Source organism: Microbacterium longlingense, from assembly GCF_058349825.2.
The window spans coordinates 57,051-113,860 of sequence record NZ_JBYRJA020000001.1; the positions used below are offsets into that span (position 1 = coordinate 57,051).

General features: G+C 70.8%; 50 protein-coding genes (2 of these 50 cut by a window edge). 14 read left to right on the plus strand and 36 right to left on the minus strand.

The genetic code is table 11. The features are described from left to right. The 6 genes from AC3RXY_RS00270 to rplJ all read right to left on the minus strand — a co-directional run. Window positions 1-219 carry the beginning of a multidrug effflux MFS transporter gene (locus AC3RXY_RS00270; protein WP_491508876.1) on the minus strand. It extends 1,119 nt beyond the left edge of the window, so the window shows 219 of its 1,338 coding nt (coding positions 1-219); it begins with the start codon at window positions 217-219; the stop codon falls past the left edge of the window. Window positions 220-384: 165 nt separating this feature from the next. Further along, entirely contained in the window at window positions 385-1,305 is a 921-nt protein-coding gene (locus tag AC3RXY_RS00275; RefSeq protein WP_491508877.1) for a carbohydrate ABC transporter permease, read from the minus strand. Then, the gene (locus AC3RXY_RS00280; protein WP_491508878.1) at window positions 1,305-2,282 is read right to left on the minus strand and encodes a carbohydrate ABC transporter permease; all 978 of its coding nucleotides are present in this window, start codon (window positions 2,280-2,282) and stop codon (window positions 1,305-1,307) included. The genes AC3RXY_RS00275 and AC3RXY_RS00280 overlap by 1 nt, the downstream gene beginning before the upstream one ends. 295 nt (window positions 2,283-2,577) lie before the next feature. Continuing rightward, window positions 2,578-3,951: an ABC transporter substrate-binding protein gene (locus AC3RXY_RS00285; protein ID WP_491508879.1), complete on the minus strand. Its 1,374-nt coding sequence runs from the start codon at window positions 3,949-3,951 to the stop codon at window positions 2,578-2,580. A 253-nt stretch (window positions 3,952-4,204) separates the two neighbouring features. Continuing rightward, window positions 4,205-4,588, minus strand: coding sequence for a 50S ribosomal protein L7/L12 (gene rplL / locus AC3RXY_RS00290; RefSeq protein WP_491508880.1), 384 nt, complete (start codon window positions 4,586-4,588; stop codon window positions 4,205-4,207). A 48-nt stretch (window positions 4,589-4,636) separates the two neighbouring features. Further along, window positions 4,637-5,125, minus strand: coding sequence for a 50S ribosomal protein L10 (rplJ, locus tag AC3RXY_RS00295; RefSeq protein WP_491508881.1), 489 nt, complete (start codon window positions 5,123-5,125; stop codon window positions 4,637-4,639). 382 nt (window positions 5,126-5,507) lie between these two features. On the opposite strand from rplJ, the gene AC3RXY_RS00300 reads away from it, so the two are divergent. Next, window positions 5,508-6,185: a YqaJ viral recombinase family protein gene (locus tag AC3RXY_RS00300; RefSeq protein WP_491508882.1), complete on the plus strand. Its 678-nt coding sequence runs from the start codon at window positions 5,508-5,510 to the stop codon at window positions 6,183-6,185. Window positions 6,186-6,233: 48 nt separating this feature from the next. Here AC3RXY_RS00300 and AC3RXY_RS00305 read toward each other — a convergent pair whose 3' ends face one another. Next, on the minus strand, window positions 6,234-7,349 hold the full coding sequence (locus AC3RXY_RS00305; RefSeq protein ID WP_491508883.1) for an SseB family protein: 1,116 nt from the start codon (window positions 7,347-7,349) through the stop codon (window positions 6,234-6,236). A 74-nt stretch (window positions 7,350-7,423) separates the two neighbouring features. Next, the gene (locus AC3RXY_RS00310; protein ID WP_491508884.1) at window positions 7,424-9,835 is read right to left on the minus strand and encodes an ATP-dependent helicase; all 2,412 of its coding nucleotides are present in this window, start codon (window positions 9,833-9,835) and stop codon (window positions 7,424-7,426) included. 316 nt (window positions 9,836-10,151) lie between these two features. On the opposite strand from AC3RXY_RS00310, the gene AC3RXY_RS00315 reads away from it, so the two are divergent. Beyond that, complete coding sequence (locus AC3RXY_RS00315) at window positions 10,152-11,210, plus strand: NAD(P)/FAD-dependent oxidoreductase (RefSeq protein ID WP_491508885.1); 1,059 nt, start codon at window positions 10,152-10,154, stop codon at window positions 11,208-11,210. A gap of 10 nt (window positions 11,211-11,220) precedes the next feature. Further along, the gene (locus tag AC3RXY_RS00320) at window positions 11,221-12,066 is read left to right on the plus strand and encodes a sigma factor (protein ID WP_491508886.1); all 846 of its coding nucleotides are present in this window, start codon (window positions 11,221-11,223) and stop codon (window positions 12,064-12,066) included. Window positions 12,067-12,101: 35 nt separating this feature from the next. Here AC3RXY_RS00320 and putP read toward each other — a convergent pair whose 3' ends face one another. The 4 genes from putP to AC3RXY_RS00340 form a co-directional block, all read right to left on the minus strand. After that, entirely contained in the window at window positions 12,102-13,610 is a 1,509-nt protein-coding gene (gene putP / locus AC3RXY_RS00325; protein ID WP_491508887.1) for a sodium/proline symporter PutP, read from the minus strand. Window positions 13,611-13,771: 161 nt separating this feature from the next. Continuing rightward, the gene (locus AC3RXY_RS00330; RefSeq protein WP_491508888.1) at window positions 13,772-14,806 is read right to left on the minus strand and encodes an ABC transporter permease; all 1,035 of its coding nucleotides are present in this window, start codon (window positions 14,804-14,806) and stop codon (window positions 13,772-13,774) included. Continuing rightward, entirely contained in the window at window positions 14,803-15,780 is a 978-nt protein-coding gene (locus AC3RXY_RS00335; RefSeq protein ID WP_491508889.1) for an ABC transporter ATP-binding protein, read from the minus strand. Before AC3RXY_RS00335 ends, AC3RXY_RS00330 begins: the two co-directional genes overlap by 4 nt. A 94-nt stretch (window positions 15,781-15,874) precedes the next feature. Then, window positions 15,875-16,903, minus strand: a complete 1,029-nt coding sequence (locus AC3RXY_RS00340; RefSeq protein WP_491509387.1) for a glycerophosphodiester phosphodiesterase family protein — start codon at window positions 16,901-16,903, stop codon at window positions 15,875-15,877. Window positions 16,904-17,014: 111 nt separating this feature from the next. Between AC3RXY_RS00340 and AC3RXY_RS00345 the strand changes: the two genes are divergently transcribed. Then, a complete protein-coding gene (locus tag AC3RXY_RS00345) occupies window positions 17,015-17,929 on the plus strand; it encodes a Bax inhibitor-1/YccA family protein (protein ID WP_491508890.1) in 915 nt (304 codons plus the stop codon). Between the two features lie 228 nt (window positions 17,930-18,157). On the opposite strand, the gene guaA is transcribed toward AC3RXY_RS00345, so the two are convergent. The 6 genes from guaA to guaB all read right to left on the minus strand — a co-directional run bounded on the left by guaA (window position 18,158) and on the right by guaB (window position 24,387). Then, the gene (gene guaA, locus AC3RXY_RS00350; protein ID WP_491508891.1) at window positions 18,158-19,741 is read right to left on the minus strand and encodes a glutamine-hydrolyzing GMP synthase; all 1,584 of its coding nucleotides are present in this window, start codon (window positions 19,739-19,741) and stop codon (window positions 18,158-18,160) included. Beyond that, the gene (locus tag AC3RXY_RS00355) at window positions 19,738-20,238 is read right to left on the minus strand and encodes a DUF3817 domain-containing protein (RefSeq protein ID WP_491508892.1); all 501 of its coding nucleotides are present in this window, start codon (window positions 20,236-20,238) and stop codon (window positions 19,738-19,740) included. The genes guaA and AC3RXY_RS00355 overlap by 4 nt, the downstream gene beginning before the upstream one ends. Before the next feature lie 111 nt (window positions 20,239-20,349). Continuing rightward, window positions 20,350-21,102 carry an SURF1 family cytochrome oxidase biogenesis protein gene (locus AC3RXY_RS00360; RefSeq protein ID WP_491509388.1) on the minus strand — a complete coding sequence of 251 codons (753 nt, stop codon included), beginning with the start codon at window positions 21,100-21,102 and terminating at the stop codon, window positions 20,350-20,352. A gap of 103 nt (window positions 21,103-21,205) precedes the next feature. Then, on the minus strand, window positions 21,206-22,324 hold the full coding sequence (locus tag AC3RXY_RS00365; protein ID WP_491509389.1) for a GuaB3 family IMP dehydrogenase-related protein: 1,119 nt from the start codon (window positions 22,322-22,324) through the stop codon (window positions 21,206-21,208). Window positions 22,325-22,412: 88 nt separating this feature from the next. After that, a complete protein-coding gene (locus AC3RXY_RS00370; RefSeq protein WP_491508893.1) occupies window positions 22,413-22,877 on the minus strand; it encodes an SRPBCC family protein in 465 nt (154 codons plus the stop codon). 1 nt (window position 22,878) lies between these two features. Further along, window positions 22,879-24,387 (minus strand): IMP dehydrogenase, encoded by a 1,509-nt coding sequence (gene guaB / locus AC3RXY_RS00375; RefSeq protein WP_491508894.1) that lies wholly within the window; start codon window positions 24,385-24,387, stop codon window positions 22,879-22,881. Between the two features lie 284 nt (window positions 24,388-24,671). Here guaB and AC3RXY_RS00380 point away from each other — a divergent pair, with 284 nt between their 5' ends. The 4 genes from AC3RXY_RS00380 (at window position 24,672) to AC3RXY_RS00395 (ending at window position 28,754) form a co-directional block, all read left to right on the plus strand. Then, window positions 24,672-26,012 carry a branched-chain amino acid ABC transporter permease gene (locus AC3RXY_RS00380; RefSeq protein WP_491508895.1) on the plus strand — a complete coding sequence of 447 codons (1,341 nt, stop codon included), beginning with the start codon at window positions 24,672-24,674 and terminating at the stop codon, window positions 26,010-26,012. A gap of 9 nt (window positions 26,013-26,021) precedes the next feature. Further along, window positions 26,022-27,005: a branched-chain amino acid ABC transporter permease gene (locus tag AC3RXY_RS00385; RefSeq protein ID WP_491508896.1), complete on the plus strand. Its 984-nt coding sequence runs from the start codon at window positions 26,022-26,024 to the stop codon at window positions 27,003-27,005. Window positions 27,006-27,123: 118 nt separating this feature from the next. Then, complete coding sequence (locus AC3RXY_RS00390) at window positions 27,124-28,014, plus strand: ABC transporter ATP-binding protein (RefSeq protein ID WP_491509390.1); 891 nt, start codon at window positions 27,124-27,126, stop codon at window positions 28,012-28,014. Beyond that, window positions 28,011-28,754, plus strand: a complete 744-nt coding sequence (locus AC3RXY_RS00395) for an ABC transporter ATP-binding protein (RefSeq protein WP_491508897.1) — start codon at window positions 28,011-28,013, stop codon at window positions 28,752-28,754. The genes AC3RXY_RS00390 and AC3RXY_RS00395 overlap by 4 nt, the downstream gene beginning before the upstream one ends. A gap of 78 nt (window positions 28,755-28,832) precedes the next feature. On the opposite strand, the gene AC3RXY_RS00400 is transcribed toward AC3RXY_RS00395, so the two are convergent. The 3 genes from AC3RXY_RS00400 to rsmA form a co-directional block, all read right to left on the minus strand. Further along, a complete protein-coding gene (locus AC3RXY_RS00400) occupies window positions 28,833-29,774 on the minus strand; it encodes a 4-(cytidine 5'-diphospho)-2-C-methyl-D-erythritol kinase (RefSeq protein ID WP_491508898.1) in 942 nt (313 codons plus the stop codon). Window positions 29,775-29,783: 9 nt separating this feature from the next. Then, complete coding sequence (locus tag AC3RXY_RS00405) at window positions 29,784-30,848, minus strand: aldo/keto reductase (RefSeq protein ID WP_491508899.1); 1,065 nt, start codon at window positions 30,846-30,848, stop codon at window positions 29,784-29,786. A gap of 95 nt (window positions 30,849-30,943) precedes the next feature. After that, on the minus strand, window positions 30,944-31,783 hold the full coding sequence (rsmA, locus tag AC3RXY_RS00410; protein WP_491508900.1) for a 16S rRNA (adenine(1518)-N(6)/adenine(1519)-N(6))-dimethyltransferase RsmA: 840 nt from the start codon (window positions 31,781-31,783) through the stop codon (window positions 30,944-30,946). Between the two features lie 148 nt (window positions 31,784-31,931). Between rsmA and AC3RXY_RS00415 the strand changes: the two genes are divergently transcribed. After that, window positions 31,932-33,197, plus strand: coding sequence for an MFS transporter (locus tag AC3RXY_RS00415; RefSeq protein WP_491508901.1), 1,266 nt, complete (start codon window positions 31,932-31,934; stop codon window positions 33,195-33,197). Between the two features lie 27 nt (window positions 33,198-33,224). Here AC3RXY_RS00415 and hemL read toward each other — a convergent pair whose 3' ends face one another. From hemL to hemE, 6 genes are read right to left on the minus strand one after another with little or no spacing between them, the layout of a single operon-like run. Then, complete coding sequence (hemL, locus tag AC3RXY_RS00420) at window positions 33,225-34,532, minus strand: glutamate-1-semialdehyde 2,1-aminomutase (RefSeq protein WP_491508902.1); 1,308 nt, start codon at window positions 34,530-34,532, stop codon at window positions 33,225-33,227. Continuing rightward, the gene (gene hemB, locus AC3RXY_RS00425) at window positions 34,529-35,524 is read right to left on the minus strand and encodes a porphobilinogen synthase (RefSeq protein WP_491508903.1); all 996 of its coding nucleotides are present in this window, start codon (window positions 35,522-35,524) and stop codon (window positions 34,529-34,531) included. Before hemB ends, hemL begins: the two co-directional genes overlap by 4 nt. Further along, window positions 35,521-36,315, minus strand: coding sequence for a uroporphyrinogen-III synthase (locus AC3RXY_RS00430; protein ID WP_491508904.1), 795 nt, complete (start codon window positions 36,313-36,315; stop codon window positions 35,521-35,523). Before AC3RXY_RS00430 ends, hemB begins: the two co-directional genes overlap by 4 nt. Continuing rightward, window positions 36,312-37,259, minus strand: a complete 948-nt coding sequence (hemC, locus tag AC3RXY_RS00435) for a hydroxymethylbilane synthase (protein WP_491508905.1) — start codon at window positions 37,257-37,259, stop codon at window positions 36,312-36,314. Before hemC ends, AC3RXY_RS00430 begins: the two co-directional genes overlap by 4 nt. A 31-nt stretch (window positions 37,260-37,290) precedes the next feature. Then, window positions 37,291-38,700 carry a protoporphyrinogen/coproporphyrinogen oxidase gene (locus tag AC3RXY_RS00440; RefSeq protein ID WP_491508906.1) on the minus strand — a complete coding sequence of 470 codons (1,410 nt, stop codon included), beginning with the start codon at window positions 38,698-38,700 and terminating at the stop codon, window positions 37,291-37,293. Further along, on the minus strand, window positions 38,697-39,902 hold the full coding sequence (gene hemE, locus AC3RXY_RS00445; RefSeq protein WP_491509391.1) for a uroporphyrinogen decarboxylase: 1,206 nt from the start codon (window positions 39,900-39,902) through the stop codon (window positions 38,697-38,699). Before hemE ends, AC3RXY_RS00440 begins: the two co-directional genes overlap by 4 nt. A gap of 43 nt (window positions 39,903-39,945) precedes the next feature. Here hemE and AC3RXY_RS00450 point away from each other — a divergent pair, with 43 nt between their 5' ends. Beyond that, complete coding sequence (locus AC3RXY_RS00450; protein WP_491508907.1) at window positions 39,946-41,193, plus strand: glutamyl-tRNA reductase; 1,248 nt, start codon at window positions 39,946-39,948, stop codon at window positions 41,191-41,193. Then, entirely contained in the window at window positions 41,190-42,284 is a 1,095-nt protein-coding gene (locus tag AC3RXY_RS00455; RefSeq protein ID WP_491508908.1) for a LacI family DNA-binding transcriptional regulator, read from the plus strand. The genes AC3RXY_RS00450 and AC3RXY_RS00455 overlap by 4 nt, the downstream gene beginning before the upstream one ends. A gap of 33 nt (window positions 42,285-42,317) precedes the next feature. Here AC3RXY_RS00455 and AC3RXY_RS00460 read toward each other — a convergent pair whose 3' ends face one another. From AC3RXY_RS00460 to rsmI, 3 genes are all read right to left on the minus strand, one after another. Then, entirely contained in the window at window positions 42,318-43,205 is an 888-nt protein-coding gene (locus tag AC3RXY_RS00460; protein WP_491508909.1) for a TatD family hydrolase, read from the minus strand. A gap of 117 nt (window positions 43,206-43,322) precedes the next feature. Further along, window positions 43,323-44,897, minus strand: coding sequence for a methionine--tRNA ligase (metG, locus tag AC3RXY_RS00465; protein WP_491508910.1), 1,575 nt, complete (start codon window positions 44,895-44,897; stop codon window positions 43,323-43,325). An 81-nt stretch (window positions 44,898-44,978) separates the two neighbouring features. Beyond that, complete coding sequence (gene rsmI, locus AC3RXY_RS00470; protein ID WP_491508911.1) at window positions 44,979-45,812, minus strand: 16S rRNA (cytidine(1402)-2'-O)-methyltransferase; 834 nt, start codon at window positions 45,810-45,812, stop codon at window positions 44,979-44,981. A 131-nt stretch (window positions 45,813-45,943) separates the two neighbouring features. Here rsmI and AC3RXY_RS00475 point away from each other — a divergent pair, with 131 nt between their 5' ends. Continuing rightward, the gene (locus tag AC3RXY_RS00475) at window positions 45,944-48,037 is read left to right on the plus strand and encodes an acyltransferase family protein (RefSeq protein WP_491508912.1); all 2,094 of its coding nucleotides are present in this window, start codon (window positions 45,944-45,946) and stop codon (window positions 48,035-48,037) included. On the opposite strand, the gene AC3RXY_RS00480 is transcribed toward AC3RXY_RS00475, so the two are convergent. Continuing rightward, window positions 48,034-49,833, minus strand: coding sequence for a thioredoxin domain-containing protein (locus AC3RXY_RS00480; protein WP_491508913.1), 1,800 nt, complete (start codon window positions 49,831-49,833; stop codon window positions 48,034-48,036). The genes AC3RXY_RS00475 and AC3RXY_RS00480 overlap by 4 nt on opposite strands. 121 nt (window positions 49,834-49,954) lie before the next feature. Here AC3RXY_RS00480 and AC3RXY_RS00485 point away from each other — a divergent pair, with 121 nt between their 5' ends. Next, window positions 49,955-51,496, plus strand: coding sequence for a dolichyl-phosphate-mannose--protein mannosyltransferase (locus tag AC3RXY_RS00485; protein WP_491508914.1), 1,542 nt, complete (start codon window positions 49,955-49,957; stop codon window positions 51,494-51,496). 66 nt (window positions 51,497-51,562) lie between these two features. Here AC3RXY_RS00485 and AC3RXY_RS00490 read toward each other — a convergent pair whose 3' ends face one another. The 5 genes from AC3RXY_RS00490 to AC3RXY_RS00510 form a co-directional block, all read right to left on the minus strand. Next, the gene (locus AC3RXY_RS00490) at window positions 51,563-52,399 is read right to left on the minus strand and encodes an aldo/keto reductase (protein WP_491508915.1); all 837 of its coding nucleotides are present in this window, start codon (window positions 52,397-52,399) and stop codon (window positions 51,563-51,565) included. Window positions 52,400-52,488: 89 nt separating this feature from the next. Beyond that, on the minus strand, window positions 52,489-53,241 hold the full coding sequence (locus AC3RXY_RS00495) for an ABC transporter permease (RefSeq protein ID WP_491508916.1): 753 nt from the start codon (window positions 53,239-53,241) through the stop codon (window positions 52,489-52,491). Then, complete coding sequence (locus AC3RXY_RS00500; protein WP_491508917.1) at window positions 53,241-54,149, minus strand: ABC transporter ATP-binding protein; 909 nt, start codon at window positions 54,147-54,149, stop codon at window positions 53,241-53,243. Before AC3RXY_RS00500 ends, AC3RXY_RS00495 begins: the two co-directional genes overlap by 1 nt. Then, window positions 54,146-54,442 (minus strand): transcriptional regulator, encoded by a 297-nt coding sequence (locus AC3RXY_RS00505; protein WP_491508918.1) that lies wholly within the window; start codon window positions 54,440-54,442, stop codon window positions 54,146-54,148. Before AC3RXY_RS00505 ends, AC3RXY_RS00500 begins: the two co-directional genes overlap by 4 nt. After that, window positions 54,439-55,113 carry a hypothetical protein gene (locus tag AC3RXY_RS00510; RefSeq protein WP_491508919.1) on the minus strand — a complete coding sequence of 225 codons (675 nt, stop codon included), beginning with the start codon at window positions 55,111-55,113 and terminating at the stop codon, window positions 54,439-54,441. Before AC3RXY_RS00510 ends, AC3RXY_RS00505 begins: the two co-directional genes overlap by 4 nt. Before the next feature lie 106 nt (window positions 55,114-55,219). On the opposite strand from AC3RXY_RS00510, the gene hrpA reads away from it, so the two are divergent. Continuing rightward, window positions 55,220-56,810 carry the 5' end (the start) of an ATP-dependent RNA helicase HrpA gene (gene hrpA, locus AC3RXY_RS00515; protein WP_491508920.1) on the plus strand. 2,414 nt of this gene lie beyond the right edge of the window, so only the first 1,591 of its 4,005 coding nucleotides appear in the window; its start codon is at window positions 55,220-55,222; the stop codon falls past the right edge of the window.

Sequence of the window (56,810 nt, forward strand, 5' to 3'; positions counted from 1 at the left end):
CGGCAGGTAGAGGTCGACCGTGAACGGGCCCAGCGCGGTCAGGGCACCCAGCAGCACGATGTAGAGCACCCGCCGCGACGTCGACAGCGAGTCGCCGGGGTGGAGCACGATCGGCGCGGTCTGCGGATTGGATCCGAGCGTGCGGATCGCTCCCGTGGCCGTGCGGATGCTGCCGGTGGCTGTACGGCGGTCGGAGGGCGAGGAGGGCACGTCGGACACGCACAGCCTTTCGGTGGGGGCGGTTGGGGGGCGGCCGCAGGCGGGAGCGGCGCGGCGGAGCCGAACGAGTCGAATCGATTCGGGCGATGGTCTATCGTACCGCTCGGCGGACGGCAGAAGGCCCCGCATCCGGACGCCGGATGCGGGGCCTCGCGCGGGTCGGGCTCAGCCCTTCGTGGAACCCGCCAGCAGGCCGCGGACGAAGTACTTCTGCAGCGCGAAGAACACGATGAGCGGAACGATGATCGACACGAACGCGCCCGCCGGCAGCAGGTGGGTGTTCCGGCCGAAGTTTCCGACCATCTCGGCCAGGCGCTGCGTGAGCGGTGCGACGTCGACCGTGCCGCCGGAGAACACCAGCGCCACGAGCAGATCGTTCCACACCCAGAGGAACTGGAAGATGCCGATGCTCGCCAGGGCGGGAACCGACAGCGGCAGGATGATCCGGAAGAAGATCTGGGTGTGTCCTGCGCCATCGATCCGGGCCGCCTCGATCAGCTCACCCGGGATCTCGGAGATGAAGTTGTGCAGCAGGAAGATCACCAGCGGGAGGCCGAAGATCGTGTGCGCGACCCAGACCGCCGGGAACGTGCCGCTGATGCCCAGCACCTGCGAGAAGATCTGCAGCAGCGGGATCAGGGCCATCTGGATGGGCACGATCTGCAGCGCGAAGATCCCGACGAACAGCCAGTTCGCGCCGCGGAACGGGATCCACGCGATCGCGTAGGCCGCCATCGCGCCGAGCACGATCGGGAACAGCGCGGACGGGATCGTGATGATGAAGGAGTTGATGAAGTACGACCCCAGGTTTGCGCTCGAGGCCCCGGAGGCGAACAGCACCTCCTGGTAGTTCTCCAGGCTGAAGTTCGGGTTGGTGAACACCGTCCACCAGCCGGTCTTCTTGATGTCGTTGGCCGGGCGGAACGACGAGACGAAGAGCCCGAAGGTGGGGATGGTCCAGACCACCGCGATGATGACCGCGGCGAGCGTCGCCCACGGCGACCGAAGGGTCTGACGAACGCGCGCCGCCTTCGTACGGGGGGTTTTGTCGACCGCCTCGGGCGTGAGGGCTTGCGTGGCGCTCATCACCGCACCTCCCTCTGCTTGCGCATGTTCACGACGTTGAAGATGACGACGGGGAGCACCATCACGAACAGCACGACGGCCAGCGCCGCACCCTGCTGGGCCTGCCCATTGCGGAACGCCTGGGTATACATCTCGTTGGCGATCACGCTGGTGTTGAACTGACCACCGGTCATCGCGCGGACGATGTCGAAGACCTTCAGCGTTGCGATCGTGATCGTGGTGACCACGACCACCAGCGTGCCCCGGATGCTCGGCAGCGTGATGTAGAAGAACCGCTGCCAGGCGTTCGTGCCGTCCAGGCGCGCGGCCTCGAGGTGCTCGGTCGGCACGGCCTTGATGGCGGCGGAGAACAGCACCATCGCGAAACCGGTCTGGATCCAGATCATCACGATGATCAGGAAGATGTTGTTCAGCGGGGAGTTGATGAGCCACTGCTGGGGCTCCAGCCCCAGCCACACCATCATCTGGTTCAGCAGGCCGATCTGCTCGAAGCCCGTCGCACGGTACTCGTACATGAAGCGCCAGATGATGCCGGCCCCGACGAAGGAGATGGCCATCGGCATGAACACCAGCGACTTGAGCGCCTTCTCACCGTACGCGCGGTCGATGAAGACGGCGTATGCGAGCCCGATCACCGTCGACAGCAGCGGAACCAGGGCCACCCAGAGCAGGGTGTTGCCCAGCACGATCAGGGTGCTGGGCTGGCTGAACATCCAGATGAAGTTGTCCAGGCCGAGGGAGCCGTCCTTGTTGGTGAAGGCGAGGAGGATGGTCCGGCCGGCCGGGTAGACCAGGCCGACCAGGAGTAGGATCAGCGCCGGCGCCAGGAAGGCGAACAGCTGGAGGACGTCGCGTCCCTTCTTGGGCGCGCGGTCGGCGAGGAACAGGACGAGACCGATCACCGCGGCGAACGCAGCGAGGCCGATGAAGAAGACACCGAGCTTCTCGGCGAAGGACTCCCAGAAGCCATTACGCATCAGGGGTCACCTCCCTGCGGGCGCCGCGATGCGGGTGGGCGGCCCTTCGCATCAGCACTGACACGAGGACTCCTCTCTGAGCGTGTGCTCTGTCGTGCTCGGCACGGGCGGCACGCCTCGTGCGTGCCCTGAGCCCTCCCTCGGGACGGAGGCTTGAGCCGAGCGTAGCGGTTCCTGTGGGGCAGTGGGGGAAGAGATCCGGGCCCGGAGATCAGCTCTCTCGGGCCCGGCAATCCGGGGCGTACCGGCCGCACCGGCACCCGCTCAGACGAGCGGATGCCGGTGCGGCGGTGCCTCAGGGCCAGCTGCTGTCGATGAACGCGACCAGCTGGTCGGTGTTCTTCGTGCCGGTCACCCAGTCGTTCATGCCGGTCCAGAACGAGCTGGTTCCGACGGCGGCGGGCATCAGGTCGGAACCGTCGAAGCGGAACACGGTGTCCTCGCCCTGCAGGATCTCGATCGCGGCACGGCCCAGGTCGCTCTTGGCGAGCGACGGGTCCAGGCCCTTGTTCGCGCTGATCACGCCGCCCTCGTCGACCCGCAGGTTCGCCCAGGTGTCGGTCGACATGAAGGTCTGCACTGCGTCGACGGCGTCGCCCTCGACGAACTTGGCGACGAGCTCGCCACCACCGGTCACCGCGTCGCCCGCGTTCTGGTCGGTCTTCGGGGTCAGGAACGCCCAGACGTCACCGTCTGGCGCCACCACGGTGCCCTCCGGCCACTGCGCCTCGTAGAACGACGCCTGGTGGTGCATCGAGCAGTTCCCTTCGAGGATCGGCAGACCGCCGTCGTTGAAGGTGGTCGAGACGATGGACTCGACGCCGCCGAATCCGCCGTTGACGTAGTCCGGGTTGAGGAGGATCTTGCCGACCTCGTCGAACGCCGCCTTGATCTTCGGGTCGGAGAACTTCAGCTCACCGGAGACCCACTGGTCATAGGCGTCGGGACCGGCGGTGCGCAGGACGAGGTCTTCGACCCAGTCCGTGCCAGGCCAGCCGGTGGCGTCACCGGAGCCGAAGCCGACGCACCACGGCTTGTAGGTGGCGCTGTCGTCGTCCTTGGCGAGCTTCTCGGTGACCGCGAGCAGGTCGTCCCACGTCTCGGGGACCTCCACGCCGCGCGCCTTGAAGTCGGCCGGGGAGTACCAGATCCACCCCTTGACGCTGGCGAGCATCGGGGCGGCGTAGAAGGTGCCGTCGACGGTGCCGTAGCCCTTCCAGGACTCCGACCAGAACTCGTCGACGTTCGCCTCGACGGATTCCGAGGCGGGAAGCACATAGCCCTCGTCGATGAGGCGGTACAGCAGACCCGGCTGCGGGATGATCATGAGCTCCGGCGCATCGCCCGCGGCGGCTCGCACGTTGATCTGCGTCTCGGCCTCCTGCGTGCCGACCAGGTCGATGCGGATGCCGGTGCACTCCTGGAAGTCCGAGAAGGTCGCCACCATCTGGTCCAGCTCGACGCCCTGGATGGTCGTGTAGATCTCGACGGTGTCCCCGTCGAACGTGCCGTACTGCTCGTAGGCCGCGCAGTCCGCGGCCGCATCGCCGCCCCCGCCGTTGTTCGAGTCGCCGGGGGTGTTCGACGAACCGCAGCCCGTCAGCGCGAGGCTCGCTGCGCCGACGAAGGCGAGCGGAGCCAGAAGTCGAAGTCGCTGTGACCGACTCATTTGTCATCTCCTCTTGGACCGTCGGATCCGGATACGGGATGCGACTCCGTGCCGCAGATCCCGGGAACCGATCTCGCTCAATCTAGTTGTGTTACAGGTGTGTTTCAACGACCTGAGTGTTACAACACCACAACCATTCCGCGCGCAGGGAACGCCGGTCTCCTGGCACACGAAAGCCCCGGGCGAACCCGGGGCTTTCGTGGTGCTTCGACGCCGGTGCAGAGCCGTCAACGGCGCAGCATTCCGGCAAGGATCACTTGAGGGTGACGCTCGCGCCGGCCTCTTCCAGAGCGGCCTTGGCCTTCTCAGCGGCCTCCTTGTTGGCGCCCTCGAGGACGGCCTTCGGAGCACCGTCGACGACGGCCTTGGCCTCGCCGAGGCCGAGCGAGGTGAGCTCGCGGACGACCTTGATGACCTGGATCTTCTTGTCGCCGGCAGCCTCGAGGATGACGTCGAAGGAGTCCTTCTCCTCGGCCGCAGCGGCCTCGCCGGCACCGCCGGCAGCGCCTGCGACGGCGACCGGGGCAGCCGCGGTGACGTCGAACTTCTCCTCGAACGCCTTCACGAACTCGCTGAGCTCGACGAGGGTGAGGTCAGCGAACTGCTCGAGCAGCTCCTCGGTGGTGAGCTTCGCCATGATGTTTCTCCTAATAGATGGGGTTTGTCAGAAGAGATCGCTCGCCGCTCACGCGGCTTCGGCGGTCTCCAGCTTTTCGCGAAGCGCGTCGATGGTGGCCGCAGCCTTGCCCATCGTCGCCTTCATCATGCCCGCAGCCTTCGCCAGCAGAACCTCACGGCTCTCGAGCGAGGCGTACTTGTCGACCTCAGCGGCGGAGAGAGCGTTGCCCTCGAACACACCACCCTTGATCACGAGAAGCGGGTTCGCCTTGGCGAAGTCACGCAGAGCCTTCGCGGTGGCGACGAAGTCGCCGTGCACGAACGCCACGGCCGACGGACCGTTGAGGTCCTCGTCCAGCGACGAGATCCCCGCGTTGTTCGCGGCGATCTTGGTCAGCGTGTTCTTCACCACGGCGTACTCCGCGTTCTGACGGATGCTGTTGCGCAGCTCCTTGAGCTGGGCAACCGTCAGACCGCGGTACTCGGTCAGCAGGACGGCGTTCGAGCTCTCGAAAGACTTCGTGAGCTCGGCGACCGTTGCATCCTTCTGCGCCATGGTCACTCCTTATGTGTACGGTGCGCTCCACGGTGGTGGAGCGCGGGCCTGTACCGCCGCGCAGAAAAGCAGAAACGCCCCGGCGCAAGCGACGGAGCGTGGAATCCAGTGGAACTGGAGAAACGTTCATGTCCCCTGCGCAGGCCCTCCGCTCGTGATCCTGTTTGCACACGATCACTTGCAGCGCTTCGATCCTCGTACTGATGCACGACGATGACCGGCGGTCTTCGGTTGCCCCTACCCTACGACATCTTCGGCACGCCTTCAAATCCGCCCTCACCCGGCGCTACCCCGCACCGAGACCGGCTCCGAGCCGGCGATGTCGGGGCGCGGACGGCGTGTGCCGCGCCGGACCACCGAAGGGTCGGCATAGGCTCGGAGGGTGACCCCCGAGATCGAAGCGCGCATCGTCGCGGACTCCCGCGACCGGGTCGCGTGGATGCGCGCACGCTCGCGCGGGATCACCGCGACCGACGTCGCCGGGCTCAGCACCCCCACCTCGATCTCGCGCGCGGCCGATGCCAAGCTCGGCAACGGGCCACGCTTCGGCGGCAATGCCTACACCGATCACGGCCGGCGCCGGGAGCCCGAGATCGCCGCGTGGGTCGCTGCGACCCACGGCATCCTGCCCTCGAGCGCGCTGTTCCACGCCGAGGTCGAGAAGCGCCACCTGGCGACACCGGACGGCATTCGCGTCGACGATTCCGGCCGGGTGCTGCTGGCCGAGATCAAGACAACCAACAAGCCCTGGCGCGGGATCCCCCGCACCTACCTGCGGCAGGTGTGGTGGCAGCAGCACGTACTGGGCGCGGAACGCACCCTGTTCGTGTGGGAGGAGCACCGCGATTTCGAGCCGGTGCACGACGAGCCCCGGTGCCTGTGGGTGGATCGCGACGACCGGGAGATCGCCAAGCTCGTCGTCCTCGCGACGGCTCTCATCGACGAGCTCTACCATCGCACCACGGGCCAGCTTCCGCCCTCACACCAGCCGGAGGCGATCAGCCGGCTCCAGTCCCTGCGGGAACGCGACGCGTTCCGGGCGCTGGCCCTGGCGGACTGACGCACCGGCGAACAGACCAGCGCGTCTCCCCCGGGAGGCGCCGGAGGCTCAGGCCTCGTCGGGAACGAGCTCGAGCACCGGACCGAGCCCGTCCCGGCCGATGATGAGCGAGGGGCCGGCCGCATCGATGATCACTCCGGCGAGATCGGTGTGGCCGGCGAGCACGCGCCCCACCTGCTCGGCCGTGAACGGCATGGGCTTGGCCTCGTGGCCGAGCGCGCTGATCTCGAGGGGGTGGGAGAACACCTGGAGCAGACGGCGGCCGTCGGCGATCCGGGCTTCTGCGATGCCGAAGCGTCCGTCGCCCGCCGGGTCGCTCACGGCGATCCACAGTCGGGCCTCTGCCAGAGCCGCGGCGGCCTTCGCCTCGGTGTCCTGGTCGCGGGGAGCGGCGAGGATCTGCTTCAGCCGCAGTTCGGGATCGGCACGCTCCAGGGTGTGCACGATGAGCTCCTTCGGGAGCACAGCCCGGTGCGGGGCGGAGGCGTTGTCGATGATGACACCGGCGAACGCACCGTTGGCCACCTGCGTGAGCATCGACCAGACCGGCTGGGCGATCACCGATGTGGCCTCCGGGTCTGGGGATGCCTCGACCGACGCACGCACGGCGGCGCCGGAGCTGAACGCGAGGAGATAGGTGCGCTCACCGTCCCCGGCCACACCGACCGCGAGCGGCTCCCCCGCCGCGAGCTGCGCCTGAGCGTCGCCGCGCACGCGCAGGTAGACGTGGCCCTGCAGAAGCTGACGCATCACGCCCAGGAGCTCCGCGCTCGTCGGCTGCTCTCCGAGCTGCTGGAGCGCTGCCCGCAGCAGCATGTTGTCCGGCATCCCCGGCGTCGACTCGGCCGGGACGGGCGGCACCGCCGGTGCCAGCGGAAGGCGGGGCAGCTCTGCGGCCGCCGCAGCGGCCGCATCGGCCTCCTCCTTCGCGGCGGTGCCCGGCATCCGGCCAGTCGCCTCCATCACGTCGGCCATCGTGGTGAGATCGCGCGCGGGAGCGCCGAGGCCCTGGAAGGCGCTCAGCGAGACGCTGACCTCGGCGACCGGGGCCGCCGGCGCGGCGCTCCCGTCTGCCGCGGCAGCGGACATCTCCTGCGTGACCTCGGCCTCGTCGGCCTCGGCGGCCGCGGGGTGCTTGTCTCTCCGACGCGAGAACAGACTCATGGATTCCAGCCTAGGCGACGCCGGGCCGCGGGACGAGAGCACCCGCGCGAGGCTGGCTGTCGTTCCCGGCCGATTCAGATCTTGGCGATCGGCGCGATCTTGATGAGCAGCTTCTTCAGGCCGGCGGTGTCGAAACGCACATGGGCCACACGCTTCGCGCCCTCACCCGTGACGGCGTCGACACGCCCCTCGCCGAAATCGTCGTGCCGGATCCGGTCGCCGGCGGCGAGCTCGAGGTCGCCGTTGTCGCGGACCTTCGCCGTGACCCGGTTCGCGAACCTGTCCATCGAGGTCCCCAGCGGCTTGAGCGCGGGCTCTCGCGAGCCGAAGCCAGAACCGCCGAAACCCGACCCCGCTGTGCGCCGGGCGTTGAGCGCGCGCGACTGGGTGCCGCCGCGCGAGTTGACGTCGCCCGGCGACTGCCGCCACTCGATGAGCTCGGCGGGGATCTCCTGCAGGAAGCGGCTCGGCATCGCCACGGCGACCTCGCCGAACTGCGCGCGGGTCATCGCGAGCGACAGGAACAGGCGCTTGCGCGCCCGCGTGATCCCGACGTAGAAGAGCCGGCGCTCCTCCTGCGGCCCCCCGGGCTCGCCCGCCGAGATACGGTGCGGGATGAGATCCTCTTCGACGCCCGTGACGAAGACGGCGTCGAACTCGAGCCCCTTCGCGGTGTGCATCGTCATCATCGACACAGACCCCGAGGAGTCTTCGAGGTCGTCAGCGGCGGCGACGAGCGCGACCTCGGTGAGGAAATCGACGATCGTCCCCTCCGGGTTGTTGCGCGCGAACTCCCGGGTGACCGCCACGAGCTCGTCGAGGTTCTCCAGGCGAGCCTCGTCCTGGGGGTCGCGGCTCGCACGCAGCGCGTCGAGGTAGCCGCTTCGCGACAGCAGGAGGGTGAGACCTTCCGCGACCGCCGTGGGCGGCGGGACCTCGCCAGACGCGGGGAGCATGATCGCGGTGGCCTCGTCGAGCAGCGCGTCGAGTGCGGCGATGGCGGCCTGCAGCTTGGGGCCGACGCCGAGCTCGCCGGGATGCCGCAGCGCATCGCGGAACGAGATGTCGTTGGCGTCGGCGAACCGTGCGATCGCCGTCTCGGTGACATCGCCGATGCCGCGCCGCGGACGGTTGAGGATACGACGCACGGCCATGGCGTCTGCGGGATTGGCCACCGCGATGAGATACGCCATGGCGTCCTTGATCTCGGCGCGCTCGTAGAACTTCGTGCCGCCCATGATCTTGTACGGCACCGCGGCACGGATGAGGATCTCCTCAAGGGCGCGCGACTGAGCGTTGGTGCGGTAGAACACCGCCATCTCGCCGTACGGCATCCCGGCGCGATGCAGGGCGTCGATCTCGTCCGCGACGAACTGGGCCTCGTCATGCTGCGAGTAGCCGGTGAACCCGACGATCTTCTCCCCCGGGCCGCGGTCGCTCCAGAGCTTCTTGTCCTTGCGGTCGAAGTTGTTGCCGATCACGGCATTGGCCGCCGAGAGGATGTTCTGCGTCGAACGGTAGTTCTGTTCCAGAAGCACGACCCGCGCTCCGGTGAAGTCGCGCTCGAACTCGGTGATGTTGCGGATGTCTGCGCCGCGGAACGCGTAGATCGACTGGTCGGAGTCACCCACGACCGTCAGAGAGGCGCTCTCCAGCAGCGGCTCCGCCGCCGCCGGCTCGAAGATCATCATGCCGTTGGCTTCGAACGGCGCTGCCCCCTCTCCGGAGACCGGCTTGGTGAGCTCTCGGATGAGGGCGTACTGGGCGTGGTTGGTGTCCTGGTACTCATCGACGAGGATGTGCCGGAACCGGCGCCGGTAGACGTCGGCCACGTGCGGGAACGCCCGGAACAGGAACACCGTCTGCGCGATCAGGTCGTCGAAGTCGAAGGCGTTGGCCTTGCGCAGCTGGCGCTGATAGTCGGCGAACAGCTCGACGAAGATCCGCTCAGCCGGGTCGGACATGTTGGCGTCTCGTGCATACCCCTCCGCGTCGAGCAGCTCGTTCTTGAGCTTGGAGATGCGCGACTGCACGGATGCCGCGGTCATGCTGAACGCGTCGGCCTCGTGCTCCTTGACGAGCCGCTTGATGAGCGCGCGCGAGTCACCGGAGTCGTAGATGGTGAAGGACTTGGTGAACCCGAACTGCTCCGCCTCCCGGCGCAGAATGCGCACGCACGCGGAGTGGAAGGTGGAGATCCACATGCCGCGGGCCGCCTCGCCGACGATCTGCTCGACGCGCTCGCGCATCTCGCCCGCGGCCTTGTTGGTGAACGTGATCGCGAGGATCTGGCTCGGCCACGCCTCGCGGCCACGCAGCAGCGAGGCGATGCGGTGGGTGAGCACGCGGGTCTTGCCTGAACCGGCTCCCGCGACGATGAGCAGTGCCGGCCCCCGGTAGGTGACGGCCTCTCGCTGCGGAGGGTTGAGGCCCGCGAGGAGCGGGTCGTCGGCATCCGGCACGGGCAGCAGAGGGGCGTCGATCATGGCCCTTCGAGTCTAGGCGCGGCCTCCGACATCCCGCTCCGCCGCCCCGCCCCGCCCCGCCCCGCCCCGCGGCGCACAATCGGCCCGGCCCCGGACTCAGGCGGAATCGGCGCGAGAGGCCCAGAAACCGGTTTCTGGCGCGGCTACCCGCGTTTTCGCCTGAGTTCTGGCACGGCTGCGCCGGTGCCCGTCCGGCGTCGGGCGTCTGCTGTCGGGCGTCTGGGCCTCGGTCACACCGTCCGTGTCACACATTCCGCGCGGCCGGTGTCCTGTTCCTGAAGTCCCAAGAAGAAGAGTCCAGAAGAAGAGGAGCATCATGACCACGACGGTGATCGGCGCGGGGTACGCCGGGGTGATGGCGGCGAACCGGCTGGCGGGGCGCGGGCATCCGGTGCGGATGATCACGCCGCACCCCTGGTTCGTCGAGCGCATCCGCCTGCATGCGCTCGCGAGCGGGGAGCGGGCCGACGCGCGACGCGACCTGCGCGACCTGCTGCACCCGGATGTCGAGCTCGTGCTCGCCACCGCTTCCCGCATCGGAGAGGACGCCGTCGAGCTCGACTCGGGCGACGCCCTCCCCTATGACACGCTCGTCTACGCGGTCGGGTCCGGCGCCCCCACCGGGGCACCCGGCATCGCGACGGAGGAGGCCGCCCTGATGCTGCGGGCCGAGCTCGCGGCACGCCCCGATGAGACCGTGACGGTTGCGGGCGCAGGGCTCACCGGCATCGAGCTCGCCGGGGCGATCTCGGCGGCCGGACGGCGGGTGCGCCTGGTCACCGCATCGGCCCCCGAACGGCGCGCGGCAGGGGCGCAGCTCGCCCTGCTCGCACGGCGCGGAGTCGACGTCGAGGTGCGCCGTGTGGCTGCGGCGGAGGGGATCACGGCGGTGTGCGCGGGCTTCGCCTACCCGACTCTCGCCGCAGACTCCGCCCTCCCGGTCGACACCGGGGGTCGTCTGATCGTCGACGCGCGTCTCACGGTTCCCGGACGGCCGCGGATCGTCGGCGCCGGCGACGCCGTGCACGTCGCCGCACCGGGATCGACCCACCTGCGTCCCGCGTGCGCGACCGCCCTGCCGATGGGCGCGCACGCGGCCGACGTGATCCACGACCGCGCACGGGGCCGCGCGCCGGAACCGTTCTCGCTCGGCTACCTGCTGCAGTGCGTCGACCTGGGTGCGGGCGCCGGTCACGTGCAGTTCGTGCGCCGCGACGACACCGAGCGCCCGCTCGCGATCGGCGGGCGCGCGGGCGGAATGCTCAAGGAGGCGGTCTGCCGGATGACGCTGCGCTGGCTGGCCCAGGAGCGGGAGCGCGCTGGCGCCTATCGCTGGGCGTCCGGCCCCGCCGACCCCGCCGGCGGGGCGGCCTAGCATGGGAGGCGTGGACCACGCCGCCGTCTTCGCAGCGCACCGGCCGCGGATGCTGGCCGCGGCCTTCCACATCACCGGCTCCCGCGACGACGCGGAGGACGTCGTGCAGGACGCGTGGCTGAGCTGGTCGCGGATCGACGCGGCAGATGTCCGCTCACCAGGGGCCTTCCTCGGCGTGATGGCCTCGCGTCTCGCACTCAATGCGGTGCGCGCGCAGCGCCGGCGACGGGAGAGCTATCTGGGTCCCTGGCTGCCGGATCCGGTGATCGACGACGGGTCGCCGGAATGGGAGGCGCTGCACCGCGACGGGCTCGGCCAGGCGCTCGACTTCGTGCTCTCGACGCTGACGCCGGAGCAGGCGACCGCCTACGTCCTGCGCCGGGTGCTCGAGGTCGACTACGCCACCATCGCAGACGTCCTCGAGACCACGCCCGGCGCCGCCCGCCAGCTGGTCTCCCGCGCGCAGCGCGCGGTCGCGGCCTCCGCGGACGCGATCGACGATGGTCAGCGCGAACACGACGCTCGCGCGCTCGCGCAGCTCGCCGCCGCGGTGGCCACCGGCGACATCGACCGGGTGACGGCCCTCCTCTCCGCCGACGCTGTGCTCTACTCCGACGGCGGCGGACGGCGGACGGCGGCCCTGCGACCGGTGCGGGGCGCGGAGAAGATCGCACGTCTCCTCCTCGGCCTCGCCGCGTTGCCGGAGCTCGAGATCCAGCCGGCGACCATCAGCGGCGGACCGGGTCTGGCGGTGCGCGAGGCTGGCACGCTCACCACGACGGTGGCGCTGCGCTCCGGCGACGACGGCATCCGCACGCTGCTGTTCATGCGCAATCCGGACAAGCTCCGGCCCTGACCCGCGGCCGTCCACGACCACGGGTCGGGCCACGGTCAGTCGCGCGGTTCGCGGCCGACCGTCAGCAGCGCACCGGTGTCGGTGAACTCCCGCTCGATCTCCGGATTGGGGCGATAGGTGAGCAGACTCACCACCACGACCGCGATCGTCGCGAAGACGAATCCCGGCAGCAGCTCGTATAGGTCGAACACGCCGCCCTGCGCCGCACTCCAGGCGAAGACCGTGACCGCTCCGACGAGCATGCCCGCCAGCGCCCCCCAGTTCGTCAGCCGGCGCCAGTACAGGCTCAGCAGGATGACCGGGCCGAACGAGGCCCCGAAGCCCGCCCACGCGAAGCTCACCAGCTGGAGCACGGAGGACTCGCTGTCCAGAGCGAACAGGATCGCGATGACGCTCACCAGCAGCACGCACAGCCGCCCGAGGAGTACGAGGGTCTTCTCTGGGGGCGGGGTCTTGCGCACGACGCGGTAGATGTCCTCCACGAGGGCAGAGGAGCACACGATCAGCTGACTCGAGAACGTGCTCATGATGGCCGCGAGCACGGCGGCGAGGACGAGGCCGGCCACGAGCGGGTGCAGCAGCGTCTGCGCCATCATCAGCAGCACCATCTCCGGGTCCGTGAGGGTGAGTCCCTCCTTCGCGAAGAACGCCACCCCGATCAGCCCGGCAAAGACCGCCCCGCCGAGCGAGATGACCTGCCACGTGAGGCCGATCCGGCGGCCGGCCTTGGCCGCCTGCGGGGTGCTCAGCGCCATGAAGCGCACCACGATGTGCGGCTGGCCGAAGTATCCCAGCCCCCATGCGAGCCCCGACAGCACGCCGATGACCGTGACGGACGTGAGTCCCTGACCGCCGAAGAGGTTGAAGTGATCCGGGTGCAGCGTCGAGATGAGCGACATCGCCTCCCCCCAGCCGCCCACCGCGATGACCGCGGCGACCGGCACGATCACCACGGCGATCGCGAGCATGAGCCCCTGCACCACGTCGGTGTGGGAGGCGCCGAGGAAGCCGCCGAACAGCGTGTATGTCAGGGTGACGGCCGTGATCAGGAGCATGCCGACGAGATAGTCCCCGTCGAAGGCCACGACGAAGAACTTGCCGCCCGCGACCATGCCGCTCGAGACGTAGAGGGTGAAGAACACCAGGATGATCACGCTCGAGATGATCCGCAGCAGGTGCGTGCGGTCGTGTGTGCGGTTCTCGAAGAACGTCGGAACGGTGATGGAGTTCTTGGCCGTCTGCGTGTAGGCCCGCAGCCGGGGCGCCACGAGCAGCCAGTTCAGGTAGGCGCCGATGGTGAGGCCGATCGCGATCCATGCCTCGATGAGGCCGAAGGCGTAGATCGCGCCGGGAAGACCCATCATCAGCCAGCCGGACATGTCGGAGGCGCCGGCGCTGAGCGCGGCCACCCACGGCGGGAGGCTGCGGTCTGCGAGCATGTAGCCCTCGTGCCCCGTCGTCTTGCGATAGGCGCGGAACCCGATGAAGATCATCACCGCGAAATAGACGATGAGGGCGATGTAGAGATACACCTGGTCGGACATCGTTGTCTCCTTCCGGGATCCTCGCGGATCCACCGAAGCATCGCACACCCGCGCACGGATGCCGCCGACGGGCGCCGGGTGTCTGCCGAGTCGCAGCCCCAGGGCCAGCGAATCCCGCCGGCGTCCGCCGTACGCGGCGGGCGCAGACGGGATTCCGCGGCTCAGGCGATGCGGGTGCCCGGCGGCAGGCGACGTGCCGGTGTGCGGGTGCGGGAGTACCCTCCGGCCAGCAAGGCCCCGGCGAGCACGACCTGCAGCCCCAGTCCGACCATCCAGCCGGGTACCGTGCCGGCCAGGCGCTCCTCCGACGACACCGGCGGCTTCCACTCCGACGCAGGTTCGCAGCCGTCCCACCGGACCTGCAGGGGCGGGGCGATCTGGGTGGTGCGGAACCCGACCTTGAGGAAGCCGAACAGGTCCTCCGGCTCTCCGTACTCCGTGAACCGCGTCGGCGTGGCGTCGGCGAGCACCACGAAGGGGTTGACGGCGAGCGTCCACCACACCATGTCCGGTCGTTGCACGGCATAGTCCGCCCGCTGCCACTCGGTGCACACGCTCTGCCCGCGGTCGTCCACCTCCATCCAGCGTTCCTCCGAGACGACCTCGGAGCGGATCACCGACGAGCCGAGCCCGAAGGCGATGAGCGTTCCGACCGTCAACGCGCCGACGAGCAGATAGCTCGCCGCGACGGAGAACAGCGGTCGGGCGATGATGCCGCTCAGGCCGACGCCGATCGCCGCGATCACGACCACCTCGGCGATCAGCACGAGCAGCGACACCGCAACCACCGCCGCATCGACGCCGCCGGCGAAGGTGGCGGCGATCAGGAACGGCGCAGAGACGCCCACGAACATCAGTCCGGTGACGATCGCGGCCAGGAGCTTGCCCGCCAGGATCTCTCCTGTCGAGGCCAGGGTCACCTGCACCGGCGCCAGGGTCGCGGCGTCCCGGTCGCCGTTGATCGCGTTCCCGCTCAGGGTCGGCGACACCAGCAGCACCATGAGCAGCACGACGTTGACGACGATCGCGTAGACCCCCGGCCCGGCGGGGCCGATCCACGCGTAGGCGAAGAAGGCCAGGATCGTCACGATCAGGAGGATCACCGCGAACACGCCGAGCAGCACGTACCATCCCACGCTCCGCAGCCGCTGGGTGAGCTCGAGGCGCAGCACGACGCCGATCCGGGCGGCGCTCATGCCGCACCTCCTTCCGGGGTGCTCTCCCCCGTCTGCGGGGGCACCCCCTGATCGTCGAGGGCGAGGAACGCGCTCTCGAGGTCGCCGCGGGCGGGAGCGAACTCCGCGATAGCCAGATCAGCACGAATCAGCGCCGCCAGCGCAGCGGCGGCGCCCTCATCGCCGGAGAATCGCACGAGCACGTCGCCGCGCTGGCTGCGGATCTCGGCCGGGGGGCGTCCGAGCGCGGCGGCGACGGCGAACGCCGGGTCGCCGTCCGCCGGGCGGGCGAGGCGGATCCGCCATTCGCGTGCTGCTCCCGCGACGGCCGGTGCCGCCACGACGCGGCCGCCGATGAGGAACACCGCATCGTCGATCATCTCGTCGAGCTCGGCGAGCACATGGCTGGAAACCAGCACCGTGCCGCCGCGCTCTGCCCGGGCGCGCAGCAGATCGCGCAGCTGCATGCGGGCGAGCGGGTCAAGGCCAGACGCCGGCTCGTCGAGCAGCAGCACGGCCGGATCGTGCACGAGCGCCCGTGCGAGGCCGAGCTTCTGCTTCTGCCCGCGGGAGAGCACTCTGGCCGGCCGGTCGGCGAGATCGGCGAGCCCGACCTGGTCGAGGAGGTCGGCCGCGCGGCGTTCCGCGTCGTGCGTCGCCAGGTCGTAGAGCCGGGCCGTCGTGACGAGGGTCTCGCGGCAGGTGAGCGCTGGCCACGCGCCGAGGGAGTCCGGCATCCACCCGATCGCCCGCCGGACACCGGCGGGGTCTGCGACGGGATCGACACCGGCCACGCGGATCGTGCCGGCGTCCGGGGCGAGGAGGGAGGCGAGCATGAGGAACAGGGTCGTCTTGCCGGATCCGTTCGGGCCGACCAGGCCGGTCACCCGTCCCGGCTCTGCCCGAAAGCTGGCGCCCTGGACGGCAGCGACACTGCCGAACCGCCGGAAGACCCCGTCGACCTCGACACCCGCGGCACCCGCTGTCATCGTCATGAGCCGAAACTAGGCCGGATCTCTGACAACCAGCTGTACCGGTGCGCGGATCCTCCGCGCACCCCTCCCGCCGCTCGGGCCAGCGGCGACACGCTCATGTCGTGGTGCCACGCCCCGGGGACGGCGCCCGGAAGGACGCCACGCCCAGATCGGCATGGTCGACGAACACGCCGTCCACACCGGTCGCGGCGATCCGTGCCCACTCCGCCTCGTAGTCTCCGAAGGCCGCCTTCCCGCCCTGGCCGCGGTGGGCCGGATCGAGGAAGGCGTTCTCGGGACGGCACGTCCACGTGAAGACGCACAGCCCGCGGGCATGAGCGTCGTCGACGAGCTGCGCCCCCGCACCCGGCCCGGAATCCTGCAGGAGCATCGCCTTGCCGACGCTGATCCCGTCGAGCCGGCCGACCAGGGCGTCCAGCCCCGCGGGCTCCGCCGCAGCGGCCCAGGTCGGCGCCCGCCGCCCGAGCGCGGCCACGAGATCGGCCGGACGCCCCTCCGGCTCGAGCAGATAGACAAAGAGCGCCGGCAGTCCCGTGGCCTTCAACCGGTGCAGCACCGTCTGCTCGAACGACTCCACGATGAGCGGCCGGTTGCCGTCGGCCCAGCCCGTGGCGGCGAGGTCGCGCTCGATCAACGGCACCAGGTCGAGGCCGATTCCCTCGAAGTACGTGGCGTGCTTGACCTCCAGGACCACACCGACCGCACGGCCGCGCTCCTCCCCTGCGGCCTGCACGATCTCGAGGAGGTCGGTCAGGCGCAGGATCGGCTGGGCACCGTCGAAGCTCGCGCTCGACGGCCGAAGTCGCGGCAGCCGCTCGCGGCTGCGCAGGGTGGCCAGCTCATCCCACGTGAAGTCCTCGGTGAACCATCCGGTCAGCGTCTCGCCGTCGATGCGCTTGGTCGTGCGCCGGTCGGCGAACTCCGGATGATCCGCGACATCGGTCGTCCCGGAGATCTCGTTCTCATGACGCACCACCAGCACGCCGTCACGCGTGGCGACGACATCCGGCTCCACGGCATCCGCGCCCATCGCGATCGCCAGCTCGTAGGAGGATCTGCTGTGCTCGGGGCGGTAGCCGGGGGCACCCCGGTGCCCGATGACGATCGGGGCGCCGTGCCCCAGGGGAAGAGAGGGAAACGGCTGCACGCTCTCAGCGTAAGTCACCCGAGATGTCGGCTCTCCCCGTTACTCTGGAGGGAAGCACCCGCCGAACGACCACAGGAGCACGAGGCCATGGCGATGAACAACCCCGCTTTCAACAACCCGGCGTTCCAGGCCGACCCCCGGGCCGTCGCGACGTACCCCGGCGGCAGCTCCGCGAACGTGAACGGGCAGGCGCAGTTCGCTGCGGGCTCGCACATGGTCACCAACGCCGCCATGAACGCCCAGCTCGACGGCATGTACGCCGCGCCCGCTGCCGGATCGCTCGAGACGGACCGCATGACGGTCGAGGACACGGTCATGAAGACCGTCGGCCTGTTCGCGATCCTGCTCGTCGCCGCAGCCGTCGGCTGGGTATGGACCCTCGGCGGGACCTCCCCGAGCGTCTACTCGGACGTGAGCATCGTGCCGTGGATGCTGGGGGCGATCGGCGGCTTCGTGCTGTCGATGGTCATCATCTTCACCTCGCGCAAGAAGGTGCGCCCCGGCCTCATCTTCGCCTACGCGGCCTTGGAGGGCCTGTTCGTCGGCGGCATCTCGGCCTACTTCGAGACGCGCTGGTCCGGCATCGTCATGCAGGCCAGCATCGCGACGATCGCGGTCGTCGGCGTCACGCTCGCCCTCTTCGCCAGCGGCAAGGTGCGCGCGAGCGCCAAGGCCACCAAGGTCTTCCTGATCGCGATGGTCGGCTACCTCGTCTTCTCGCTCATCAACCTGGTGCTGATGTGGACCGGCGTGATCAGCAACGGCTTCGGTCTGCGCTCCACCCTGATCTTCGGCATCCCGCTCGGCCTCATCATCGGCGTCCTGGTGGTCATCATGGCGGCCTACTCGCTGGTGCTCGACTTCGACCAGATCCAGCAGGGCGTGCGCAACCGCGCGCCGCGCGTCTACGGCTGGATGGGCGGCTTCGGCATCATGGTGACCGTCGTCTGGCTGTACGTCGAGATCCTCCGCATGATCGCGATCCTGCGCGGCAACGACTAACCCGCACACCGCACACCGCACACCGCACACCGCACACCGCGCACAGCACACAGCACGGCGGGCCGTCCTCCTGGGCGGCCCGCCGTGCTGTGTGCGGGCGCTCTCCGCAGCAGGCCCGGCCCGTGAAGCAGGCCCGGCGCACGCGAGCGCATCAGGCATCCGCCCGTCCCTGTCCCGAGAACGCCAGAGGGCGCGAGCCGAAGCCCGCGCCCTCTGACACCGTGGGGATCACTCCCACTCGATCGTCCCCGGAGGCTTGGAGGTCACGTCGAGCACGACCCGATTGACGTCACGCACCTCGTTGGTGATGCGGTTGGAGATCTTCGACAGCACGTCATAGGGAAGACGCGACCAGTCGGCGGTCATGGCGTCCTCGCTCGACACCGGACGCAGCACGATCGGATGACCGTAGGTGCGTCCGTCGCCCTGCACGCCCACCGAGCGCACGTCGGCGAGCAGCACGACCGGGCACTGCCAGATCTCCTGGTCGAGGCCGGCCTTGGTGAGCTCTTCCCGGGCGATCGCATCCGCTTCGCGCAGGATCTCGAGCCGGTCGCGCGTGACCTCGCCGATGATCCGGATGCCCAGGCCCGGGCCGGGGAACGGCTGACGGCCGACGATCGCCTCGGGGATGCCCAGCTCGCGCCCGATCGCCCGCACCTCGTCCTTGAACAGCGTGCGCAGCGGCTCGATGAGCTCGAAGTCCAGGTCTTCCGGCAGGCCGCCGACGTTGTGGTGGCTCTTGATGTTCGCCGTGCCGGCGCCGCCGCCCGACTCCACCACGTCGGGGTAGAGCGTGCCCTGCACGAGGAAGCGCACCTTCTCTCCCTCGGCTTTGGCCTCGGCGACGAGATCGAGCTGCACCTGCTCGAAGGCGCGGATGAACTCGCGGCCGATGATCTTGCGCTTCTCCTCCGGGTCTGTGACGCCGGCGAGGTGGCCGAGGAAGGTGTCCGCGGCATCGACGGTGATCAGGTGCACGCCCGTGGAGGCCACGTAGTCCTTCTCGACCTGTTCCCGCTCGCCCTGGCGAAGCAGCCCGTGGTCGACGAACACCGCCGTGAGCTGATCGCCGATCGCACGGTGCACGAGCGCGGTCGAGACGGCGGAGTCGACGCCCCCGGAGAGCGCCGAGATGACGCGCGCGTCACCCACCTGCTCCCGGATGCGGGCCACCTGCTCGGCGATCACGTTGCCGCTGTTCCAGTCCGCGGCGAGTCCGGCGCCCCGGTGCAGGAAGTTCTCGATGACCTCCTGGCCGTGATCGGAGTGCTTGACCTCGGGGTGCCACTGCACGCCGTAGAAGCGCCGCTCATCGTCGCTGAAGGCTGCGACGGGGGTGGCCGCGGTCGACGCCAGGACCGTGAAGCCCTCCGGCGCGCGCGCCACCTGATCGCCATGACTCATCCAGACGTTCTGCGCAGCGGGCTGGCCGCCCAGCAGTGTGCCGCCCTCGCCGCTGATGGCGGCATCGGTCGCCCCGTACTCACGCAGTCCCGTGTTGGCGACCTCGCCGCCGAGCGCCTGCGCCATCACCTGGAAGCCGTAGCAGATGCCCAGCGTCGGGATGCCGAGGTCGAACACGGCCGGGTCCAGCCGGGGGGCGCCCTCCTCGTAGACGGACGACGGTCCGCCGGAGAGAATGAGGGCCACCGGGTTGCGGGCGGCGATCTCTTCGGCCGTCGCCGTGTGCGGCACGATCTCGCTGTACACGCCGGCCTCGCGCACGCGGCGCGCGATCAGCTGTGCGTACTGGGCCCCGAAGTCGACGACCAGCGCCGGGCGCTGCTCGGTGTGCACGGGCTCGGTCACGGGGTGGCCTCCACGGAGTCGGGGGATGAGGGGTGGGAAGAAGCAGGCGCTGCCGCAGCGATCTCGGCCTCGCGCCGGGCGAGATAGGCCGTGACCTCACGGGCGACGCGCGCCTCCATGAAGAACGACAGGAACGGCACGACACCGCCCAGAGCCAGCATCACCAGGCGCAGGAAGGGCCAGCGCATGAGGCTCCAGATGCGGAACGCGGAGAACAGGTAGACGACATAGAACCAGCCGTGGACGATCAGGATCCACAGCGAGATGTTCACCCCGTCACCGGTCGAGACCAGGCCGTCCGGACCCTCGACCACGGGGGCGAGCCACAGGAAGCCACCGGAGCCCCCCGCGAAGATCTCCACGGCGAGCGGGGTGTACTTCAGGATCATCTCGAGAACGAGCAGCAGCAGACCGACACCGGTGATGACCGAGGCGATCTGGTAGAACTTCAGCGCCCCGCGGATGGCAGGGAAACTGGCGGCCTTCGGTTCTGGCATGGTCCCATCCTATCGGGCGCCGCTCGGCCCGCTCGCGGGGCGGCGGGCGGGCCGGGACGCGCGCTCGGCGGGCGCTCGGCGCGGCACGGGCCGAGCCCCGATGCCCGGCGGTCAGGCGCCTGCGGCCTCTTCCCGTTCCTCGATCTCGCGCTCCCAGGCGTCCTTGCCGAGGCGGTACCAGAGGTAGAAGGCGAAGCCGGCGAAGATCGCCCATTCCACCGCGTAGAAGATGTTAAGCCAGTTGACCGGCGTGCCCTCCTGGGGCGCGTCCGCGACGATCGGGTCCAGACCTGCCGTCGGCTCCGCGGACACCAGGAACGGCCGGTACACGTCGAGCGCATCGATATCGTGCCACCGGCTCAGGAGCGCTGCGGGCGACATCCGGTCCAGCCGATCCGGCTCGACGACCCGCGGCAGCTCGACCCCCTCGTCGGAGATGAGGCGCCCGGCGACCATCAGCTCGCGCCCGGCCTCCTGGTCGAGGGCAGCCGCCGCCGCATCCGCATCGGCGCGGTCGGCGGTCCAGCCGATCGCGACCGCGAGCGACGTGGGCGACGCCGTCTCGGCCAGCCGCAACTGGCCGGTCACCCAGTACCCCTCGACTCCGCCCTGGAAACGCGAGGAGACCACGATGAAGTCGCCGGCGACCCACGAACCCGGCACCTCGACCCGCTGCCCCACCAGGGGTCCGTGCAGGTACTCTCCCGGGGCCACCACGTCGGCGATCGGGCGCAGCTCCTCGGTGATGCCGGGGGGCGGAGGGTCCGTGTCGACCGCCCGGGAGACCTGCCAGCCGCCGAGCAGGGCGAAGATGCTCGCCGCGATCAGGCACAGCAGGAGGACGCCCAGCCAGCGCGGCCGCATCAGCACGCTGCGCAGGGTCGGCGCGGCGTCGCGCGCGGGGTGCGGCGTTGTGGTCTCCGGGGCGGGTGTCACGGTGCGGGTGTCAGACGGTCTCGATCGGGGCTCAGGAGTGCGGGGACGGCGCGAGCACGACCTCGACCCGCTGGAACTCCTTGAGGTCGGAGTATCCGGTGGTCGCCATCGACTTGCGCAGCGCGCCGATCAGATTGGCCGTGCCGTCGGCGACGGGAGCGGGTCCGAACAGGATCTGCTCGAGCGTCGCGACGCCGTCGACCGCGACCCGACGACCGCGCGGCAGCTCGGCGTGGTGGGCCTCCGGGCCCCAGTGGAAGCCACGGCCCGGCGCATCGGTCGCCCGAGCCAGCGCGACGCCCAGCATCACCGCGTCCGCGCCCATCGCGATCGCCTTGACGATGTCGCCCGAGGTTCCGACACCGCCATCGGCGATGACGTGCACGTAGCGGCCGCCGGACTCGTCGAGGTAGTCACGGCGCGCCGCGGCGACATCCGACAGCGCGGTGGCCATCGGCGCCTGGATGCCGAGGGTGGCCCGGGTGGTCGACGCCGCTCCCCCGCCGAAGCCCACCAGCACCCCCGCGGCGCCGGTGCGCATGAGGTGCAGCGCCGCGGTGTACGTGGCAGCGCCGCCGACGATCACCGGCACATCGAGGTCGTAGATGAACTTCTTCAGATTGAGCGGCTCGCTCACGCTCGACACGTGCTCTGCCGAGACCGTGGTGCCCCGGATCACGAAGAGATCGACACCAGCGGCCACGACCGTCGCATACAGCTCCTGGGTGCGCTGCGGGGTGAGCGCGCCCGCGACGGTCACGCCAGCATCGCGGATCTCGGAGAGACGCTGCTTGATGAGCTCCGGCTTGATCGGCTCGGCGTACAGCCGCTGCATGCGCACCGTCGCCTCGCCCTCCGGCAGGGAGGCGATCTCCTCGAGGAGGGGCTCCGGGTCTTCGTAACGCGTCCACAGGCCCTCGAGATCGAGGACGCCGAGCCCGCCCAGACGCCCGAGCAGGATCGCCGTCTGCGGACTCATGACCGAGTCCATCGGCGCGCCGATGACCGGGGTCTCGAAGGCGTAGGCATCGATGGCCCACGTGGTCGAGACGTCCTCCGGGTTGCGGGTACGCCGCGATGGCACCACCGCGATGTCGTCGAAGGTGTACGCGCGGCGGGCGCGCTTGGCGCGGCCGAGATCGATCTCCATGCTCACCCCGCCAGCCTACCCGGCGGGGTCGGACACTGTGCCGCCATCGCCTCATCGCCCGCGGCGCGCGCACCGCGCAGAGCCGGTCTCAGGAGACCGCGGCGAGCACGGCAGGGTCGGCGCAGCCGCGCGCGAAACCCGCGATGCGCCGGTCGATCTCGCGCTGCAGCAGCACCACGCCGATGCGCTCGGCGAGGGGGGCGAGCCATCCCGGGCGGCAGGTGAAGGTGTATTTCCAGACCGCGCGGGTGCCGCCGTCGACCGGCTCGAACCGCCAGCCGCCGCCCATCCGCTCGAAGAACCACGGCCCGCGGATCATCTTCATGCCCACGCTCGTGGGTGGCCGGTAGGAGACGTACTCGCTCACCATGCGCAGGCCGAAGCGCTGCACGGTGAGCGTCTGGACGCCGGTGGCAGCGGCGTCGGCGTTCAGGAACCTCTGGCGGCGGATGAACCGGTCCCACCGCCGTCGCACATCTCCGGTCGTCTGCGACACCGCGAACGCCACGTCCGGGGAGACCGGGACGATCGCGACGCTGTGGACCGACGGCACGTCAGCGCTTGTAGTTCGGCGCCTCGACGATGATCTGCACGTCGTGCGGGTGCGACTCCTTCAGGCCCGCCGGCGTGATGCGCACGAACCGGCCGTTCGCCTTGAGCTCGTCGATCGTGCGCGCGCCGACGTAGAACATCGACTGCCGCAGTCCGCCGATGAGCTGATAGGCGACCGCGGAGACCGGGCCGCGATACGCCACCTGGCCCTCGATCCCCTCCGCGATGAGCTTGTCGTCGCTGGGCACGTCCGCCTGGAAGTACCGGTCCTTGGAGTAGGAGGTCTTCTTGCCGCGCGTCTGCAGCGCACCGAGCGAACCCATGCCGCGGTACATCTTGAACTGCTTGCCGCCCTGGAAGACGACCTCGCCAGGCGACTCGTCCGTGCCGGCGAGCAGGGAGCCAAGCATCACGGCATCCGCACCGGCCACCAGGGCCTTGGCGATGTCGCCGGAGTACTGCAGACCGCCGTCCGCGATGATCGGCACGCCCGCCGGCCGCGCGGCGAGCGACGCCTCGTACACGGCGGTGATCTGCGGCACACCCACCCCGGCGACCACGCGGGTGGTGCAGATCGAACCAGGCCCCACGCCGACCTTGACGGCGTCGACACCGGCATCGATCAGCGCCTGGGCGCCCTCGCGGGTGGCGACGTTGCCGCCGACGACGTCGACGCCGTCGAAGCTCTGGTCGGCCTTGAGGCGCCGCACGATGTCGATGACGCCGGCGGACTGGCCGTTGGCGGTGTCGACGACGAGCACGTCAACGCCCGCATCGCGCAGCGCGCACGCGCGCTCCCACGCGTCTCCGAAGAACCCGATCGCGGCGCCGACGCGCAGGCGGCCCTGCTCGTCCTTGGTGGCCAGCGGGTACTTCTCGCTCTTGTCGAAGTCCTTGATGGTGATCAGCCCCGCCAGGCGCCCGTCGTCGCCCACCAGCGGAAGCTTCTCCACGCGGTGCTTGGCGAACAGCGCCAGCACCTGGTCGGCGGGCAGGCCGACCTCGGCGGTGACCAGACCGTCCTTCGTCATCACCTCGGACACCTGGGTGACGGTGCGCAGGCTCTCGTCGACGAAGCGCATGTCGCGATTGGTCACGATGCCGATGAGGTGCCCGCCCTCGTCCACCACGGGCAGACCGGAGATGCGGTACGTGGCGCACAGGGCGTCGACCTCGGCGATCGTGGAGTCCGGCGTGGTGGTGATCGGGTCGGTGATCATGCCGGATTCGCTGCGCTTGACGCGGTCGACCTGGGATGCCTGCTCGGCGATCGAGAGGTTGCGGTGCAGGATACCGAGACCGCCCTCACGCGCGATCGCGATCGCCATCCGCGATTCGGTGACCGTGTCCATCGCGCTGGAGAGCAGCGGCGTCGCCACGGTGATCCGACGCGTCACGCGCGAGGACGTATCCGCCTCGCTCGGGATGACGTCGGTGTGCCCCGGAAGGAGCAGGACATCGTCGTAGGTGAGTCCTGTGAAACCGAAGGGGTCGTGACGCTCATCGCTCATCTGACTGGGGAATCCTCTCGCACGCGCGAACCGTACGTCCGATTCTACGGTGCGTCAACGACGGGCGGCGGCGCGTCGCGCGGCCGGACGAGAAGAACCGGATCGCGCAGCGGTGGTAATCGGATCGAGACCTCTTGTTGTCTCAGACCGGTTGCGGTGAGGAAACCCGCACGCAACAATCCATGAGTACGTTCGGGCACACCGAGACCCGATCTCGGAAACCCGGGACCCGATCTCAGGTCTATCGAGATCAGACCCCGGGATGCCCGTGGCCAGAGGAACCAATGGAGGTGCCCGTGGCGTTCATTCGTCGTCCCCGGAGAGGCAGGAAGGCCGGTCCGACAGCGACCGTACTCCTCTCCGTCCTGTTCACTCTCGGCCTGGTGCTGGGGCTCGCCGCTCCCGCGTCCGCCGAGACCGATGATGGCGGAGACCAGGTCGACCTTCCCTTCACGATCATCACCAACGTGCGCTCCGCCGGCGAGCCGCTCCCCGATGTCACCGTCACCGTCTCCGGCGACGACTACGAGGGTGAAGCGCTGACCAACGAACGGGGACAGGCCCAGCTGGGGGTGCCGAGCAAGGACGGCACCTGGGTCATCTCCCTCGACGTCGACAGCCTGCCGGACGGTGTCGAGGTGCCGGAGGGCTTCGCCACGGAGCGGGAGGTCACCTTCGGAAGCGGCAGCTCGGCCACGAGCAACTTCACCCTCACCGCCGGCGAGCGCAACACCGCGAGCTTCTGGGACCAGCTGGCCTCACGCCTGGTGAACGGGCTGAACTTCGGCCTGATGCTCGCCCTCGCCGCGATCGGCCTCTCCCTCGTCTACGGCACAACAGGCCTGTCGAACTTCGCACACGGTGAGATGGTGACCTTCGGCGCCGGGGCGGCACTGCTCTTCTCGGCCGGGCTCGGGCTGTCGATCTGGCTCGCCATCCCGCTCGCGCTCCTGGCCTCCGCCGCCTTCGGCTGGTCGATGGACGCCGGCATCTGGCGACCGCTCCGGCACCGGGGCATCGGCATCGTGCAGCTCATGATCGTCTCGATCGGCCTCTCCCTCGCCCTGCGCTATGTCTTCCTCCTCTTCCTCGGCGGCGACGTGCTGCGCCTGCCGGGCGGTTCGCAGAGCAACATCGCCGGTCTCGGGCCGATCCGGCTCACCATCACCGACGCCATCAGCATGGGCATCTCGATCATCGTGATCATCGCCTTCGCGTTCTGGCTGCTGAAGTCACGGCTCGGCCGTGCCACCAGGGCCGTCTCGGACAACCCGTCTCTCGCTGCCGCAAGCGGCATCAACGTCGACAGCGTCGTACGATCCGTGTGGGTCATCGCCTCGGTCCTCGCGGGTCTCTCCGGCATCCTGTGGGCATACTTCCGCCCCGGCATCCGCTGGGACATGGGCACCGGCATCCTGCTGCTGATGTTCGCCGCGGTCACGCTCGGCGGGCTCGGCACCGCGTTCGGCGCGCTGATCGGATCGATCATCGTCGGCCTCATCGTGGAGGTGTCCACGCTGTGGATCCCCTCCGACCTCAAGTACGCCGGCGCCCTGGTGGTGCTGATCGTCATCCTTCTGTTCCGACCGCAGGGCCTCCTCGGTCGACGAGAGCGAATCGGGTAGGGACCGGCCATGGACTTCGTGCAGATCCTCTCCAACACCCTCGGCCAGATCCTCGCGCCGACCACCCTCGGCTTCGCCCTCGCGGCGATCGGCCTCTCGGTGCACTTCGGCTTCGCCGGGCTGCTCAACATGGGCGTCGCCGGCTTCATGGCGATCGGCGCCTACTCGTTCGCGATCTCCATCCTCACCTTCGGCCTGCCCTGGCCGGTGGCCGCACTGATCGCGTTCGCGGCGTCGGCGGTGTTCGCCCTCGTGATGGGCATACCGACGCTCCGGCTGCGCGGCGACTACCTGGCGATCGTCACGATCGCGGCCGCCGAGGTGCTGCGCCTGCTGTTCCTCACCACCGTCTGGCGCAAGTACACCGGCTCCTCGGACGGCCTGTTCGGCTTCCAGCGCCAGTTCCGCGGAGAGAACAACCCGCTCCCGGCCGGCCGCCACGGCTTCGGCCCCTGGGTCTACACCGCAGACGAGTGGTGGGTGATCATCATCGGCCTCACCACCATCGCGATCGCGGTGCTGCTGGTGTGGACGCTGATGCGCAGCCCCTGGGGGCGCGTCATCCGCGGCATCCGCGAGGACGAGGACGCCGTGCGGGCGCTCGGCAAGAACACCTTCGCCTTCAAGCTGCAGGCCCTCGTGGTGGGCGGTGTCATCATCGCCGCGGGCGGGGTGGTCACCGCGATGGGAACCAACGTCACCCCGAACGTCTACATGACCTCGCAGACGTTCTTCGTCTGGACCGCACTCCTCCTCGGAGGGGCCGCGACCATCTTCGGGCCGGTGCTCGGCGCGATCCTCTTCTGGGCCGTGCGCGCGTTCCTGTCCAACCTGCTCGCCGGAATGGGCGACGCCGGCCTGCTCTTCGGCATCAGCCGCGAAGGGCAGCAGGCGCTCGTCTTCATCCTCATCGGTGTCTCCCTCATGCTGTTGGTGATCTTCCGGCCGCAGGGCATCCTCGGGAGCAAGAAGGAGCTGACCTTTGTCCGCTGAATCGCCGTCCCCCCAGTCCCCGTCCGCGCCCGGCCCGGACGACCAATCCCCCGCCGAGCGTCTGGAGCCCGGCCCCGCCCCCGCTGAACAGGCGGAGGCCGCCGCAGCGGCCGTCTCGGTGCGCCGGGAGAAGACCACAGGACTCCACACCGGAACCGCAGCGCCCGGATGCGCGAAGGTCGACCCGATCATCGTCGTCGACGGTGTGAGCCGCACCTTCGGCGGCCTCACGGCGGTCGACGTGGAGCACCTCGAGATCCCGCGCAACGCCATCACGGCCCTCATCGGCCCGAACGGCGCAGGGAAGACCACGCTGTTCAACCTGCTCAGCGGATTTGACAAGCCGGACTCGGGGAGCTGGTCGTTCGACGGCCGGTCCCTCGCCGGCATCCCGGCGTTCAAGACCGCCCGCCTGGGGCAGGTGCGCACCTTCCAGCTCACCAAGGCGCTCGGCCTGCTCACCGTGCTGGAGAACATGAAGCTCGGCGCTCCGCACCAGGCCGGCGAGAGCTTCTGGGCGAGCCTGCTGCCCGTCATCTGGCGAGCGCAGGAGAAGGCGAACGAGGCGAAGGCGCGCGACCTCCTCGCCCGGTTCAAGCTCGACGCGAAGGAGTCGGACTACGCCGCTTCGCTGTCCGGCGGCCAGCGCAAACTGCTCGAGATGGCACGCGCCCTCATGAGCGACCCCACGTTGGTGATGCTCGACGAGCCGATGGCCGGGGTCAACCCGGCGCTCACCCAGTCGCTGCTCGATCACATCCTGGATCTGAAGGACCTCGGGATGACGGTGCTGTTCGTCGAGCACGACATGCACATGGTGCGCCATATCGCCGACTGGGTCGTGGTCATGGCAGAAGGCCGCGTGGTCGCAGAAGGGCCGCCCGAGACGGTCATGAAGGAGCAGGCGGTGATCGACGCCTACCTCGGGGCCCACCAGGACCTCGACCTGGGCGCCGTGACCGGACGCATCGACCTGCAGGCTATCCACGCCGCCAAGGAGGACAAGTGACCACACCCGCCGCTTCCGACGACGTCGTCGTCCGCATCACCGACCTCGACGCCGGGTATCTCCCCGGCATCAACATCATCAACGGCGCCAACCTCGTCGCCCGCCGGGGCGAGCTGATCGGCATCATCGGGCCGAACGGAGCGGGCAAGTCCACCCTGCTGAAGTCGATCTTCGGCATGGTGAAGGTGCGCGCCGGGGAGATCACCGTCAACGGTGAGAGCGTCATCGGGCTCAAGAGCGACCAGCTCGTGCGCCGCGGCGTGGGGTTCGTGCCCCAGACGAACAACGTCTTCCCCTCGCTGACGATCGAGGAGAACCTGCAGATGGGGATCTACCAGAACCCGAAGGCGTTCGCGGAGAGGCTCGAGTTCGTCACGAGCATCTTCGCGGAGCTCGGCAAGCGTCTCGGCCAGCGCGCCGGCTCGCTCTCCGGCGGCGAACGCCAGATGGTCGCGATGTCGCGAGCACTCATGATGGACCCGACCGTGCTGCTGCTGGACGAACCGTCTGCCGGCCTGTCGCCGGTCAAACAGGACGATGCGTTCATCCGGGTGTCCGACATCAACAAAGCAGGGGTCACCACGATCATGGTCGAGCAGAACGCCCGCCGCTGCCTGCAGATCTGCGACCGCGGCTACGTTCTCGACCAGGGCCGTGACGCGTACACCGGCACAGGACGCGAGCTGCTGAACGACCCGAAAGTCATCGGTCTGTACCTGGGCACCCTGGGACAGGACTGACACCCCGCGTCGGGTGCGGCGGCTTCTGGGAGCCGCCGCATCCGGCTTATCGCCGCTCCGGCGGAGGACGATCGCGCATCAGGCGGCTGCGATGACCCGCGCGCCCGGCACCGCTCCATACGCGTGGACCGCGCGGTGTCCGTCGGCCGCCAGGCGCTCCTGCACCGAGACCGCCTCCCGCGGGGTCTCGCACAGCAGCGCGACCGTCGGCCCTGACCCCGACACCAGGCCGCCCCGTGCGCCCGCCTCCCGGCCGGCGGCGAGGACATCGGCGAGACCGGGGCGTTCGGCGAGCGCCGGCTCCTGCAGATCGTTGTGGAGCGCATCCGCCAGGCGTGCCGCGTCGCCGGCGCGCAGCGCCTGCAGCACGGCGGGGGGCACGTCGAAGGGCTCAGCCTCGTCATCGGCGAGCGCGCCCGTGTCGGCACGCAGCTCGTCGAGTCGCTCGTACACGCGCGGTGTCGACAGCCCCTCGTCGTTCGTGACGAGCACCCAGTCGAAGCGCCCGCCGACGAGCGCGGGATTCAGCCGATCGCCGCGGGCCGTGCCGACGGCGGTTCCGCCGTGGAGGGCGAAGGGCACGTCCGCGCCGAGCCGAGCGGCCAGCTCGTGCAGCCGGGCGGCCGGCAGCTCGGTGCCCCACAGCCGATTGCAGGCGACGAGGGCGGCCGCGGCATCCGCCGACCCCCCGCCCATGCCGCCGGCCACCGGCACGCCCTTGCGGATCTCCAGGTGCACCCCGCCACGGTGGCCGGTGGCGGCGGCGAGGGCGTGTGCTGCGCGCATGGCCAGGTTGCGGTCGTCGAGAGGAACACCGGCGACCTCCGCGCCGGTGTGCGCGTCCGTCACCTCGATCGTGAACAGATCGGAGGGACGAGCGATGACGTCCTCCGAGAGGGAGACCGCCTGGAACACCGTCGCGAGCGCGTGATAGCCGTCGGCATGGCGCGGGCCCGCCGCCAGGTAGACGTTGATCTTGCCCGGCGCACGCACGTGCACACTCCGGCGCGCGGATGCCATCGCCGCCTCCTAGATGCTCGCGGAGCCGGCCCAGAGGTCGACGTCGATGCGTCCGGCGAGAGCATCGATGCGGGCCAGCTCGTCGGCGTCGAAGGCCGGGCCGTCGACCGCGGCGATGTTCTCATCGAGCTGCGCCGTGCGCGAGGCACCCACGAGAGCGGAGGCGACGACGCCATCGCGCAGCACCCACTGCAACGCCATCTGCGCGAGGCTCTGACCGCGGTCCCGCGCGATCTCGGCCAGCGCGCGCAGCACCTCGAGGGTGTCCTCCGACAGCGGCCGGTCGGGCAGCGAGCGCCGACGCTGCGCGCGGTCGGCGGTGCCGTCGTCGAGGTAGCGATCGGCCAGGACGCCCTGGGCGAGCGGAGTGAAGGCGATCGCGCCCATGCCGGCGTCGCGGAGCGTGTCGGTGAGGCCGTCTTCGATCCACCGGTTGAGGATCGAATACGCCGGCTGGTGGATGACGAGCGGGGTACCGAGCTCGCGCGCGACCTCCACCGCCTCCCTGGTGCGCTCCGCGCTGTACGAGGAGACCCCCACATAGAGCGCCTTGCCCTGGCGCACGAGGGTGTCGAGGGCTGCGACGGTCTCGGCGACCGGGGTCACGGGGTCGGCGCGGTGCGAGTAGAACACGTCGACGTAGTCCAGGCCCATGCGGGTGAGCGACTGCTCAGCGCTCGCGAGGATGTACTTGCGGCTGCCGAGGTCGCCATAGGGTCCCGGCCACATGTCCCAGCCGGCCTTCGACGAGATGATGAGCTCATCACGATAGGGCCGCAGGTCCTCGGCCAGCAGACGTCCGAAGTTCTTCTCGGCGGAGCCGTAGGGCGGGCCGTAGTTGTTGGCCAGGTCGAAGTGGGTGATCCCGTTGTCGAAGGCGTGGCGGATGAGCCGGCGCTGGTCGTCCATCGGGATGTTGTCGCCGAAGTTCCACCACAGCCCGAGCGAGATCGGCGGCAGGTACAGTCCCGACGAGCCGACCTGGCGGTACGCGAAGCGCTGGTATCGCTCGGGAGCGGCGGCATAGGGACGGTGGATGTCTGCGACATCCGGGCGGAAGCGTGACTCGGTCATCGCACCAGGCTAGCGCTGCTCGCGAGCGGCCACGCGGTGTCGCTATTTCCCGGTAATAGCGACACCGCGTGGCCGCTCGCGCGGGGGTGGGGGGGTCAGGAGAGCGCGATGCGCTCGAAATCCTCGATGGTGAGCTGTTCGCCGCGCAGGGTGGGGTCGACACCGGCGCGCTCGAGCACCAGCGACGCCTCGGCGGAGCTGCCGCCGAACAACCCGGACAGAGCCTGGCGGAGCATCTTGCGCCGCTGCTGGAAGGCCGCGTCGATCACCTGGAAGGTGCGTCGCCTGACCTCCTCCGAGGCCCGCGGTTCCGCGTCGCGCACGAAGCCGACCAGCAGGCTGTCCACGTTCGGTACCGGCCAGAACACCTGCCGCGACACGGTTCCGACCAGCTTCCACGTCCCGTACCACGCGGCCTTCGCCGAGGGGGCGCCATAGATCTTCGAGCCAGGAGGTGCGGCCAGCCGCTCGGCCACCTCGGCCTGCACCATCACCACGCCCCGCTGCAGGGCGGGGAACGTCTCGAGGAAGTGCAGCAGCACCGGCACCGAGACGTTGTACGGCAGGTTCGCCACCAGCACGGTGGGGTCACCAGGAACGTCCGTGACGCGCAGCGCATCCGCCTCGACCACGGTGAGCGCGCCCTCCGCCACCCCGTGCTCACGGGCGGTCTGGGGCAGGCGGGCGGCGAGCCGGGAGTCGATCTCGACCGCGGTCACCGCGGCGCCCGTTTCGAGGATCGCCAGGGTCAGCGAGCCCAGGCCCGGGCCGATCTCCACCACGCTCTCCCCCGCGCGGACATCGGCGGCCTGCACGATCTTGCGCACCGTGTTGGCATCGACCACGAAGTTCTGGCCGAGCTTCTTCGTCGGGGTCACGTCGAGGTCGGCGGCCAGCCGGCGGATCTCGGCGGCGCCAAGGAGGGTGACGGTCATCCAGCCATTCTCGCGCATGCGCCCCGCGCGCCGACATCCGCGCCCCAGAACAGGCGAACAGCACCAGGACAGGCGGCTGCCGCAGGGAACGGCCTGTTGCGGGGCCTGCTGCCTGTTTTCCGCGACGCTCCCGCCCTAGGATCGACGGATGCCCTCCCTCGGCGACCTCATCGCGCCCCGTCGCCTCGGCCGTGACTTCCGCTGGCTGCTGTCATCCTCCTGGACCAGCAACATCGGCGACGGCATCGCGCTGGCCGCCGCCCCGCTGCTGATCGCGTCGATGACGAGCTCGCCGATCCTGGTGGCCTCCGGTGCGATGCTGCAGTTCCTGCCCTGGCTGCTGTTCGGTCTGTATGCCGGGGCCATCGCCGACCGGATGGACCGCCGGAAGCTGGTCATGCTCGCCAACGGCGTGCGGGCGGTCGTGGTGCTGGCACTCGTGGCTTTCCTCGTCACCGGAACGGCGAACATCGCACTCGTGCTGGCGGTGTCGTTCATCTACGGCACCGCGGAGGTGTTCGCCGACACCACCAGCAGCACCCTGCTGCCGTCCATGGTGCGCTCCGCCGACCTCGGCATCGGCAACGCCCGGCTCCAGGCGGGCTACCTCGTCGCCAACCAGCTCGCCGGTCCGCCACTGGGAGCCGCCCTGTTCCTGATCGGCACGGCATGGCCGTTCGTGGTGCAGGTGCTGTGCGTCACGCTCGCCGTCGTGCTGGTCTCGCGGATCGCCAGCTCCCCGGTGCCGGGCAGAGCGGCGGGGGCTGACCGACGCCGGGTGATCCACGACATCGCCGGGGGCGTCCGCTGGGTGCGGCACAACCCTCCGGTGCGCACGCTCGTCCTCGTCATCCTGGTGTTCAACGTCGCGTGGGCGGCACCCTGGGGCGTCCTGGTGCTCTATGCCACCGACTATCTCGGCATGGGCCCCGTCGGGTACGGCGCCCTGACCTCGGCGGCCGCCGTGGGCGGCCTGCTGTCGACCTTCGCGTTCGGGTGGCTGGAGCGGCACGTCTCCTTCGTGACCCTCATGCGGATCTGCCTCACACTCGAGGTGCTCATGCACGTCGCGTTCGCCCTCACGACCACGGGCTGGGTCGCTCTGGTGATCATGTTCGGCTACGGTGCCTACGCGTTCGTCTGGGGCACGATCTCGACGACCGTGCGCCAGCGCCTCGTGCCGCACGAGCTGCAGGGCCGGGTGGGATCGGTCAACATGGTCGGCCTGTTCGGCGGGCTCGTGCTGGGCCAGGCCATCGGCGGCACGATCGCGCAGGCGTGGGGGCCGACCGCGCCCTGGTGGTTTGCGTTCGTGCTCTCCGCCGTCACGCTCGTGCTGGTCTGGCGGCAGCTCGGTCACATCGCAGCGGCGCCGCCGGTGCTCGACGACGCGGAACCGGCGCCGGCCGGCTGACCGGCGCCGGGCGCCGGCCCTGCGCCGTCAGGCGGACGCCGCGGCGCGCGCCGCGTCCGGCAGCGCGGCGAGCACCCTGTCGATGGCTGCGTCGTCGTGCGCCGCGGTGACGAACCACGCTTCGAACGCCGAGGGCGGCAACGAGACCCCGGCGTCGAGCATCGCATGGAAGAACGCCGCGTACGCCGCGGTGTCCTGCCGGGTCGCGGTGGCATAGTCCGAAACGCCCGACGCCACGGCGTCCCCGAAGAAGACGCTGAACAGCGTGCCGGCCCACTGCACGACGTGCGGCACACCGGCAGCACCCAGCGCGGTGCTCACGGCATCCGCCACCGTCGTCGCTGCCGTGTCCAGGCGACGGTAGACCTCGGCGTCGGCCAGGCGCAGCGTCGCCAGGCCGGCGGCGACCGCCACCGGATTGCCGGAGAGCGTCCCGGCCTGATACACCGGCCCGGTCGGCGCGAGCAGGTCGAGGATGTCCGCCCGCCCCCCGACGGCCGCGACGGGAAGACCGCCGCCGATGACCTTGCCGAACGTGACGAGATCCGGCGCCACGTCCTCCCCCGCGTCCCGCAGCACGCCGCCGTATCCGGACGGGCCGGAGCGGAAGCCGGTGAGCACCTCGTCGCTGATGAGCAGGGCGCCGTTGCGTCGCGCCGTCTCGGCGAGGAAGGCCGTGAAGCCGGGCGCGGGCGGTACGACGCCCATGTTGGCGCCTGCCGCCTCGGTGATGATCGCGGCGATCCGGTCCGGGTGCGCGGCGAAGACCTCCTCCACCGCAGCGCGGTCGTTGTAGGGGATCACGAGGGTCTGCGCCGCGACGGCCTCCGGAACGCCTGCGGACCCTGGCAGCGCGAGGGTCGCCAGGCCCGAGCCGGCCTGGGCGAGCAGACCGTCGGAGTGTCCGTGGTAGTGACCGGCGAACTTCACCAGCAGATCACGGCCGGTCGCGCCACGGGCCAGGCGGATCGCGGTCATGGTCGCCTCCGTGCCGGTCGACACCAGGCGCAGTCGCTCGGCGGCGGGCACGCGGCGGCGGATCTCCTCCGCCAGCTCCGCCTCGGCCGGGGCCGGTGCTCCGAAGGAGAGGCCCCGCCGGGCTGCCTCGACGACAGCCCCGATGACCTCCGGGTGGGCGTGCCCGACGAGCGCTGGGCCCCAGCCGGCGACGAGGTCGACGTATTCCCGTCCGTCGGCGTCGGTCAGATAGGGACCAGAGCCGGACACGAAGAACCGCGGTGTGCCGCCGACCGAGCCGTAGGCCCGCACCGGCGAGTCCACGCCCCCGGGGATGACGCCCCTGGCCCGTTCGAAGAGCTCCTCGTTGCGGCTCATCCCAGTTCCTTCCCCGCGCGCAGCCAGCCGGCCGCCTCGATCGCCCAGTACGTCAGGATGGCCTCGGCGCCGGCCCGGCGGATGCCGATCAGCGTCTCGCCGATCGCGCGTTCCCGCTCGATGAGCCCGGCTGCCGCCGCGGTCTCGATGAGGGCGTACTCGCCGGAGACCTGATACGCCCACACCGGGACGGTGGAGCGCTCCGCGACCCTGGCGAGCACGTCCAGGTAGGGCCCGGCAGGCTTGACCATCACCACGTCGGCGCCCTCGGCGATGTCGAGGAGCGCCTCTTCGACACCTTCCCGGCCATTCGCGGGCGCCATCTGGTAGGTACGGCGGTCCCCCTGGAGGGTGGATTCGACGGCGTCGCGGAACGGCCCGTAGAAGGCCGACGCGTACTTGGCCGCGTAGGCGAGGATCGCCACGTGCGCGAAGCCCGCCTCGTCCAGCGCGGCGCGCACCGCAGCCACCTGGCCGTCCATCATGCCGGACAGGCCGAGCAGGTCGGCACCGGCGCGGGCCTGGGCGACGCCCATCCGCGCGTAGATCTCCAGGGTCGCATCGTTGTCGACGCCTCCGGCGGCGTCGAGCACACCGCAGTGGCCGTGGTCGGTGAACTCGTCGAGGCAGAGGTCGGCCTGCACGGTCAGGCGGCCGCGCGCGGCGTCACGGGCGACGGTGATCGCCCGGTTCAGGATGCCGTCCGGATCCGTCGCCCCCGTCCCCCGCGCGTCGCGCTGGGCGGGCACGCCGAACAGCATGATCCCGCCCAGGCCGGCCGCTGCGGCCTCCTCGACGACCGCCGGCAGCTCCTCGATCGGATGCTGCGAGACGCCGGGCATGCTCGCGATGGGCTGGGCAGCGGAGACGCCCTCCTTGACGAACACCGGCAGCACGAGCTGCGCCGGGACGAGCACGTGCTCTGCGGCGATGCGGCGCAGAGCCGGCGTGCCGCGCAGACGGCGGGGGCGGCGGGCGGGGAACGCGGTCATGGGGTCTCCTCGGATCGCAGGGAGGACGGACGGGCGTCGAGCTCGGCCACCAGCGCATCGATGCTCTGCGTCTGTGCGGTGTGGCCGACCGCATAGCCCAGCTGCGCGGCGTCCCGGGTGGTGCCGGGACCGATCGACGCGACGAGTGTACGCGACGGGATGGGCCACACCTGACGGCGCAGCTCGCGGCCGACGCTGAGCGATGTCAGCAGCGCGACGTCGAACTCGCCGGCGCGCAGCTCGGCGACGGTCTCCGGCGCGAGGTCGACGCCGATGGTGCGGTACGCGATGCACACGTCGACGGCGTAGCCCTGCAGTTCCAGCTCGTCGCTGACCACGGGCTGGGCGAGGTCGGAGCGCACCACCAGGCACCGCCCGGTGGCAGCGGGCTCGCGTCCGGCGCACCACTGGGTGATCAGCGCCGTTCCCGAGGAGGTGCCTGCCGGGATGAAGTCGACCTCGAACCCGGCGTCTGTGGCCGCGCGGGCCGTCGCACGGCCCACGGCGGCGATGCGCGTCGTCGCCGGGACACGGACCCCGTGGGCGACGATCTGCTCGATGCTCGCCGCGCTCGTGACGAACAGCCAGGCGTATGCGCCGTCGGCGAGCGCGGCGAAGGCACGGTCGCGCGCCTCGGTGTCGCGCGGCGGCGCCGAGGAGATCAACGGCGCGATGACGCCGGTCGCACCGCGCCGGGCGAGCTCGGCGCGCACGCGTTCCCCCCACGCACCTCCGCGGGGAATCAGCACGCGGCAGCCCGCGAGCGCGCCGTCGGCGCTCCCGGCGGTCATCGCGACGTCCCGGCGAGGTCGGCCAGGTCGGCCGCTCCCCCGGCCAGGAGCTCGGCGACGGCGCTCGCGGCGGCAGCGGTGCGCTCCTGCGGTGTGCTGGCGGCGGCGACGCGACGCTCCGCCCGCACGACGCCGGTGCCGTCGAGCGCGTAGACCTCGGCCACCAGGGCGATCTCCGCCCCCGCGCGCACGGCGTCGACCGCGACCGGTGCTGCGCATCCGGCCTCGAGCAGACGCAGCACGTCGCGCTCCCAGAACGCGGCGGCGGCGGCATCGGCATCGTCGACGCTGCGCACCGCCTTCCCGATGGGTCCATCGACATCGTCCGCGCGGATCTCGACGGCGAGCGCCCCCTGTGCGGCGGAGGTCGGCCAATCGAGCACCTCGGTGATCGCGGCGTCGCGCCCGATGCGGCGCAGTCCGGCCTCCGCGAGCACGATGGCATCCCGGACGCCGTCGGACACCGTGCGGAGCCGGCTGTCGACGTTGCCGCGGATGTCCTGGACGTCGAGGTCGGGACGGCGCGCGAGCAGCTGGGCCACGCGGCGCGGCGACCCGGTGCCCACCCGCGCTCCTTCCGGGAGCTCGGCGAGCGTCAGACCGTCGCGGGCGCACAGCACGTCGCGCTGCGGCGCGCGCTGCGGCACAGCGCCGACGACGATGCCGGGGAACGGCGCGGTCGGAAGGTCCTTCATGGAGTGCACGAGCAGATCGCACTCGCCGCGCAGCAGCGCGTCGCGCAGCGCGGTCGCGAAGACCCCGGTGCCGCCCATCTGGGCCAGCGGGCCGGTGAGCACGTCGCCGTCGCTGGTGATCGGCACGAGCTCCACGGGGATGCCGGTGGCTGCGGTGATCGCGTCGGCCACCAGCCCGGACTGCGTGGTGGCGAGCAGGCTCGCGCGCGTTCCGAGCCGCAGGGGCTGCGACGGGGCGTGGGCGGACATGTACGGGCTCCTTCGAGGGTGGCGGCGGGGGTCACGCGCTGGCGCGGCGCGTGCCAGGTGCGGCGCCGGCGGCACGTGCCGCGGCGATCAGCTCCCGGGCGGTGCTGCGGGCGTGCGGGATGACGGAGGCGAGGCCGGTGCCGGCGACGACCGCTCCTGTCAGGCGGATGCCGCGGCGGTCAGCCGCGGCGGTCAGCTCGGCGCGCGTCTCGGCGTCCACGGCCGCGGAGACCGCGTCCGGCCACCGGGTTTCGGCCACGGCGCGGATATCGCCCGGATCGATGGTCACCCCGGTGAGCACGCTGAGGTCGTGGGCGACGTCGGCGACGTTCGCCAGACCGTCGTCCGCGGAGCGGGCCGAGAGACGCAGGATATGCGTGTGGGCGGGGAGCGCCTCATCGACCCACGCCCACTTGGCGTTGACGTGGGTGAGGGCCTTCGCCGCGACATCCGCCGCATCGGGGGCGACGATGACGCCGGACCCGACCGGGCGGGCGTCGAGGGCAGCGGAGACGACCTCGGCGGCGACCAGGCGCACGCCCGCGTCCCCCGTCGCGGTCGTCGACGTGTCCGTGCCGTCGACGTCGAGCAGCCGACGCGTCGCCGCCGGCCCGACGGCCAGGACGATCTGATCGGCACGGCGCGGGCGGCCGGAGACGACGACGCTGCCGTCGTGCACCGCGTCGACGCGCGCGCCGGTCTCGATCACCGCTCCGGCCTGTTCTGCGGCATCGCGCAGCGCCGTGGTCAATCGCCACATGCCGCCCTCGATGCCGCAGACGGCTGCGCCGGCACGGGTCGCGGACGCGAGCTCGTCGACCGCGGCGGTGAGCGAGCCGCGACGTCCGAACGCGGCCCACAGCAGCGGGTTCAGCACCGACAGGCGCACCGCGGCGGCCGGCTGGGAGTACACGCTCTGGCACAGCGGGTCCACGAGCAGCCGCAGCACCGCGGTGCCGTAGCGCTCCGCGACGAGGTCGGCCAGGCTCGGCTCTTCGGTGTCACCGGCGAACGGCGCATGATCGCGTTCGCGCTGGGCCCGCGCGGAAGCCGCCGCCCCGATGATCTCGACGATGTCTGCGGCTCCCGGATCGGCGGGCATCCCCACGATCGTGCGGCGCGGCAGCGGAACGACGCGGACGCCGCCGCCCGAAGACGGCACGGCCAGCCGGGCGCCGCCCGGGCGCGGCTCGATGGTGCGCAGACCGAGGCCCGCGTCGGCGATCAGCGCGACCACCGCGTCTGTGCGGGTCGCAAAGGACTCCGCACCGAGGTCGACGTCGATGCCGGCCAGCGATCCGCCCTGGAGCAGCCCGCCGACGGCGTCCCCGGCCTCCAGAACGCGGACGCGCCACCCGGCGCTGGCCAGCTCCCAGGCCGCGGTGAGACCCGCGACCCCCGCGCCGATGACGATGACGCCGGCTTCTGCTGCGGTGCTCATGCCGGGTCGGCGCGCCACTCGTGGACCATGCGCACCACCGAGGTGAGCGCCGCGGGGTCGGTGTCTGCCGGCACGCCGTGTCCGAGGTTGAACACGTGCGCGCGGGCGGCACGCCCGGACGCCAGCACGCGCTGCACCGCTGCGCGGCGCACCTCCTCCGGGGCGAACAGCAGAGCCGGGTCGAGGTTGCCCTGGAGCGTGAGGTCCCGGCCGATCCGGCGCCGGGCCTCGTCGAGGGGCACCCGGTAGTCGACGCCGACGGCGTCGACGCCGATCGAGGCCATGTCGGCGAGGATCTCGCCGGTGCCGACGCCGAAGTGGATCAGCGGCACAGACCCGCCCTCCGCCGTGATGGCGAGGGCCTTGACCGGTTCGAGGGCGGCCGCGGAGGCCGGCAGCACGGCCGCGCGGTAGTCGTCGGGGGCGAGGCCGCCGGCCCAGGAGTCGAAGAGCTGACCGGCGCTCGCGCCCGCCGTCACCTGCAGCGCGAGGAACCGGCCGGTCACCTCCGCCAGCCAGGTGGTCAGGGCCTGCCAGGCCGCCGGGTCCTCGTGGATGAGGCGGCGCGCTGCCATGTGGTCCTTCGACGGACCGCCCTCCACGAGATAGGCGGCGAGCGTGAAGGGGGCACCGGCGAAGCCGATGAGCGGAATCGGTTCGCCCCGGTCCGCGCCGACCTCGCCGAGCATCGCCGTGGTGCGCTGCACGGCGTCGACGATCTCGCCGCCGCGCTCGACGACCAGGGACGGGTCGATCTCGACGGCGGCGGCGATGTCGGCGGCCGTGCGCAGCGGGTGGGCGAACACCGGCCCGCGGCCGGCGGCGATCTCGACCTCGATGCCCAGCAGGGCGAGCGGGACGATGATGTCGCTGAAGAACACCGCAGCGTCGACGCCGTGGCGGCGCACCGGCTGCAGCGTGATCTCGCTCGCGAGTGCCGGGTCGAGGCAGGCCTCGAGCATGGTGCCGCGTGAGCGCAGCGCGCGGTACTCGGGCAGGGAGCGGCCCGCCTGGCGCATGAACCACACCGGCGTCACATCAGGACGGTCGCCGCGCAGGGCGCGCAGCAGTGCGGAATCGGCGGTGCGCTGCGTGTGCAGGGGGTGGGCCGACGACGCCGGATCGGCGGACGGGTCCCGGGGGACGGACAGGGAGGGGACGGATGCCGTGATGATGACGCTCCTCGTTCGGTTAATCGTTATACTAACCCGGACCGAGGAGGTTGCTGCCCCCGTGCTGATCTGCATGACCACCCACCAGCGCACCACGTCGTTCGAGTCGCTCGAACGCCTCTCGCTCATCGGAGACCACCTCGGTGTCCGACTGAGCGAGGCCCATGAGTCGATCCGCGGCGCGGTGGTGCTCTCGACCTGCAACAGGCTCGAAGCGTACTTCGATCTCTGGGACGACCCCGACCTGGCGTCTCCGATCCCCGCGATGGATGCGGCGATGGAACAGATCTCCGAGCTCGCGGAGCTGCCCTACCGCACCGTGCGCGAGACCGTCGACTTCGCGCAGGGCAACCGCGTGGCCCACCACCTGTTCTCGGTGGCCGCCGGCCTGGACTCCGTCGCCGTCGGCGAAGACGAGATCGCCGGCCAGGTGCGCCGCGCGCTGGACTCCGCCCGCGACGCCGGGCTCACCACCGCGTCGCTCGAGCACCTCTTCCAGCGTGCGATCGAGACATCGCGGACGGTGAAGAACAGCACGCGGCTCGGCGAGTCCGGCCGCTCCCTGGTGCGCCTGGCGGTCGAGCTTGTCTCGTCCCGCGTGGCCGACTGGTCCACGGCCAGGGTGCTGCTGGTGGGCACCGGCCGGTACGCCGCCGCCTCGCTCGCGGCGCTGCGCGCGGTCGGAGCGCAGGACATCCGCGTGCACTCCCGCTCCGGGCGCAAGCGCTTCGCGCTCCAGGAGCACCTCACCGTGGTCGCCACGGAGGACTACGCGCGCGAGGCCGCAGAGGCAGACATCGTCGTGACGTGCACGTCGGTCTCCGACCGTTTCGTCCTCGACGCGGCATCCCACGCCCGTGCCCGCGCGGACCGCACCGCCGGGCAGGTGGTGATCGACCTCGGGCTGCCCCGTAACGTCGATCCAGAGCTGCGCCGGCTGCCGGGGGTCGAGCTGCTCGACCTCGACACCATCCGCATCCACGCCCCGATCGACGAGTTCGCGATGATCGGCGAGGCCCGCGAGATCGTCGCCACCGCCGCGCAGAAGCACGCCGCGGCACAGCGGGTGCGGGAGATCTCCCCCGCCGTCGTCGACATGCGCCGCTATGTGCACGGCGTGATGGCGGAGGAGCTCGACCGGGCGCGCACCAACGGCGCCGGCGACGACGTCGAGCGGGCCCTGCGGCACTACACCGGCGTGCTGCTGCATCGCCTGACCGTGCAGGGCAATGCGCTCGCCTCCAGCGGCTCCGGCGCCGCTTGGGCCGACGCGGTCCGCAGCGTCTTCCCGCCTGACCTCTCCGGTGGCGAACGGTCATGAGCCGCGGGGTCACGCTGAAGGACATCGCGCAGCGCGCGGGCGTCTCGACGGCGGCGATCAGCCAGGCCCTCAACGACCGGGGCAGCATGCGCCCCGAGACGCGCATGCGCATCAAGGAGGTCGCCGCCGAGCTCGGCTACGTCCCCAACAAGCATGCTGCCGCGCTGCGCAGCGGACGCACCATGTCGGTCGGGTTCGTCATGGCCGAGGAGGCGGACGGCGAGACCGCGCGGCGCTGGGCCCTGCAGCGCACGCGTCAGCTCAACGCTCTCGTCCGCGCATCCGCGGCTCGTGGCTTCACGGTGACGGTGCTGCTGGAATCGCGCGTCGACCTCCTCGCCGGGGCGCAGATCGACGCCCTTTACGTTCCGGACGCGCGCTGCGACGACGCGATGCTCCGCGAAGCCGTGTCCCGCGGCATCCCGGTCGTGGCCGAGAACCTCGACATCGGCGCGGCCCTGGGCGTCAGCATCAGAGCGGGGTTCGACGACGCCGTGAGCGCCGGGCTCGACCTGCTCGAGCTCCTCGGCGCGGAACGCATCGGCTTCCTGGCCGAAGAGGGCGGGCACCCGCGCGATCGCATGGGCGAGAGCACCTATCGCGCCTGGTGCGCGATCCGGGGGCGCGCCGAGCGCGTGGCCCACGTCGACCCGGCGCGCCGGAAGCTCCCCCGGTGCGTGCACGAGCTCGTCTCGGGCGGCGCAGACGCGATCTTCGCATTCTGCGAGGAGGGCCCTGAGGTGTATCTGCAGCTCGAGGCGACATCGCTCGTGATCCCGCGCGACATGCAGCTGGTCGCGCTGTGCACGAGCGACTGCTCGCTGAACGAGAGGCTGGGCGTGACGCACGTGTGCGTGCATCCCGAGCAGGCCGCCGAGGCGATGTTCGATGCGCTCGCCCGCCTCGCCGCCGACGACGCCGAGGACGCGGGAGCAGCGGATGACGGGGCGGCGGCGGACGCCGATCGCCTCGCCACCGGCCCCGTCGCCACCGGCCCCGCGCGCACGGACCCGGACGCCCGTCTGGGTGACCCTGTGCCGTCGGTGCTGTCGCTGCCGTGGCGCCTCGTGCACGGCACATCGACCCGGTAGACCCGCGCGCGGGCGACGCCGCGGCCGCGCGCCTCAGTCGAACGAGCCGTAGACGCGGATCGTGTTCTCGGCCACCTGGGCGGCCAGCTCGTCGACCTCTGCGCCGAGCTCGGCAGCCAGGAAGCGCAGCGTGTGCGGGATCAGATAGGGCGCGTTCGGCCGGCCGCGCAACGGCACGGGCGTGAGGAACGGCGCATCGGTCTCCACGAGAATGCGTTCGCGGGGCGTTACGCGCAGGGCGTCGCGGAGGTTCTGCGCGTTCTTGAACGTGACGTTTCCGGCGAACGACAGATAGTACCCGGCATCCGCGCACGTCCGCGCCATCGCCTCATCGCCGGAGAAGCAGTGGAACACCGTACGGTCGGGTGCCCCGACGCGCGCGAGGGTCGCGAGCACGTCGTCATGGGCATCGCGATCATGGATCTGCATCGCGATGCCGTGCTTGCGCGCGAGGTCGATATGCGCCTCGAAGGACCGCTGCTGGGCATCACGGCCCTCCGGACCGGTCCGGAAGTAGTCCAGGCCCGTCTCGCCGATCGCACGCACCCGCGGGCGGGCGGCGAGGGCGTCCATCACCGCGATCGCCTCGTCGAGGCGCCCGGCCCGCTCGTACACGGGGGCGTCGTTGGGGTGGACGGCCACCGCGGCGAGCACCCGCGGGTGACGTTCGGCTGCCGCCACCGCCCACTCCGACGAGGCGATGTCGCCCGAGGCCTGCACGACCCCGGCGACCCCCACCGCCGCAGCGCGCTCCAGCTGCTCATCGAGGCTCAGCGGCTCATCGCCGTCGAGGATCTCGAGGTGGGCGTGGTTGTCGTACACCGGAACCCGCAGCGGCTCGGGAGCCGCCGGATAGCGGATGTCACGCCGCCCCTCCGCGGAGCGCTCGCGCACGTAGGTGTCGGGGGTCTGTTCGGTCATCGCCTCTGCTCTCGTCTCCCTCGGCTGGTGCCGGTCACCGTCGCCCGGCCGCGTGGTCGGCGGACGACGCGCACCGCTCTGCGGATCCCCGGCCGGCAGAGCGGTGACCGGCTGACGTCAGCTCGCCTCCACGCGCGGGAACAGCGGCGCGAGCGTCGAGACGCGGGCACCGGCGGGCAGCTGCCCCCAGGTGCCCGCTTCGCGCAGGGGCTGTGCGGCGAGGGCGCCGAGCGCGGCCTCGGCGCCGAGCGCGTTCCACAGCGTGGTGGTGGACTTCGGCATCACCGGGGACAGGAGCACCGTGAGGGCACGCAGGCCCTCGGCGCACGTGGCCAGCACGGTCGCCAGCCGGTCGCGCTGCGCGTCGTCCTTCGCCAGCACCCAGGGCTCGTTCTCGGTGATGTAACCGTTGAGCACGTCGACGATCGTCCAGATCGCGGCGATCGCCTCGTCCATGCGGAAGCGCTCGACCGCGGCGTCCGCCGCGGCCACCGCGTCGGCCACGACCCGCTGCACGGCGAGATCCTGCTCCTGCACCGCGCCGGCGGCAGGGATCACGCCGTCGAAGTAGCGCTCGATCATCGCGATCGTGCGCGACGCGAGGTTTCCGAAGCCGTTGGCGAGCTCCGCCTGGTAGCGCGCCGCGAGATCCTCCCACGAGAAGGAGCCGTCCTGGCCGAAGGCGATCGCCGACAGGAAGTAGAAGCGGTAGGCGTCAGAGCCGAAGACCTCGATGATCTCGCTGGGCGCGATGCCGGTGAGCTTCGACTTCGACATCTTCTCACCGCCGACCAGCAGCCAGCCGTGCGCGAAGACGCCCTTCGGCACGTCGAGCCCCGCGGCCATCAGCATCGCGGGCCAGATCACCGCGTGGAAACGGAGGATGTCCTTGCCGACGACGTGGTGGGCGGGCCATCGGCGCGCGAAATTGTCCTCGTCCGCGCCGAAGCCGATCGCGGTGGCGTAGTTGAGCAGGGCATCGACCCAGACATAGATGACGTGCGACTCGTCCCACGGCACGGTGATGCCCCAGTCGAACGTCGAGCGCGAGATCGACAGGTCCTTCAGCCCCTGCGCGACGAAGGAGATGACCTCGTTGCGCGCGGAGTCCGGACGCACGAAGTCCGGCTCCGTCTTGTAGAGCTCGAGCAGGCGGTCCTGGAACTCGCTGAGCTTGAAGAAGTAGTTCTTCTCCTGCAGCAGCTCGAGCGGCTTGGAGTGGATCGCGCAGACCTTGAGGCCCTCGAACTCACCCGTGCCGTCGATGATCTCCGATTCCGGCTTGAACTCCTCACAGCCCACGCAGTACAGCGCCTCGTACTCGCCGGCGTAGATGTAGCCACGGTCGTAGAGCCGCTGGATGAACAGCTGGACGCCGCGCTCGTGACGCTCCTGGGTGGTGCGGATGAAGTCGTCGTTGGCGACATCCAGCGCCTCCAGCACGGGGAACCAGCTCTCGGCGACGAGCTTGTCGACCCACTCCTGCGGGGTGGCGCCGTTGGCCGCGGCCGCGCGGATCATCTTCTGGCCGTGCTCGTCGGTGCCCGTCAGCATCCAGGTGTCATCACCCGACTGGCGATGCCAGCGTGCGAGGGTGTCCACCGCGACCGTCGTATACCCGTGGCCGATGTGGGGCACGTCGGACGGATAGTAGATGGGCGTGGTGATGTAGAACGAGCCACCGTGAGACATGCGATCGATTCTAGGTCAGCGGGCGCGGGTGCCCGGGCCGTGTGACTCTCCTCCGATGCCGGCCGTGCCGGCCCGGCGGATTCAGGCCGTGCTGGTCGCTGCCTTCGCCGCGAGCACCGCCTGATACAGGTCGCGCGACGCGTGGCCGGTCTCCGCCGCGACAGCGCTGCAGGCGTCCTTCAGCCGGGCACCGGAGCCGACACGGGATCGCACGTCGGCGACGGCATCGTCGAAGGGCGGTGGCGCGGTCGTCCCCCCCTCCACGACCACGCAGATCTCGCCGCGCACACCCTCCTGCGCCCAGGCGACGAGCTCGGCGAGCGTGCCGCGGCGCACCTCCTCGTGGAGCTTGGTGAGCTCACGGCAGACGGCTGCCCGGCGGTCGGCGCCGAGCACGGTCGCCATGTCGGCCAGGGAGGCGGCGAGGCGCGAGGGGGACTCGAAGAACACCATGGTGCGTTCCTCGCCGGTCACCCGGGCGAGCGCGGCGCGACGTTCGCCTCCCTTGCGCGGCAGGAAGCCCTCGAACGTGAAGCGGTCGGTCGGCAGCCCGGCCACCGCCAGCGCGGTGATCACCGCGCTGGGCCCGGGGATCGCGGTGACGGTCACCCCGCGCGCGGCCGCCTCGGCGACCAGGCCGTATCCGGGATCGCTCACGGTGGGCATCCCTGCGTCGCTGAGCACCACCAGGTCCTGGACCTCCGCGAGCGCGACGAGCTCCGCCGCCTTCTGCTTCTCGTTGTGATCGTGCAGGGCGACCAGACGGGGCCGGTTGTCGATGCCGAGCGCCTGCAGCAGGCGCTGGGTGGTGCGGGTGTCCTCCGCGGCGACAACGGCGGCGTTCTCGAGCGTCTCGACGAGGCGCCGCGAGGCGTCTCCGAGGTTGCCGATCGGGGTCGCGGCGAGGATGATCACGGTCCCAGCCTAGGAGGCCGGCCGGTCACGGTCGCCGAGTCATCAGGATATTCAGGCCGCCGGCGGCCTGAATATCCTGATGATTCGGAGGGCCGCGCGGAGCGCGGCCCTCTCCGCGTTAGGTTCTACAGGTGGCCTCCCCTGCATCAGCCCCTGCCGAGAATCGCGCGCGCCGCGGGGCCCCCAGCGCCGACCGCTTCATCCCGCACGTCCAGGGCCTGCGCGCCATCGCGGTGCTCGCGGTGGTGCTGTTCCACTTCTGGCCGGGACGCATCACGGGCGGCTATGTCGGCGTCGACGTGTTCTTCGTCATCTCCGGGTTCCTCATCACCGCCCATCTGGCGCGGGAGCTGACCTCGACCGGCACCGTGAAACTCGGTCAGTTCTGGGCGCGACGGGCGCGACGCCTGCTGCCGGCATCGCTGCTGGTGCTGCTGTTCTGCGCGATCGTGGTCGCCACGCCCTACCTGATGCCCACATCGGCGCTGCCCAACGAGATGCGCGAGATCCTCGCCTCGACGTTCTACGTGCAGAACTGGTATCTGGCGTTCAGCTCGACCGACTACCTGGCGCACACCGGCGACCCCACAACGGTGCAGCACTACTGGTCGCTGTCGCTCGAGGAGCAGTTCTACCTGATCTGGCCGCTGCTGATGCTGCTGGCCGCGTGGATCGCCGTGAAGCGCTTCCGCGGCGAACGCCTCCGGGCTGCCGCGATCATGATCGGCGTCGTCTCGGTGGCGTCCTTCGTGTTCTGCGTCATCTTCACGCTCACCGACCCGGCGCCGGCGTACTTCGTGACGTTCGGCCGGATGTGGCAGTTCGGCGTCGGAGCGATCATCGCGCTCCTTCCTGTCCTGCGCCTGAAGCACCCGATCGTGAGCTTCGTCGTCGGCTGGGCCGGCATCGCGGCGCTGCTCTCCGCGATCATGTTCTTCGACGGGCAGACCGTCTTCCCCGGGTACATGGCCCTGATCCCGACGCTGGGCGCCGCGGCCGTCATCGCTGCGGCGAACACCGACCGCTGGTGGTATCCGACGCGCCTGCTGGCTGTCCGCCCGATGCGCTTCGTCGGCGACATCTCCTACAGCCTCTATCTGTGGCACTGGCCGCTCATCGTGATCGCACCGTCTGTGCCGTTCTGGGGGCTGACGATCTATCACCGGGTTGCGCTGCTGGCGCTGTGCTTCGTGCTCGCCTGGCTCACGAAGAGGTTCGTGGAGGATCCGGTGCGCACCTGGAAACCGCTCACCAGCCGTCCGGCGGGGGCGTCGCTGTGGGCGGCGCTGGCATCGATGGCCCTCGTGGCCGGCGCTGCGGGCGGCGCATGGGCCGCGAACGCTCCCGCCTACCAGGCCGGGGTCGCGGCGATCGCGGAGCTGCGTGCCGCCCCTCCGGCATGCTTCGGCGCGCAGGCGGTGCTGGACCCGGCGTGCGCGGGGAGCACCTCGGACACCGTCCTGCCGTCGCCCGGCTTCGCCGGCGTGGATCGACCCGCCGAGATGGAGTGCTTCGTGCAGCTCACGGATGCCCGGCCTGTGTCGTGCGATTTCGGGTCGACCGATGCGGATGCCCCGCGCATCGCGATCGTCGGCGACAGCCACGCCTTCCAGCTGCTCACCACGTTCCAGGCGATCGCCGAGCGCGAAGGCTGGCATCTGACGACGTACTTCAAGGGCGCGTGCCCGTGGAACACGACACCGCTCGCCGGCGGCGACTCCTTCGCGAACGCCTGCCAGGACTGGCGCGATGCTGTCACGGCGGAGCTGGACGGCCAGGAGTTCGATGCGGTGTTCACCGCCGCGATCTCCAACACCCCCTATGCGGCGGCCGGCTTCGACTCGTCCTATGACGCCGCCGTCGCCGGATACCGCGATGCCTGGTCGGCGATGACCGCACGCGGCATCCCGGTGGTCACCGTCGTGGACAACCCGGTCTGGGAGACCGACCCGAACAAGTGCCTGCGCACGCGGGACCTGCCGGAGTGCGCGGGCGCGCGTTCCGATGTGCTCGTCGAGCACGATCCGCTGCGCGAGGCTGCAAGCGGTCAGGACCTCGTGACGCTGCTCGACTTCACCGACGTGTTCTGCGACGACGACGCCTGCTTCCCCGTCGTGGGCGGCGCCAATGTCTATCGCGATCAGGACCACCTGACTACGACGTTCGCGGATACCCTCGCCCCCGAGTACACCAGGGCTCTCGCGGCGGCGATGGCCGGCCGCTAGGAGCGCGCGGCCGGGATGGCGTCGGGGTCTGCGGTGGGTGCCCGGCACGAGAACCCGCGGCAGTCGTAAGCAAGGCCCGGGGCCGCGGCCTTCCCGGCGAACAGCAGGAAACCGGCCGCCGCGAACGCCTCGGCCTGTGCGGCGGTGACGCTCGCGACGACGTCCGCGTCGGCGCGCAGCACCGCCGCCCGCAGTTCAGGCGTACCATCGACCACCACGACCTGCCGAGGCGCCTCGACGAGCTCCGCCGCGGCCCGGAGGATCGCGGCATGCGCGAAGGGTTCCCGCAGCGCCCCCTCCGCCGCCTGGCCGACGATCGTCTCCGCGGCCCGACGGTACCTCTCCCCCGCTCCGAGCCGCCACGCGGCGAGCGCGGCGAGCGCGAGCGAGGCGGGGCCGGACGGCAGATCGCCATCACTCTGGTCTCCCGTGACGGCCAGGCCGTGCGCTGCCAGGACGGGATCCGGAACGAGCCGCCCCTCGAGCGCGGTATCGAGCACCTCCCGGGCTCGGACCGCCCAGGCAGCGTCGCCAGTCGCGACCGCGAGGGAGAACAGACCAGCGGCCAGCAGCCCGTGGTCGGCGGCCGTCGCGACGGCCGCCGACGCCACGCCCCCGGCCGAGGCGCGCACGAGACGCCCGTCCACATCACGGTTCGTCATCAGGACGGCGGCGGCGGCGTCCGCCGCCGCCCGCACCCACGCCGCTTCGCCCAGCGCTGTTCCGGCGCGGGCGAGGGCGCCGATCGCCAACCCGTTCCACGCGGTGATGACCTTCGCGTCGACCGCCGGCGGCACGAGCCCCGCCCGATCCGGTACGCCCCGCCGGTAGTAGCCGCCCTCGCTGCGCGTCCCGTCGACCGTCGACTCGGAGTCCTGGGCCGCCCCGAAGCCGCCCTCCTGGCGACGCAGCGTCGTGAGGAGGAACGTCGCGATGCCGCGCGCGACTCCCGTGGCGCCCGCGTCCACGGCGACCTCCAGCAGCTGGGCGTTGTCGGTGAGCATCCGTTCGTAGTGCGGCACGCTCCAGTCCCGCCGCGTGGCGTAGCGGAAGAACCCGCCGTCGAGATCGCGCAGCTCGGAGCCGGCCATCGCGGCCAGCGCCCGGGGGGCGGCCGCCGCGGCATCCGGCTCCTCTCGTCGCACCGTCGGCGTCTGCAGAAGACGCAGAACGGTGGCCACGGGAAACTTCGGCTCGCCGCCGAACCCGCCGTGCACGACATCCTCGCGCGCGGCGATGCGGTCCGCCGCAGCCGTCAGCGCGGCGGCATCGGGCAGCGGGCCGGCGGACGCCGCGGCGACGCTCACGAGGGCGTCCGCCACCGCCGCGGCGCTGGACTCCACCTGGTCGCGCCGCAGGGTCCAGGCCTCGCGCACGGCCGCCAGCACGTCGGCGAAGGCGGGCATCGGCGGGCGCGCCACCGGCGGCCAGTAGGTGCCCGCGAAGAACGCCCGCCCCCCGGGAGTGGCGAACACCGTGAGCGGCCAGCCCAGCGCACCGGTGAAGGCGGCCGCCGCGGCCAGGTAGGCGGCGTCGACGTCTGGATGCTCTTCCCGGTCGACCTTGACCGCGACGAAGCCTTCGGCGATCCGCTGCGCGATCGCCGGGTCCGCGAACGACTCCCGCGCCATCACATGGCACCAGTGGCAGGTCGAGTAGCCGATCGAGATGAGCAGCGGAACATCGCGGCGCCGTGCCTCGGCGAACGCCTCCGGACCCCAGGGGAACCAGTCGACGGGGTTGTCCGCGTGAGCGCGGAGATAGGGGCTGAGAGCATCCGCAAGCCGGCGAGCCATGCCCCAACGCTACGCGCACGACCGCCGATCAGGGCGATGCACGGTGCTCCCCCTGGCATGCCAGGCCGGGCGGGGCACGGCCTGCACCGGGCCGACGGGCGGCGGTGCGTAGGCTGGGCGGGTGACCTCCGCCGCATCCGACGCCCCGCCGGGCGCTGCGCCCGTGCTCGCGGAGGAACGCACGGTCTTCGAGCGGATCGTCGACGCCATGCGTACCGATCCGGCCCGCCGCCGGATGTGGGCATGGCTGCTTCCGGCGCTCATCACCCTCGTCGCCGGAGCCCTCCGGCTGGTGAATCTCTGGCACCCGCGGGAACTGGCCTTCGACGAGACCTACTACGTCAAGGACGCGTGGTCGCTGTGGCGGTTCGGCTACGAGGGCGTCTGGGGCGATGGCGCCAACGCCCTGCTCACCCAGGGCGACGACAGTGCCCTGTCGACCGACGGCAGCTTCGTGGTGCATCCTCCACTGGGCAAATGGCTCATCGCACTCGGGATGGGCGCGCTCGGCCCCGGTTCATCGACCGGGTGGCGGCTGGCGACCGCGCTGCTGGGCACCGCCACCGTGCTGCTGCTGTACCTGTTCGCGCGCACCGTCAGCGGCTCGACGGCGGTCGCGGCGATCGCGAGCGGGCTCCTGGCTGTGGACGGGCTCGGCATCGCGATGAGCCGCACGGCCCTGCTCGACACCCCCATGACGTTCTTCCTGCTCCTGGGCATGTGGTTCATCGCCCTGGATCGGCGGAATCTGCGCGCCCACCGCACGGGCGGTGACGAGCTGCGCCGCTGGGGGCCGGTGCTCTGGAACCGGCCCTGGGTCGTGGCCGCGGGCGTCGCCCTCGGCGCGGCGACGGCCGTGAAGTGGTCCGGCGCGTATGCGCTCGCCGGCATGGGCATCTACCTCGTCGTGACGGACGCCCTCGCGCGTCGCCGCGCGGGCATCGTGTTCTGGCCGATGGACGCCGTCGCCCGGCAGGGGCCTGTGTCGTTCCTGCTGCTGGTTCCGGCGGCGCTGGTGACCTATGTCGTGAGCTGGAGCGGCTGGCTGATCACGGCCGGAGGCTACGATCGCGCGAGCGATGCGAACCCCCTGGTCGCGCTGTGGAACTACCACGCCGCGATCTACCGGTTCCACGCCGGCCTCTCCGTCGCCCACCCCTATGCGAGCCCGGCATGGCAGTGGCCGCTGCTGCTGCGGCCGACCGCGATATGGACCGCCGCCGAGCCGGGGCCCTGCGGTGCGGACCACTGCATCGCGGTCGTCTCTGCCATCCCGAACCCGCTGGTCTGGTGGGCCGGGATCGCCGCCGCGTTCGTCGTGCTGGTGCTGTTCATCCGGGCTCCGCGCGCCGATCTGGCCTGGCCGCTCGTCGGCCTGGCCGTGACGTTCCTGCCGTGGCTGCTGCTGCCGGAGCGCACGGTCTTCCAGTTCTACACCGTGTCGATGCTGCCCTTCCTGCTCCTGGCGCTCGCTCTGGTGCTGCGGATGCTGGCGGGCGAACGCTCGGATCCCCTGCACCGCCGGCAGGCCGGTCAGCGCACGGCAGCGGTGGTGCTCGGCGCCGCAGCGGTGGTGGGGGCGTTCTTCCTGCCGCTGTCGCTGGGCATCTCCGTGCCGTATCTGTTCTGGTACGCGCACATCTGGATCAGCACCTGGGTGTGAAACGCATGTGGCGCCCGTCCCGCGGGGGACGGACGCCACATGCCGTTTCCGTGCGCGCGACCGGCGTCAGCTGTAGGTGAGCGGGTCAGGCCCGCCGCGACCGGAGTCGTCGCCCTGGTCGATCGCGTCGATCGCGGCGATCTCGGCATCGGTCAGCGTGAAGCCGAAGACGTCGAGGTTCTCACGCAGACGCTCGGCGCGCACCGACTTCGGGAAGACGATGTTGCCCTTCTGCAGGTGCCAGCGCAGCACCGCCTGGGCGGGGGTCACGCCATGCGCTGCGGCCGCCTCGGCCACGGCGGGGATCCCGAACAGGTCGTACTTGCCCTGCCCGAGCGGGCCCCATGCCTCGATGAGGACGTCGTGGTCGTCGGCCCACGCGACGACCTCGCGCTGCTGGTGCGCGGGGTGCAGCTCGATCTGATCGACGGCCGGGGTGACGCCGGTCTCGGCGATGATGCGCTCGAGGTGCGGGACCAGGAAGTTCGAGACCCCGATCGAGCGCGCCAGACCCTGCTCGCGGATGCCGATGAGCTTCTCCCAGGCGTGCAGGTAGGTATCGTTCGCGGGCGCGGGCCAGTGGATGAGGTAGAGGTCGACCGCGTCGAGGCCGAGCTTGCCGAGGCTCTCCGCGATCGCGGCGTCCGGCTCGTCTCCGGCCTGACGGTCGTTCCAGAGCTTGGTGGTGATGAACAGCTCGTCGCGCGGGATGCCGCTGCGCGCGATCGCGGCGCCCACGCCCTCCTCGTTGCCGTAGATCGCGGCGGTGTCGATGTGCCGGTAGCCGATCTCGAGGGCCTCCGACACGGTGCGCTCGGTATCGGCCGGATCGACCTTGAAGACGCCGTAGCCGAGCTGAGGGATGGAGCGGCCGTCATTGAGGGCGAGGGAGGGAATCGTCATGCCCCCAGCCTAGGCACCGCGTGCGACACCGGCGCCGGACCCCGCAACCCGCGTTCACACGCGCAGGAGAACAGGCAAACGGCACCGGCCTAGCGGTAGCGGTGGCCCTCGTCGCGGCGGAACAGGAGGAGCGCGAGCGCGAGGAGCACGACGGTCCAGCCCAGGATGCCGACCCACGACCACCACGGCAGGTCGCCGCCCTGCACGGCCCAGACCACGAACTCGCGGGCCTGACGCGACGGGAACCACATCGACAGGTGATTGAGCCAGTCGGCGAACAGAACCGGCGGGACGAACAACCCTCCCCCGAAGGCGAGGCCGAACATCACGACCTGCACGACGGCGATGGCCGCCTTCTGCGACATCGCGTAGCCGATGCAGATCCCGATGAACATGAACGGCAGCGCGGAGACCGCGACCGCCGCCAGCCCCGCGACGATGCGCACGAGCGACGCGTCGGCGGCGGTGAACAGCCCGGCGATGATCACGATAGGAAGAATCGCGACGAAGCCCAGCAAGCCGGTCGAGAAGACCTGCGCGAGCACCCGGGCGATGCCGGGCGCCGGCAGCGTGCGCAGGTACGGGTCCCAGGGCTTGGCGCGGTTCTCGGCGATCGTCAGACCGAAGCTGAACAGGCCGTTCGACATCGCCGCGAACACCGAGAGCGAGATCGCCGCCTGCGTCGCGAAGACCGGGTCGTCGGCGACGGAGCGGTTCGGCACCACGAAGAACAGCAGCGCCAGGGCAGGGAACACCAGTGCCCCGATCACCGCCATCGGCACGCGGAACGTCTCCAGCAGGTTGTAGCGGGTGTGCAGCAGTGTCAGGCGCAGAATGCTCATCACGCCACCTCCTCGTTGCGGGTGCGGGCATGCTCTGCGCCATCGGTCAGGGCGAGGAAGGCCTCTTCGAGCGTGGCGCCGCGCACCTGCAGGCCGGTGAAGGGGATGCCGCGCCCGACGAGCTCGCGCACGAAGCGGTCGGCGTCGCCCACCGTGGCGATCAGGGCATCGCCGTCGATCTCGATCGGCGCATCCGGCTCGATCGCCCGCACCGCCGCGACGTCGGCTGTGCGCAGTCGCACGTGCGATCGCTCCACCCGTCCGAGCACGTCGCTCAGGCTGTCATCGGCGATCACGCGGCCGCGGTCGACCACGACCACCCGCTCTGCGAGAGCCTCGATCTCCTCCAGGTAGTGGCTGGTGACCACGACCGTCGCCCCGCGGGCATGCCGGTCGCGGATCGCGTCCCACAGCACGCGTCGTGCGTCGACGTCGAGCCCTGTCGTCGGCTCATCGAGGAGCACCAGCTGCGGAGACCCCACGAACGCCAGCGCCACGCTCACCCGGCGTCGCTGTCCGCCGGACAGCGCGCCGCACTGCCGGCGCAGCAGATCGGTGAACCCGAACTGCTCGGCCAGCTCCGCCGTCCGGACACGCTCCGGGAAGTGGCCGCCCACGAAGTCGAGCACCTCCCCCACCCGGAGCGTCTCGGGCAGCGACGTCTGCTGCGGGGTGGATCCGAGTCTCGTCCGGGTCGCGGCATCGCGCGGATCTCCCCCGAACAGCCGGACCGTCCCCGAGCTCGGCCGGCGCAGGCCCTGGAGGAGCGAGAGCAGCGTGGACTTGCCGGCGCCGTTGGGCCCCAGCAGGCCGACGATCTCCCCAGCCGGGATGTCGAGGGTGATGTCGTCGACGGCGACGAGGTCGCCGAACCGCCGTGAGACACGGTCGAGGTGTGCGAGGGTCATTGTCCTTCTCCCAGGATCGAGCGCAGGGTCTCGGTGTAGTCCTCGAACGCCCGACGACCCTGCTTGGTCAGCGCGATGTAGGTGATCGGTGTGCGGCCCTTGTGCGTCTTCTCGACGACGACGTATGCGGCGTCCTCGAGCTTGCGCAGATGGGTGGAGAGATTGCCCGCGGTCATGTCCAGCAGCTCCTGCAGGCGCGGGAAAGCGATCTGCTCCTCCGATTCGAGGGTGGCGAGCGCTGCGACGATGCGCAGGCGCGCGGCGGCATGGATGACGGGATCGAGCTCGGTCATGATGCGCCCTCCGCCCGGACCCGACGCCGGGCGCTTCGCGTCCAGACGATCGTCCACAGGGCCATCAGGAGGAACCCTCCGCCGCCCGCGAGAGCGAAGAAGAGGTAGTGCGTCGGCATGCCGAGGAAGGGGCCGGCGGCGCTCACGACGATCGACCATCCGCCCAGCGCCAGCATCGGATACGCCCGCCACAGCAGACCCGCCATGACGTACATGACACCGGCGAAGAAGATGTAGCCGCTCGGGTAGAGGATGCCGAGGAGGCGTTCCGGCATGCCGTTGTGCACCAGCGCCTGACCGATCACGGCGAAGGCGATGCTGCCGACCCACCAGGTGTTGCCGTAGACGGCGCCGATCAGCGCGCCGTCTTTGCCGCCGCGCGTGCCCCGGTCCGCCCGGATGCCGAGCACGGTCGACAGCACGCCTGCGGCGATGAGGAGCCCGCCGAACACCGGGGCTGCGACGGCGATCGGGATCGCGAAGCCGGGCACGCCGTCGACCAGCCACAGGGCGAGGAAGCCCACCAGCCACGCGATGCCCCAGGCCAGCAGGATGAGCGGGACGAACTCCGAGCGCTGCCCGGAGACGCTGCGCTGCTGGTCGCGGATCAGCGCCAGCATCCGCTCCGGGTCGAGGCCTGCGTCGCGGATCTCTCGTTCTTCGTTCTCCATAAACAACTTTGTACTGCAAACTCCTTTGCGCGTCAACCCGCGTCGGCCCGCGACGGGCGCGCCGCAGCGAACGCGCGGCCCCCGCGCTGGCTTACGATGGAGGGCTATGTCTCAGCCCGTGATCTCCTATCCGCCCGAGCTGCCGGTCAGCGCCGCGCGCGACGAGATCGCCGCAGCCATCCGAGACCACCAGGTCGTCGTGGTCGCCGGCGCGACAGGATCCGGCAAGACCACCCAGCTGCCGAAGATCTGCCTCGACCTCGGGCGCACCTCGATCGCACACACGCAACCCCGCCGCCTCGCCGCTCGCACGATCGCCGAGCGCGTCGCAGAGGAGCTGCAGGTGCCGCTCGGCGGGCTCGTCGGCTACAAGGTGCGCTTCACCGATCAGGTCTCGAACGAGACCCGCATCGCGCTGCTCACCGACGGCATCCTGCTCAACGAGATCCATCGGGACCGGCTCCTGCGCCGCTACGACACGATCATCATCGACGAGGCGCACGAGCGCAGCCTCAACGTCGACTTCCTCCTGGGCTATCTGCACCGCATCCTGCCGGAGCGGCCAGACCTGAAGATCATCATCACCTCCGCGACGATCGATCCGGAGAGCTTCGCGCAGCACTTCGCCGCGCCGGACGGCACTCCGGCGCCGGTGATCGAGGTCTCCGGGCGCACCTACCCGGTGGAGATCCGCTACCGGCCGCCGGTCGACGACGGTGACGACGGAGCAGAGCCGGCCGACGACGTCTCCGCGATCGTGTCAGCGCTGCGCGAGCTGGACCGCGAGGCGCCGGGGGACGTGCTGGTCTTCCTACCGGGCGAAGCCGAGATCCGCGACGCCGCGGACGCCGTCCGCAGCGCCTTCGCACGCGAGACCGCCCCCACCGAGGTCCTTCCGCTCTACGGCAGACTGTCCGCTGCAGAACAGCACCGGGTCTTCGAGCGCAGCTCGATCGCCGGCGTCCGCCGCCGCGTGGTCCTCGCCACCAACGTCGCAGAGACCAGCCTCACGGTGCCGGGCATCAAGTACGTCGTCGACACAGGGACCGCCCGCATCTCGCGGTACAGCAGCCGTTCGAAGGTGCAGCGCCTGCCCATCGAGCCGGTCTCCCAGGCGTCGGCGAACCAGCGGTCCGGGCGCGCGGGCCGGCAGAGCTCCGGCATCGCCATCCGCCTCTTCTCCGAGGAGGACTTCGACAGGCGCCCGGAGTTCACCGAACCGGAGATCCTGCGCACGTCGCTCGCGTCGGTCGTGCTGCAGATGCTCTCCCTGGGCTTCGGCGACATCGCGGCCTTCCCTTTCCTCACCCCGCCGGACTCCCGCGGCGTGAAGGCCGCCCTCGATCTGCTCGTGGAGCTGGGCGCCGTGACCGTGGACCGTGACCGTCCGCGCCTCACCCGGATCGGCCGTGACATCGCACGGATGCCCGTCGACCCCCGCTTCGCGCGGATGCTGGTCGAGGCCGCCCGCACCGGGGTGACCACAGACGTGCTGGCGATCGTCGCCGGTCTGTCGATCCAGGACGTCCGCGAGCGCCCGTCGGCCGACGCCCCCCAGGGCGTGAAGGATGCCGCAGAGCGCATGCACGCCAGGTTCACCGATCCCACGAGCGACTTCCTCGCCCTCCTCCAGCTGTGGAACTACCTCCGCGAGCAGCAGCGCGATCTGGGCTCCAGCGCGTTCCGCCGGCTCTGCC

Coding starts and splice junctions, on each gene's coding strand:
- AC3RXY_RS00275 (WP_491508877.1), bottom strand. CDS start 1,305: ATGAGCGCCACGCAAGCCCTCACGCCCGAGGCGGTCGACAAAACCCCC.
- AC3RXY_RS00280 (WP_491508878.1), bottom strand. CDS start 2,282: ATGCGTAATGGCTTCTGGGAGTCCTTCGCCGAGAAGCTCGGTGTCTTC.
- AC3RXY_RS00285 (WP_491508879.1), bottom strand. CDS start 3,951: ATGAGTCGGTCACAGCGACTTCGACTTCTGGCTCCGCTCGCCTTCGTC.
- rplL (WP_491508880.1), bottom strand. CDS start 4,588: ATGGCGAAGCTCACCACCGAGGAGCTGCTCGAGCAGTTCGCTGACCTC.
- rplJ (WP_491508881.1), bottom strand. CDS start 5,125: ATGGCGCAGAAGGATGCAACGGTCGCCGAGCTCACGAAGTCTTTCGAG.
- AC3RXY_RS00305 (WP_491508883.1), bottom strand. CDS start 7,349: ATGAGTCTGTTCTCGCGTCGGAGAGACAAGCACCCCGCGGCCGCCGAG.
- AC3RXY_RS00310 (WP_491508884.1), bottom strand. CDS start 9,835: ATGATCGACGCCCCTCTGCTGCCCGTGCCGGATGCCGACGACCCGCTC.
- AC3RXY_RS00315 (WP_491508885.1), top strand. CDS start 10,152: ATGACCACGACGGTGATCGGCGCGGGGTACGCCGGGGTGATGGCGGCG.
- putP (WP_491508887.1), bottom strand. CDS start 13,610: ATGTCCGACCAGGTGTATCTCTACATCGCCCTCATCGTCTATTTCGCG.
- AC3RXY_RS00330 (WP_491508888.1), bottom strand. CDS start 14,806: ATGAGCGCCGCCCGGATCGGCGTCGTGCTGCGCCTCGAGCTCACCCAG.
- AC3RXY_RS00335 (WP_491508889.1), bottom strand. CDS start 15,780: ATGACGATGACAGCGGGTGCCGCGGGTGTCGAGGTCGACGGGGTCTTC.
- AC3RXY_RS00345 (WP_491508890.1), top strand. CDS start 17,015: ATGGCGATGAACAACCCCGCTTTCAACAACCCGGCGTTCCAGGCCGAC.
- AC3RXY_RS00355 (WP_491508892.1), bottom strand. CDS start 20,238: ATGCCAGAACCGAAGGCCGCCAGTTTCCCTGCCATCCGCGGGGCGCTG.
- AC3RXY_RS00360 (WP_491509388.1), bottom strand. CDS start 21,102: ATGCGGCCGCGCTGGCTGGGCGTCCTCCTGCTGTGCCTGATCGCGGCG.
- AC3RXY_RS00365 (WP_491509389.1), bottom strand. CDS start 22,324: ATGGAGATCGATCTCGGCCGCGCCAAGCGCGCCCGCCGCGCGTACACC.
- guaB (WP_491508894.1), bottom strand. CDS start 24,387: ATGAGCGATGAGCGTCACGACCCCTTCGGTTTCACAGGACTCACCTAC.
- AC3RXY_RS00380 (WP_491508895.1), top strand. CDS start 24,672: ATGGAGGTGCCCGTGGCGTTCATTCGTCGTCCCCGGAGAGGCAGGAAG.
- AC3RXY_RS00385 (WP_491508896.1), top strand. CDS start 26,022: ATGGACTTCGTGCAGATCCTCTCCAACACCCTCGGCCAGATCCTCGCG.
- AC3RXY_RS00400 (WP_491508898.1), bottom strand. CDS start 29,774: ATGGCATCCGCGCGCCGGAGTGTGCACGTGCGTGCGCCGGGCAAGATC.
- AC3RXY_RS00405 (WP_491508899.1), bottom strand. CDS start 30,848: ATGACCGAGTCACGCTTCCGCCCGGATGTCGCAGACATCCACCGTCCC.
- rsmA (WP_491508900.1), bottom strand. CDS start 31,783: ATGACCGTCACCCTCCTTGGCGCCGCCGAGATCCGCCGGCTGGCCGCC.
- AC3RXY_RS00415 (WP_491508901.1), top strand. CDS start 31,932: ATGCCCTCCCTCGGCGACCTCATCGCGCCCCGTCGCCTCGGCCGTGAC.
- hemL (WP_491508902.1), bottom strand. CDS start 34,532: ATGAGCCGCAACGAGGAGCTCTTCGAACGGGCCAGGGGCGTCATCCCC.
- hemB (WP_491508903.1), bottom strand. CDS start 35,524: ATGACCGCGTTCCCCGCCCGCCGCCCCCGCCGTCTGCGCGGCACGCCG.
- AC3RXY_RS00430 (WP_491508904.1), bottom strand. CDS start 36,315: ATGACCGCCGGGAGCGCCGACGGCGCGCTCGCGGGCTGCCGCGTGCTG.
- hemC (WP_491508905.1), bottom strand. CDS start 37,259: ATGTCCGCCCACGCCCCGTCGCAGCCCCTGCGGCTCGGAACGCGCGCG.
- AC3RXY_RS00440 (WP_491508906.1), bottom strand. CDS start 38,700: ATGAGCACCGCAGCAGAAGCCGGCGTCATCGTCATCGGCGCGGGGGTC.
- AC3RXY_RS00450 (WP_491508907.1), top strand. CDS start 39,946: ATGACCACCCACCAGCGCACCACGTCGTTCGAGTCGCTCGAACGCCTC.
- AC3RXY_RS00455 (WP_491508908.1), top strand. CDS start 41,190: ATGAGCCGCGGGGTCACGCTGAAGGACATCGCGCAGCGCGCGGGCGTC.
- AC3RXY_RS00460 (WP_491508909.1), bottom strand. CDS start 43,205: ATGACCGAACAGACCCCCGACACCTACGTGCGCGAGCGCTCCGCGGAG.
- metG (WP_491508910.1), bottom strand. CDS start 44,897: ATGTCTCACGGTGGCTCGTTCTACATCACCACGCCCATCTACTATCCG.
- AC3RXY_RS00480 (WP_491508913.1), bottom strand. CDS start 49,833: ATGGCTCGCCGGCTTGCGGATGCTCTCAGCCCCTATCTCCGCGCTCAC.
- AC3RXY_RS00490 (WP_491508915.1), bottom strand. CDS start 52,399: ATGACGATTCCCTCCCTCGCCCTCAATGACGGCCGCTCCATCCCTCAG.
- AC3RXY_RS00495 (WP_491508916.1), bottom strand. CDS start 53,241: ATGAGCATTCTGCGCCTGACACTGCTGCACACCCGCTACAACCTGCTG.
- AC3RXY_RS00500 (WP_491508917.1), bottom strand. CDS start 54,149: ATGACCCTCGCACACCTCGACCGTGTCTCACGGCGGTTCGGCGACCTC.
- AC3RXY_RS00505 (WP_491508918.1), bottom strand. CDS start 54,442: ATGACCGAGCTCGATCCCGTCATCCATGCCGCCGCGCGCCTGCGCATC.
- AC3RXY_RS00510 (WP_491508919.1), bottom strand. CDS start 55,113: ATGGAGAACGAAGAACGAGAGATCCGCGACGCAGGCCTCGACCCGGAG.